General features: G+C 38.0%; 57 protein-coding genes (1 of these 57 running past the window's edge). 25 read left to right on the top strand and 32 right to left on the bottom strand.

Annotated features, from left to right (window positions below):
• The 3 genes from zipA to QUE09_RS09815 all read left to right on the top strand — a co-directional run.
• On the top strand, positions 1 to 714 hold the 3' portion of the coding sequence (zipA, locus tag QUE09_RS09825) for a cell division protein ZipA (RefSeq protein ID WP_286232592.1). Its footprint begins 339 nt before the window's first position; the window shows 714 of its 1,053 coding nt (coding positions 340-1,053); its start codon lies beyond the left edge, outside the window; its stop codon occupies positions 712 to 714.
• Between the two features lie 63 nt (positions 715 to 777).
• Positions 778 to 2,829: an NAD-dependent DNA ligase LigA gene (gene ligA / locus QUE09_RS09820; RefSeq protein WP_286232591.1), complete on the top strand. Its 2,052-nt coding sequence runs from the start codon at positions 778 to 780 to the stop codon at positions 2,827 to 2,829.
• A complete protein-coding gene (locus QUE09_RS09815) occupies positions 2,826 to 3,149 on the top strand; it encodes a DUF3392 domain-containing protein (RefSeq protein ID WP_286232589.1) in 324 nt (107 codons plus the stop codon). Before ligA ends, QUE09_RS09815 begins: the two co-directional genes overlap by 4 nt.
• Here the strand turns inward: QUE09_RS09815 and QUE09_RS09810 are convergent.
• On the bottom strand, positions 3,146 to 3,508 hold the full coding sequence (locus QUE09_RS09810) for a hypothetical protein (RefSeq protein WP_286232588.1): 363 nt from the start codon (positions 3,506 to 3,508) through the stop codon (positions 3,146 to 3,148). The genes QUE09_RS09815 and QUE09_RS09810 overlap by 4 nt on opposite strands.
• A gap of 89 nt (positions 3,509 to 3,597) precedes the next feature.
• Here QUE09_RS09810 and QUE09_RS09805 point away from each other — a divergent pair, with 89 nt between their 5' ends.
• The 3 genes from QUE09_RS09805 (at position 3,598) to QUE09_RS09795 (ending at position 5,462) form a co-directional block, all read left to right on the top strand.
• Positions 3,598 to 4,200, top strand: a complete 603-nt coding sequence (locus QUE09_RS09805) for a hypothetical protein (protein ID WP_286232587.1) — start codon at positions 3,598 to 3,600, stop codon at positions 4,198 to 4,200.
• Between the two features lie 111 nt (positions 4,201 to 4,311).
• A complete protein-coding gene (locus tag QUE09_RS09800; protein ID WP_286232586.1) occupies positions 4,312 to 5,094 on the top strand; it encodes a M48 family metallopeptidase in 783 nt (260 codons plus the stop codon).
• Positions 5,095 to 5,237: 143 nt separating this feature from the next.
• Positions 5,238 to 5,462, top strand: coding sequence for a DUF2798 domain-containing protein (locus QUE09_RS09795; RefSeq protein ID WP_350226376.1), 225 nt, complete (start codon positions 5,238 to 5,240; stop codon positions 5,460 to 5,462).
• A gap of 12 nt (positions 5,463 to 5,474) precedes the next feature.
• On the opposite strand, the gene QUE09_RS09790 is transcribed toward QUE09_RS09795, so the two are convergent.
• The 7 genes from QUE09_RS09790 to QUE09_RS09760 all read right to left on the bottom strand — a co-directional run bounded on the left by QUE09_RS09790 (position 5,475) and on the right by QUE09_RS09760 (position 11,959).
• Complete coding sequence (locus QUE09_RS09790) at positions 5,475 to 5,657, bottom strand: hypothetical protein (RefSeq protein WP_286232585.1); 183 nt, start codon at positions 5,655 to 5,657, stop codon at positions 5,475 to 5,477.
• A complete protein-coding gene (locus QUE09_RS09785; RefSeq protein WP_286232584.1) occupies positions 5,650 to 6,333 on the bottom strand; it encodes a M15 family metallopeptidase in 684 nt (227 codons plus the stop codon). The genes QUE09_RS09790 and QUE09_RS09785 overlap by 8 nt, the downstream gene beginning before the upstream one ends.
• 14 nt (positions 6,334 to 6,347) lie before the next feature.
• The gene (gene dapE, locus QUE09_RS09780) at positions 6,348 to 7,487 is read right to left on the bottom strand and encodes a succinyl-diaminopimelate desuccinylase (RefSeq protein WP_286232583.1); all 1,140 of its coding nucleotides are present in this window, start codon (positions 7,485 to 7,487) and stop codon (positions 6,348 to 6,350) included.
• On the bottom strand, positions 7,484 to 7,831 hold the full coding sequence (locus tag QUE09_RS09775; RefSeq protein WP_286232582.1) for an ArsC family reductase: 348 nt from the start codon (positions 7,829 to 7,831) through the stop codon (positions 7,484 to 7,486). Before QUE09_RS09775 ends, dapE begins: the two co-directional genes overlap by 4 nt.
• A gap of 1 nt (position 7,832) precedes the next feature.
• The gene (locus tag QUE09_RS09770) at positions 7,833 to 8,213 is read right to left on the bottom strand and encodes an ACT domain-containing protein (RefSeq protein ID WP_286232581.1); all 381 of its coding nucleotides are present in this window, start codon (positions 8,211 to 8,213) and stop codon (positions 7,833 to 7,835) included.
• Positions 8,214 to 8,654: 441 nt separating this feature from the next.
• Positions 8,655 to 10,760 (bottom strand): phosphate acetyltransferase, encoded by a 2,106-nt coding sequence (gene pta / locus QUE09_RS09765; protein ID WP_286232580.1) that lies wholly within the window; start codon positions 10,758 to 10,760, stop codon positions 8,655 to 8,657.
• A complete protein-coding gene (locus tag QUE09_RS09760; protein WP_286232579.1) occupies positions 10,760 to 11,959 on the bottom strand; it encodes an acetate/propionate family kinase in 1,200 nt (399 codons plus the stop codon). The genes pta and QUE09_RS09760 overlap by 1 nt, the downstream gene beginning before the upstream one ends.
• A gap of 161 nt (positions 11,960 to 12,120) precedes the next feature.
• On the opposite strand from QUE09_RS09760, the gene yfbV reads away from it, so the two are divergent.
• Entirely contained in the window at positions 12,121 to 12,540 is a 420-nt protein-coding gene (gene yfbV, locus QUE09_RS09755) for a terminus macrodomain insulation protein YfbV (protein WP_286232578.1), read from the top strand.
• 20 nt (positions 12,541 to 12,560) lie between these two features.
• Here the strand turns inward: yfbV and rlmA are convergent, their stop codons facing one another.
• From rlmA to udk, 8 genes are all read right to left on the bottom strand, one after another.
• Entirely contained in the window at positions 12,561 to 13,370 is an 810-nt protein-coding gene (rlmA, locus tag QUE09_RS09750; protein ID WP_286232577.1) for a 23S rRNA (guanine(745)-N(1))-methyltransferase, read from the bottom strand.
• Positions 13,370 to 14,176 (bottom strand): exodeoxyribonuclease III, encoded by an 807-nt coding sequence (gene xthA / locus QUE09_RS09745; RefSeq protein ID WP_286232576.1) that lies wholly within the window; start codon positions 14,174 to 14,176, stop codon positions 13,370 to 13,372. The genes rlmA and xthA overlap by 1 nt, the downstream gene beginning before the upstream one ends.
• Before the next feature lie 165 nt (positions 14,177 to 14,341).
• Complete coding sequence (locus QUE09_RS09740) at positions 14,342 to 14,920, bottom strand: hypothetical protein (protein WP_286232575.1); 579 nt, start codon at positions 14,918 to 14,920, stop codon at positions 14,342 to 14,344.
• Between the two features lie 77 nt (positions 14,921 to 14,997).
• Positions 14,998 to 15,654 carry a uracil phosphoribosyltransferase gene (gene upp / locus QUE09_RS09735; RefSeq protein WP_286232574.1) on the bottom strand — a complete coding sequence of 219 codons (657 nt, stop codon included), beginning with the start codon at positions 15,652 to 15,654 and terminating at the stop codon, positions 14,998 to 15,000.
• Between the two features lie 65 nt (positions 15,655 to 15,719).
• Positions 15,720 to 16,295: a thymidine kinase gene (locus QUE09_RS09730; RefSeq protein WP_286232573.1), complete on the bottom strand. Its 576-nt coding sequence runs from the start codon at positions 16,293 to 16,295 to the stop codon at positions 15,720 to 15,722.
• 4 nt (positions 16,296 to 16,299) lie between these two features.
• On the bottom strand, positions 16,300 to 17,079 hold the full coding sequence (gene deoC, locus QUE09_RS09725) for a deoxyribose-phosphate aldolase (RefSeq protein WP_286232572.1): 780 nt from the start codon (positions 17,077 to 17,079) through the stop codon (positions 16,300 to 16,302).
• An 8-nt stretch (positions 17,080 to 17,087) separates the two neighbouring features.
• Positions 17,088 to 18,326: a NupC/NupG family nucleoside CNT transporter gene (locus tag QUE09_RS09720; protein ID WP_286232571.1), complete on the bottom strand. Its 1,239-nt coding sequence runs from the start codon at positions 18,324 to 18,326 to the stop codon at positions 17,088 to 17,090.
• A gap of 16 nt (positions 18,327 to 18,342) precedes the next feature.
• Complete coding sequence (udk, locus tag QUE09_RS09715) at positions 18,343 to 18,981, bottom strand: uridine kinase (protein ID WP_286232570.1); 639 nt, start codon at positions 18,979 to 18,981, stop codon at positions 18,343 to 18,345.
• Positions 18,982 to 19,170: 189 nt separating this feature from the next.
• On the opposite strand from udk, the gene QUE09_RS09710 reads away from it, so the two are divergent.
• Together QUE09_RS09710 and QUE09_RS09705 are read left to right on the top strand one after the other, a co-directional pair.
• Complete coding sequence (locus tag QUE09_RS09710) at positions 19,171 to 20,388, top strand: phosphopentomutase (protein ID WP_286232569.1); 1,218 nt, start codon at positions 19,171 to 19,173, stop codon at positions 20,386 to 20,388.
• Between the two features lie 130 nt (positions 20,389 to 20,518).
• On the top strand, positions 20,519 to 22,759 hold the full coding sequence (locus tag QUE09_RS09705; RefSeq protein WP_286232568.1) for a TonB-dependent receptor: 2,241 nt from the start codon (positions 20,519 to 20,521) through the stop codon (positions 22,757 to 22,759).
• Positions 22,760 to 22,926: 167 nt separating this feature from the next.
• Here the strand turns inward: QUE09_RS09705 and deoD are convergent, their stop codons facing one another.
• From deoD to add, 3 genes are all read right to left on the bottom strand, one after another.
• A complete protein-coding gene (gene deoD, locus QUE09_RS09700; protein WP_286232567.1) occupies positions 22,927 to 23,631 on the bottom strand; it encodes a purine-nucleoside phosphorylase in 705 nt (234 codons plus the stop codon).
• A 109-nt stretch (positions 23,632 to 23,740) separates the two neighbouring features.
• On the bottom strand, positions 23,741 to 23,911 hold the full coding sequence (locus QUE09_RS09695) for a XapX domain-containing protein (RefSeq protein ID WP_286232566.1): 171 nt from the start codon (positions 23,909 to 23,911) through the stop codon (positions 23,741 to 23,743).
• A gap of 3 nt (positions 23,912 to 23,914) precedes the next feature.
• Entirely contained in the window at positions 23,915 to 24,934 is a 1,020-nt protein-coding gene (gene add, locus QUE09_RS09690; RefSeq protein WP_286232565.1) for an adenosine deaminase, read from the bottom strand.
• A 193-nt stretch (positions 24,935 to 25,127) separates the two neighbouring features.
• Here add and aroG point away from each other — a divergent pair, with 193 nt between their 5' ends.
• A complete protein-coding gene (aroG, locus tag QUE09_RS09685) occupies positions 25,128 to 26,180 on the top strand; it encodes a 3-deoxy-7-phosphoheptulonate synthase AroG (RefSeq protein ID WP_286232564.1) in 1,053 nt (350 codons plus the stop codon).
• Positions 26,181 to 26,225: 45 nt separating this feature from the next.
• Here aroG and QUE09_RS09680 read toward each other — a convergent pair whose 3' ends face one another.
• Positions 26,226 to 28,784 (bottom strand): EAL domain-containing protein, encoded by a 2,559-nt coding sequence (locus QUE09_RS09680; protein WP_286232563.1) that lies wholly within the window; start codon positions 28,782 to 28,784, stop codon positions 26,226 to 26,228.
• 282 nt (positions 28,785 to 29,066) lie between these two features.
• On the opposite strand from QUE09_RS09680, the gene QUE09_RS09675 reads away from it, so the two are divergent.
• Complete coding sequence (locus QUE09_RS09675) at positions 29,067 to 29,558, top strand: low molecular weight protein-tyrosine-phosphatase (protein WP_286232561.1); 492 nt, start codon at positions 29,067 to 29,069, stop codon at positions 29,556 to 29,558.
• A gap of 32 nt (positions 29,559 to 29,590) precedes the next feature.
• Here the strand turns inward: QUE09_RS09675 and ilvN are convergent, their stop codons facing one another.
• Both ilvN and QUE09_RS09665 read right to left on the bottom strand, forming a co-directional pair.
• Positions 29,591 to 30,088 carry an acetolactate synthase small subunit gene (ilvN, locus tag QUE09_RS09670; protein WP_286232560.1) on the bottom strand — a complete coding sequence of 166 codons (498 nt, stop codon included), beginning with the start codon at positions 30,086 to 30,088 and terminating at the stop codon, positions 29,591 to 29,593.
• Entirely contained in the window at positions 30,088 to 31,812 is a 1,725-nt protein-coding gene (locus QUE09_RS09665; protein WP_286232559.1) for an acetolactate synthase 3 large subunit, read from the bottom strand. Before QUE09_RS09665 ends, ilvN begins: the two co-directional genes overlap by 1 nt.
• 528 nt (positions 31,813 to 32,340) lie before the next feature.
• Between QUE09_RS09665 and QUE09_RS09660 the strand changes: the two genes are divergently transcribed.
• The 10 genes from QUE09_RS09660 to QUE09_RS09615 all read left to right on the top strand — a co-directional run bounded on the left by QUE09_RS09660 (position 32,341) and on the right by QUE09_RS09615 (position 40,784).
• A complete protein-coding gene (locus QUE09_RS09660) occupies positions 32,341 to 33,882 on the top strand; it encodes an HD domain-containing phosphohydrolase (protein ID WP_286232558.1) in 1,542 nt (513 codons plus the stop codon).
• A 215-nt stretch (positions 33,883 to 34,097) separates the two neighbouring features.
• Entirely contained in the window at positions 34,098 to 34,388 is a 291-nt protein-coding gene (locus QUE09_RS09655) for a hypothetical protein (protein ID WP_286232557.1), read from the top strand.
• Between the two features lie 89 nt (positions 34,389 to 34,477).
• Entirely contained in the window at positions 34,478 to 35,059 is a 582-nt protein-coding gene (locus QUE09_RS09650; RefSeq protein WP_286232556.1) for a dienelactone hydrolase family protein, read from the top strand.
• A gap of 103 nt (positions 35,060 to 35,162) precedes the next feature.
• Positions 35,163 to 35,696, top strand: coding sequence for a DUF7010 family protein (locus tag QUE09_RS09645; RefSeq protein WP_286232555.1), 534 nt, complete (start codon positions 35,163 to 35,165; stop codon positions 35,694 to 35,696).
• Positions 35,697 to 35,732: 36 nt separating this feature from the next.
• Positions 35,733 to 35,951 carry a DUF6500 family protein gene (locus QUE09_RS09640; RefSeq protein WP_286232554.1) on the top strand — a complete coding sequence of 73 codons (219 nt, stop codon included), beginning with the start codon at positions 35,733 to 35,735 and terminating at the stop codon, positions 35,949 to 35,951.
• A gap of 32 nt (positions 35,952 to 35,983) precedes the next feature.
• Complete coding sequence (locus tag QUE09_RS09635; protein WP_286232553.1) at positions 35,984 to 36,340, top strand: VOC family protein; 357 nt, start codon at positions 35,984 to 35,986, stop codon at positions 36,338 to 36,340.
• 273 nt (positions 36,341 to 36,613) lie between these two features.
• On the top strand, positions 36,614 to 37,594 hold the full coding sequence (gene pheS / locus QUE09_RS09630; protein ID WP_286232552.1) for a phenylalanine--tRNA ligase subunit alpha: 981 nt from the start codon (positions 36,614 to 36,616) through the stop codon (positions 37,592 to 37,594).
• Between the two features lie 11 nt (positions 37,595 to 37,605).
• Positions 37,606 to 40,005 carry a phenylalanine--tRNA ligase subunit beta gene (pheT, locus tag QUE09_RS09625; protein WP_286232551.1) on the top strand — a complete coding sequence of 800 codons (2,400 nt, stop codon included), beginning with the start codon at positions 37,606 to 37,608 and terminating at the stop codon, positions 40,003 to 40,005.
• A 3-nt stretch (positions 40,006 to 40,008) separates the two neighbouring features.
• A complete protein-coding gene (locus QUE09_RS09620; protein ID WP_286232550.1) occupies positions 40,009 to 40,299 on the top strand; it encodes an integration host factor subunit alpha in 291 nt (96 codons plus the stop codon).
• A gap of 71 nt (positions 40,300 to 40,370) precedes the next feature.
• Positions 40,371 to 40,784, top strand: coding sequence for a DUF1801 domain-containing protein (locus QUE09_RS09615; RefSeq protein ID WP_286232549.1), 414 nt, complete (start codon positions 40,371 to 40,373; stop codon positions 40,782 to 40,784).
• Positions 40,785 to 40,799: 15 nt separating this feature from the next.
• On the opposite strand, the gene QUE09_RS09610 is transcribed toward QUE09_RS09615, so the two are convergent.
• Positions 40,800 to 41,321, bottom strand: coding sequence for a DUF2937 family protein (locus QUE09_RS09610; RefSeq protein WP_286232548.1), 522 nt, complete (start codon positions 41,319 to 41,321; stop codon positions 40,800 to 40,802).
• 140 nt (positions 41,322 to 41,461) lie between these two features.
• Here QUE09_RS09610 and QUE09_RS09605 point away from each other — a divergent pair, with 140 nt between their 5' ends.
• The 4 genes from QUE09_RS09605 (at position 41,462) to QUE09_RS09590 (ending at position 45,552) form a co-directional block, all read left to right on the top strand.
• Positions 41,462 to 43,252 carry an ABCB family ABC transporter ATP-binding protein/permease gene (locus QUE09_RS09605; RefSeq protein WP_286232547.1) on the top strand — a complete coding sequence of 597 codons (1,791 nt, stop codon included), beginning with the start codon at positions 41,462 to 41,464 and terminating at the stop codon, positions 43,250 to 43,252.
• Positions 43,245 to 43,817, top strand: coding sequence for a DUF1415 domain-containing protein (locus tag QUE09_RS09600; protein WP_286232546.1), 573 nt, complete (start codon positions 43,245 to 43,247; stop codon positions 43,815 to 43,817). The genes QUE09_RS09605 and QUE09_RS09600 overlap by 8 nt, the downstream gene beginning before the upstream one ends.
• Before the next feature lie 100 nt (positions 43,818 to 43,917).
• Positions 43,918 to 44,706 (top strand): hypothetical protein, encoded by a 789-nt coding sequence (locus QUE09_RS09595; protein WP_286232545.1) that lies wholly within the window; start codon positions 43,918 to 43,920, stop codon positions 44,704 to 44,706.
• Positions 44,707 to 44,733: 27 nt separating this feature from the next.
• Complete coding sequence (locus QUE09_RS09590; protein ID WP_286232544.1) at positions 44,734 to 45,552, top strand: glucosaminidase domain-containing protein; 819 nt, start codon at positions 44,734 to 44,736, stop codon at positions 45,550 to 45,552.
• Between the two features lie 552 nt (positions 45,553 to 46,104).
• On the opposite strand, the gene QUE09_RS09585 is transcribed toward QUE09_RS09590, so the two are convergent.
• The 9 genes from QUE09_RS09585 to rne all read right to left on the bottom strand — a co-directional run bounded on the left by QUE09_RS09585 (position 46,105) and on the right by rne (position 57,250).
• Positions 46,105 to 47,397 carry an NCS2 family permease gene (locus QUE09_RS09585; protein ID WP_286232543.1) on the bottom strand — a complete coding sequence of 431 codons (1,293 nt, stop codon included), beginning with the start codon at positions 47,395 to 47,397 and terminating at the stop codon, positions 46,105 to 46,107.
• A 69-nt stretch (positions 47,398 to 47,466) separates the two neighbouring features.
• Complete coding sequence (gene ttcA / locus QUE09_RS09580) at positions 47,467 to 48,360, bottom strand: tRNA 2-thiocytidine(32) synthetase TtcA (protein WP_286235913.1); 894 nt, start codon at positions 48,358 to 48,360, stop codon at positions 47,467 to 47,469.
• A 137-nt stretch (positions 48,361 to 48,497) separates the two neighbouring features.
• Complete coding sequence (gene uspE, locus QUE09_RS09575) at positions 48,498 to 49,427, bottom strand: universal stress protein UspE (protein ID WP_286232542.1); 930 nt, start codon at positions 49,425 to 49,427, stop codon at positions 48,498 to 48,500.
• A gap of 115 nt (positions 49,428 to 49,542) precedes the next feature.
• Positions 49,543 to 50,259, bottom strand: a complete 717-nt coding sequence (gene fnr / locus QUE09_RS09570) for a fumarate/nitrate reduction transcriptional regulator Fnr (protein ID WP_286232541.1) — start codon at positions 50,257 to 50,259, stop codon at positions 49,543 to 49,545.
• A gap of 39 nt (positions 50,260 to 50,298) precedes the next feature.
• On the bottom strand, positions 50,299 to 50,967 hold the full coding sequence (locus tag QUE09_RS09565; RefSeq protein ID WP_286232540.1) for a sulfite exporter TauE/SafE family protein: 669 nt from the start codon (positions 50,965 to 50,967) through the stop codon (positions 50,299 to 50,301).
• The gene (gene ccoS, locus QUE09_RS09560; RefSeq protein ID WP_286232539.1) at positions 50,964 to 51,164 is read right to left on the bottom strand and encodes a cbb3-type cytochrome oxidase assembly protein CcoS; all 201 of its coding nucleotides are present in this window, start codon (positions 51,162 to 51,164) and stop codon (positions 50,964 to 50,966) included. The genes QUE09_RS09565 and ccoS overlap by 4 nt, the downstream gene beginning before the upstream one ends.
• A gap of 10 nt (positions 51,165 to 51,174) precedes the next feature.
• The gene (locus QUE09_RS09555) at positions 51,175 to 53,562 is read right to left on the bottom strand and encodes a heavy metal translocating P-type ATPase (protein WP_286232538.1); all 2,388 of its coding nucleotides are present in this window, start codon (positions 53,560 to 53,562) and stop codon (positions 51,175 to 51,177) included.
• Between the two features lie 3 nt (positions 53,563 to 53,565).
• Entirely contained in the window at positions 53,566 to 54,060 is a 495-nt protein-coding gene (locus QUE09_RS09550; protein WP_286232537.1) for a FixH family protein, read from the bottom strand.
• A 181-nt stretch (positions 54,061 to 54,241) separates the two neighbouring features.
• Positions 54,242 to 57,250 (bottom strand): ribonuclease E, encoded by a 3,009-nt coding sequence (gene rne, locus QUE09_RS09545; protein WP_286232536.1) that lies wholly within the window; start codon positions 57,248 to 57,250, stop codon positions 54,242 to 54,244.
• Positions 57,251 to 57,671: the final 421 nt, after the last annotated feature.

The raw sequence follows: 57,671 nt of genomic DNA, 5'->3' as shown, positions 1-57,671 counted from the left end.
TTGTCTGATATTACTGAACAGCCGCCTCACGATAACCCTCCACCACAGGCACAGGCGAGTACAATACAACCCGAACTTGACTCAGAAATCGAAACATCAACAGATGAAGCGGTTTACCAAGAGCCTGTTAGCCAACGAAAACCAAAAAGATCGGTAAGAAAGGCTGTAAAAGATAAAATTAAACGTAACCAAATGGAAATAAATTTTGGTGATGAGTTTGAAGAAGAGAAGGTTTCAAACTCAACGGAAAGTGATAATAAAAAACAAACCAATATCGACATTGAACCTGAAGTTATCGTTGTATCCGTTGTAATGCCAGAAGAAAAGCAAATATCAGGCGCTGCCTTGTTGCCAACATTGCTTACGTTAGGCTTACGTTTTGGTGAAATGGATATTTTTCACCGTCATGAAGACAACGCTGGGAATGGTAAAGTTACCTTTAGTCTTGCCAATATGATGAATCCAGGCACCTTTGATTTGGATAATATGGAAAGCTTTACTACACAAGGTATTACTTTATTCATGACATTGCCTAATGCTGGTGATCCATTCGAAGTTTTTGAGCATTTGATGAAGGCGGCAAAGCACTTGGCAATCGAGTTTAATGCTCAGTTACTAGACGACAAACGAAGTGTCATGACAAAGCAAACTGAACAACATTATATAAGTAAAATTAGAGAATTTGAGCGTAAGCACCGCATTGCATCTGCATAGGCTCAAACATAAAAAATCAACATATTAAGCCTCATTTGAGGCTTATTTTTTCGCGTAATTATTATGACAGAACAACAAGCATCCCAAAGAGTAAGCGAGCTTCATCGTTTGTTAACGACGTATAACCATGAATATTATGTCATGGACCAACCCAGTGTACCTGACGTGGAGTATGATCGGTTAATGCGAGAATTAATCTTGTTAGAAGCTGAGTTTCCGCAGCTTAAGCAAGCCGACTCTCCGAGTCAACGGGTTGGTGGCGAAGCACTCAAAGCCTTTACTCAAGTAACACATCAAATACCCATGTTGTCACTTGATAATGTTTTTTCACCTCAAGAGTGGCAAGCGTTCGCTAAGCGTATCGAAGAAAGAGCGAAGTCTGCCAATACGATTGCATTTTGCGCAGAGCCAAAATTAGATGGATTAGCGGTAAGTTTACGTTATGAAAATGGTTATTTGGTTCAGGCTGCAACGCGCGGAGATGGAGCTGTTGGTGAGAATATAACGGAAAATATAAAAACCATTAAAGCAATTCCACTAAAACTTTCAGGCGAGATTTACCCTTCTGTTTTAGAAGTGCGTGGGGAAGTGTTCATGCCCAAAGCAAGCTTTGAAAAGCTAAATGAAGCGGCAATAAAAAAAGGGGAGAAGACATTCGCCAATCCTAGAAACGCCGCCGCTGGTAGTTTACGTCAGCTCGACTCTAAAATAACGGCTAAGCGAAATCTCTCATTTTATGCTTACGGATTAGGGTTTGTCTCGGAACAAGTGCAAGGGCAAGTTGAACAAAATTGGTTGGCAACAAGCCATTATCAACGGTTACAGCAAGTTAAATTGCTAGGTTTACCCGTTTGTCCTGAGGTTAAGTTATTAGATGATGCGGATCAAGTTGAGGGCTTTTATCAGCATATATTACAAACACGTGAAGCGCTTGATTATGAAATTGATGGCACGGTGTTCAAAGTTGATGATATTCGCTTACAAGAAAAGCTTGGCTTTGTCGCTCGAGCACCAAGGTGGGCAACTGCATATAAGTTTCCTGCACAAGAAGAGTTAACGACCTTAGACGATGTGGAGTTTCAAGTTGGAAGAACGGGGGCAATTACGCCTGTCGCAAGGTTATCACCGGTTTTTGTTGGTGGTGTCACTGTCAGCAATGCTACATTGCACAACCAAGATGAGATTGAACGTCTAGGTATAAAAATAAAAGATACTGTTGTTATTCGTCGTGCGGGTGATGTTATTCCACAAATTGTGAGTGTGGTCTTAGATAAGCGTCCTGATAATGCACGCACTATTGAATTTCCAACACGTTGTCCTGTGTGCCAGTCTGACGTATTAAGACTAGAAGGCGAAGCTGTTTTAAGGTGTACTGGCGGCTTATATTGTGGTGCACAAAGAAAAGAGGCGATTAAGCATTTTTCATCTAGAAAAGCGTTAGATATTGATGGTCTAGGTGATAAGTTAGTAGAGCAATTAGTTGATGAAAAGTTGATTCAAACACCAGCAGATCTATTTAGCTTAACTGAGTTAGATATCAGTACGATGGAACGTATGGGACAAAAATCTGCACAAAACTTAGTACAAGCTATTGAAAAAGCACGACATACTACATTGGCAAAGTTCATTTATGCACTTGGTATACGTGAAGTAGGTGAAACGACCGCGGCTAACTTAGCGCAACACTTTTTAACATTTGATGCGATTAAAGATGCAGATGAAGATGCATTGCAAGATGTCCCCGATGTAGGAAAAATTGTTGCAAAAAACATCGTACAATTTTTTGCGCAAGCCCATAATGTAGAAGTCGTTGAAGCGCTTGAAGGTATAATGACGTGGCCTGACATTATTGTTAAGACAGAGGCGCAACAACCTTTAAAAGATCTTACTTATGTGATTACAGGTACCTTGAGTCAAATGGGGCGTAGTGATGCTAAAGCGTATTTACAATCATTAGGTGCTAAAGTTTCAGGTAGTATCTCTGCTAAAACGGATTACTTAGTTGCGGGTGAAAAAGCGGGGTCTAAATTGACTAAAGCGCAATCTTTGGGCGTAAAGGTGTTAACAGAAGAAGATCTTATAGCGTTACTTACTGAGCATGAGGTTTCGTTATGATCGAATTACTTACCTCTTTAGGGCAATGGTTTAGGCCTTATCAATATCAAACTGCTTTGGCCATTATTGCAACGATCTTAGTTTTGTTCGGTAATGATATTAATGGTGCGATTAAGCACTTGATCAGAAAGCAACACTTTGTAGTACGGACTATTGTTTTTATTATTATCTGTGCTTTTGGTTATGGTTTGTTAACGGTTTGGCTAACGGCATTATTGGCACAGCAACTGGCCAACATACCTACAGCTTATATTGTTCCGCTTATTGTTTTAATTTTTGCAGTGCTAGGTCTGTATGCACAAAAACAAAGACATATTTAAATGGTTAAAAGGGCATAAACGAATAGTAATGTTGGTGCGGGTAAAATAAAGCCAAATAATGCAGCTTCGCACCACTCAATATAACGATAGAATTTATGCCATTTTTTATCTTGAACTTTTGATGAAGGTAATACTTGAAAGAAAAAGATAAAGGCCGCAATGACTAAGGCTTGCAGTGCTGAAAATAATATAAAGATAGCTAACCAAATTAATAGTTCAGGCGTAACGTTGGTAATTTGGTATTGCAAAACAAAAAATAAAATAAAGGCAAATATACTCCAAGTTAAAAGCTTCCATCGATAGGTAGCTAGGGTAATTGCAACATTATTAAATACATCAGGGTGAAACCAATACTTCATTATTACTCATTATACTCGTAGAATAAAAATATCACTTAACGTTAAGTATAAAGAAAGAAATGGCAATACACAGTAAAAAACGTATATTCATGGCTAATATAATATTTTTAATGCCATTTATTTTTTCGACATCAGCTTATTCAAGTACAGTGTTACCTTCAGAGCAAGTGCAGCAGGTTGAAATAAGGCCCGGACACGCAAGGGCATTGAAATCTTTAGATGATGAAAAATATAAAGATGACAATACTAAAGTATTGGTTAGCACAATAAGTGAATTAACAGATAGTACGGGATTAACCTATCTTGGGGCAAAAATTAATCGCGTAGAACTAGAAAAATTTTTGGCACAGTTAAAGCTTATTCTTGGTAAAAATTATCAACAATATCGTTTAAATCAAGCAACAAGAGATACAAATTCTTTTCATGTGACGCTCGTTGCGCCAGCTGATTATCAGATGCTTAATAAATCGGAAGCGCCACTAGGGCAGTCAATGCGTATTACGTTGCATGGTTTAGGCCGAGTGAGTCAAGGCAACAACACCAGTTATTTTGTCGTGGCTTCATCTAATGATGGCGACTTTATGCGACAAAACTTACGCTTGCCGGCAAAAGATTTTCACGTAACGTTAGGGTTTGATAAAAGTGATGTTTATGGGGTGAGTAAAGGCATGGATACGCTTATTGAACAATAAGGTCGATGTGTATTCAGTATTAATTATGCCTGTTTATTGATTGTTGGGTTTAGCTTAATACTATGTTCTATTATCATTGTAGGTATATTGGCATTTGAAAAAGGTTGAAGTATGAAAACAAAATTACTGTTAGTTGCCGCGATCGTTGCTATTACTGGGTGTGCAAAATCATCTACTGGGCGGAGCCAAATTACGTTATTTTCAGACAGTGAGCTTAACAAAATGGGGGCGACGTCATTTGAAGAGCTAAAGCAAAAAGAAAAGATAAGCCAAGATGCCACCATTAATAAATACGTGCAATGTGTCGCGCGTTCAATCACAAAAAATGTGTCAAAAGCTGCTCACGCAGGTGATTGGGAAGTTGTTGTTTTTGATTCAGACCAAGTAAATGCGTTTGCTTTACCTGGTGGTAAAATTGGCGTGTATACGGGTATTTTAAATGTTGCTAAAGGGCAGGATCAATTAGCTGCTATTATCGGACATGAGGTTGCTCATGTTACTGAGCGTCACTCAAATGAAAGATTATCTTCAAATCAGTTGGTGCAAATGGGGGCTGCTGTAGGTGGCGCTGTCATGGCTCAACAAGAAGTTGAAAATAAAGAGACATGGCTGATGGTTGGGCTTGGTATTGCGCAATATGGTGTACTTATGCCTTATAGTCGTATGCATGAAAGTGAAGCAGACATCGTTGGTCAAGAATTAATGGCAAAATCAGGCTTCAAGCCATCAGCAGCAATAGCTCTGTGGCAAAACATGGCAAAACAATCGAAAGGGGCGCCACCTGAGTTTTTATCAACACACCCATCAAACAAAACACGCATTAATGACCTCAGCAAGCATTTATCAAAAGCTGAACGTGTTTATCAACAGTCAACAATGAGACCTCGTTGTTAACATAATAATTTATATTAGTTTCTACGAAGTCGGTGAAAGTTGTATCACCGACTTTTTTGTTACAAAGGCAGAGACGACTGTAAAAATATCCCAATATTGTTAACCCTTGTCTAAACGTTACTTATACTAAGGAATCTTAGGTTATGTTCCATCCCCGTTTTCGTACAATTATATTTGCGTTCTTTATGGCGCTATTTATGTCAGGATTTATGTCTCTGGTGATCAGTATTTTTAATATTGGCTTAGTTGAAAATATATTGTCAGTATGGCTTACAGCCTGGCTATTTGCTTTTTGTGTTGCTTTTCCTACGGTTATATTTGTCGCGCCAATTGTGCACAAGTTAACTAATAAGCTCGTAAGAAGTTAGCTATAACAGTCGTTACTTTTTGTTAATTGAATCCATTTTGTGCGGTTTCTTATTCGAGCGTGGAAGTGTTTCCTCTAGATCATTTAAACTCTTTTTACGTAAAGGTGTTTTTGCATTTTTACGTACGGTACTAAAGTTACCTATGAGGACTAAAGCAACAATAATAAATATTGTAATAATTAACCAATTATCCATGTGAGGCCTCATTGATGTTGTAAACATATTGATTCATCAGCTGTTCTATATTAGCGATGATAAAGTCTTTACCTTCAATATGACATGCTTTAAGTGTCGATGTTAGTACATCAGGTGTTAAAACGGTTAAGTAGGATGAAGCCAAAGGCTCGTATGATACATGCCATGGCTCATATGCTACCCCACCTTGAAACTCTATGTATGGGAAGTAAAAACCAAATTTTTGCGCATTTTTATTGAGCCATTTAGTTAAAGGCGCGAAAGGACCATTCTTTTGATACTCCCACGCTTCAAGAGCGAGGTGTTGGCCCTCTGGCAGCAATGTCGGATCGTAAACATCAATATCTGTTCCCCAATGGTGGCGGCTTGAACCTGGTAAGGCGGAAAAAGTCATAATAGCGTGTACTTTTTCTTCCATTGTTAACGTTGCCATATCAACTTGATGTTGTTTCATGTCATAAACGGGGATTTTCCCCGTCATTTTTCTATTCCAAATATTTAATTGGCGTTCAAAACTTCGATAGCCACTGGCAATAGAGAGCTGAAATCCTGCGTTATTCGCTGCATTTACTAAGTTAGTCCAGGGCTTTACCACATCTTTGTGTATGCCCGTTTTTTCAGAGAAATAGTAGATATGTTGATCTGATACTCCTGTTACGAGCGAATGTTGAATCATTGCAATGTTTTACCTTAGCTCAATACATTGACAAGTGTATGGTAGTAAATTTCGACGAGATCTTCTAAATCTGAACATTTTACACTTTCATTAACTTGGTGAATTGTTGCGTTACAGGGGCCCAATTCTACTACTTGTGCGCCGGTCGGTGCGATAAATCGACCATCAGATGTGCCCCCTGAAGTAGATAGTGTGGTATCAAAGCTTTTAACTGATTTGATTGCTTTTGAAACAGCGTCTACTAACGTACCGGGTTCTGTAATAAATGGTTGACCATTGAAGGTCCACTTTATTTCATAGTCTAATTGATGATCAGTTAAAATAGCGTCAATTTTATTGACAATCTTTTCATCAGACAATTCTGTACTATAGCGTAAATTAAACCAAGCAGTTAAATGACCTGGTACAACATTTGTTGCACCGGTTCCTGATTGAATATTTGATAATTGAAAGCTTGTTTCAGGAAAGTAACTATTGCCGGTATCCCAATGTGTTTGACTAAGTTGCGCTAAAGCAGGCATGGCTAAATGAATTGGGTTTTCAACGTGTTGCGGGTAGGCCACGTGCCCTTGTTTTCCAAATATTTCTAACTCACCTGAAATTGAACCTCGACGACCATTTTTAACAATATCGCCAACTTCGTGCGTACTTGAAGGCTCTCCTACAATGCAGTAATCGATCTTTTCATTTCTAGCTTCAAGCGTATCGATTACGCGTGTTGTACCATTAATAAATGGGCCTTCTTCATCACTTGTAATTAAAAACGCAATTGAACCTTTATGACTAGGGTAGTCAGTAATGAATCTTTCGGTTGCTACTATCATGGCTGCCAAGCTACCTTTCATGTCGGCAGCGCCACGACCGAATAAATAACCTTCTTTAAACGTTGGCTCGAAAGGGGGCGTATGCCAGCGTTCTAAATTACCAGCCGGAACGACATCAGTATGACCTGCGAAACAAAATACAGGACCTGATGATCCCTTACGACACCACATGTTTGTTGTGTCTTCAAAAATCATTGATTCAGTATTAAAACCTAGCGCTTCTAATCGCTCTGCCATTAATGTTTGGCAACCAGCATCTTCAGGCGTAACTGATACGCGAGATATCAATTCGGCGGCTAACGAAAGTACAGGCGTGTTGTTAGCACTCATTTGGCAAATATCTCCTGATACTTTTCTTTTTTGAAGCCAACATGCAGCTCATCATTAATAAGCAATAATGGGCGCTTTAATAATGTTGGTTGGAGTAACACTTGTTCACTAGCAACGCTATCTGACAAGTTAGCTTTAATGTCATCGGCTAAGTTGCGAAATGTTGTGCTACGTTTATTTAATAATGTGTCCCAAGAAGATTTTTCTACAAACAACTGAAGTTGATTGTTATCTAAACCATCAATACGCAGGTCATGAAATTGATATGTGATGTTTTGTTCATCTAACCATTTTCGTGCTTTTTTCACCGTGTCACAATTTTTAATGCCATATAATGTCGTCATGTTAAATCACTAGATAATTGTTGTTAGTTAATGCTGTAATCGATGCTTCTAGTTTATTACTTTTAACCAGAATATAATCGGTGTCGAATGTGGATATTGCAAAAATACTGATTTTTTCCTTTGCAAGCACAGATGAAATATTAGATAAAATACCTGTTAATGAAAAATCGAGAGGACCCACAACTTCGAGCGCTTTCCAATCTGTTTCACAATCTTCACTATTTAAGGGTAAATCATTCGGTACCACAACCGAAACTTCTTCGTATGTTTTGGCAATAAAGTAAATATTCTGTTGAAAAACAGCAGGTGGTATTTCACAGTTGGCAGGAAAACTATGTATGGTAAATACTTCATTTAATCGTTTTAACGTTAATGTTGCCATAGGTTAATACCGGTAAATTTAAAGCAAGTACTATAACGCGTCATCGAGATAAACTCTACCTACAAAGCAGGTTTCACTTGTCTATTACGCTTCGATATAAGTTTAGATAAAGTATGAATATCCACCTTTTAATTTAAAATCCTATCTAAGTTAAGAAATTATCTACTTTAACACGAAAAATTAGGGCAAATTTGTTACTTTTTACTTTAAGGTTGTCGCTAGGGATATCCACAAAAGATGTGGATATCTTTGTGTGCAAACTATGTTTATGTTTATAAGTTATTGTAAATTAACGCTATAAATGCTTGTTTGTTTTTTGACTAATGATGAGTTATTCACAAGTAGCATCAGAACTATTAAAATTTGTTGTTTAAATGCGCAGCGTATTTAACTTGTGCTTTTTTATTGGTTAAATACGCTGTTTTCAGGCGAATTCATGCTTTAAGCTTGAATGGCTGTTAACGCAATTGTATAAACAATATCATCAACCAACGCCCCTCTAGAAAGGTCATTTACCGGTTTATTAAGCCCTTGTAACATTGGCCCAATACTGACAACATCAGCAGAACGTTGCACGGCTTTGTATGTTGTATTACCTGTATTAAGATCTGGAAAAACAAAAACAGTTGCTTTACCGGCAACAGGGCTAGAAGGTGCTTTTTGTTTTGCAACGTTCTCCATAATCGCAGCATCGTATTGCAAGGGACCATCTATCACTATGTCTGGTCGTCGTTCCTTGACAAGGGCAGTTGCTTGTACAACTTTTTCTACATCAGCCCCCTTACCTGAGCTACCTGTACTGTAGCTGATCATGGCAACGCGCGCTTCAATACCAAACTTAATGGCAGAGTCGGCACTTTGTATTGCAATTTCAGCGAGTTGTTCTGCATTAGGTTCTGGGTTGATTGCACAGTCACCGTAAACCAATACTTGATCAGGTAGTAGCATGAAAAAGATAGAAGAGACGAGTTTGCTATCAGGTGAAGTTTTGATCAGTTGTAATGCAGGGCGTATAGTATTTGCCGTTGTATTAACTGCGCCGGAGACCAGCCCATCTACCTGTCCTAACTGCAGCATTAGTGTCGCTAACACAACATTATCTTTGAGTTCCTGTTGTGCTACAACGTCTGTCATACCTTTATGTTTACGCAGTTCAACAAGCGGTGCGACATAGTTATCTCTGACGAGTGCTGGGTCAGTGATGATGACACCAGCAGGTAGCTCTATACCTTGTTGTTTAGCTATTGTAAGTATCTTTTCTTTATCGCCGAGTAATTGGCAACGTGCAATGTTTCTTTCCACACAAATAGCAGCCGCTTTTATTGTTCTTGCGTCAGTTCCTTCGGGAAGAATAATTAACTTATTGGCCTTTCTCGACAACTCGGTAAGCTTATGGCGAAAGGCTGGTGGTGAGTACTTTGCGTGACCACTGACATGTTGCGATAACTGTGTTAGCCAATTTCTATCTACTTGATCAGCGACAAACTGCTTTACTCTTTCTAGTCGTTGACTATCATCTTCGGGGATTTCAGGATTGAAATTCATCAGATAACGTGAGGTTTGCCAAGTGTCCCAGGGCACTGATAGCACGGGGAGTCCCGCTTGTAATGCTTGTGCACATAATTCAAGTACAGGAGGTTCTGGTTGATATCCATTCGTTAATAGTAACGCACCTACTTTTGTGCCATTTAATGCTGATAAGCATGTGGCAATAATGATATCAGTGCGATCTCCTGGCGTCACAATTAGCCGGTTTGGTTGGAGGTGACTCATAAGGTTTCCAACACTGCGGGCGCAAAAACTAATGCTTCTAATACGCCGATGCGCTATATCACCCTTATTTATGACGCTTGCACCAAGATAATTTTTAATATCAATAACCCGCGGCGCAATGAGATCTAATTCCCAAGGTACCGTTGCAAGTAATTTAAAACGTGACCGTTGAAATATTGAAAGTGCATGCCACTGCTCAGGCGGATATTTAACTTGGCAGTCTGTTTCACGGGGTAACAAGCCAACGTCATCTTTATCAGGCGAATTAATTTTATTAATAATGCATCCGAGCAATTTAGTATTTTCAGTGCCACCAAATGTTTTAGCGCTAACCTCTAATCTATCTTCAAACTCATGCGGCGTATCTTCATCTGGAGAAGCGACTAGAATAACCTCTGCCGATAGAGCTTGGGCAACATCACGATTGATGCGCGTAGCATAAGGTTGTCTTGTTGTCGGTAGTAATCCTTCTATAATAACGATGTCGTGTGACTTGCAAGCATTGGTAAAGTTTTCGACGATTTGTTCGAGAATAATATCACTGTTACCGTCACCCATTTGTTGTTCAACATAACTGAGTGGTATTGCGTTAGTATTTTCAGAATGAGAAATAACTTGCTGTTTGTTTTGTAAAACATTTCGAGAAGGCTGACTAATGGGTTTAAAATAGCCAACACTTAATCCGAGTTGTTGGCAAGCATGCTTTAAGCCAAGCGCTACACTTGTTAAGCCAACGCCAAAACCAACAGGTATCAACATAATAGGGCGAGACATTATAGCGTCTCCTTTATAACTAATTGGTTTGTTTGTGTCGCTATTACGGCTTCTTCATCCGTAGGTATAACCCAACAAGAAAGACTTGTTGAATCGGCTATATTACCACTTTTGCCAAAACGCATAGCGAGATTAGCTTCGTTGTTAAGTTGCAGATTTAGTAAAGAGAGTTGTTCTACTATGTTTTTACGAATATAACTTGAATTTTCACCTATACCACCGGTGAAAATTAAACTATCTAGGCGAGAAAAACATACGGAAAAACTAGCGATCATTTTAGCGGCACGATAGCAAAACATATCCAAAGCAAGTTGCGCATGCTCATGACCATTTTTTGCAGCATCTTCTAATTCTCGACAATCATTACTCAACATTGAGATACCTTTCAAGCCACTTTCTTTATTAAATAAGTCATTTACTTGTGCTAGGCTATAGCCTAATTTTTCGACTAAATGAAAAACAATACTCGGATCAATATTTCCGGTGCGTGTGCCCATCATAAGCCCTTCTAAAGGGGTAAACCCAAGACTAGTATCTACACTCTTTCCTTCTCTAATTGCGGTGACACTGCAACCATTTCCTAAATGTGCGGAAATAAGGTTACATGCTTTTATTGGTTTATTAAGTAAATCGGCTGCTCGATTCGCAACAAAATAATGACTTGTGCCGTGAAAACCGTATTTTCGAATATCATGCGCTTCATACAAATGATAGGGAAGGGCATATAAAAAGGCTTTTTTAGGCATTGATTGATGAAAGCTAGTATCAAAAACAGCGACTTGAGGAAGATCTCCCAAAGCCTGTTCTGTTGCTTCTATCCCGAGTAGGTTTGCGGGATTGTGTAATGGCGCTAGAGTTGAAAGGCGATTAATTTCTTGCTTAACCTCTTTTGTAATTAATGCTGGTGCGCTGTATGTTTCACCGCCATGAACAACACGATGACCAATGGCATTGATTGTCGATGTAAGTTGCAATTGGTTGAGCGTATCAACAAAGAAGTTAATAGCCACTAAATGATCGTAGGGTGAAATTAATCTGCTTTGTTGTTTGTTATCTTTTTGTTTAATGGTGATCGATGCTTGTTCTGACGTTAATTGTTCAGCAATACCAGCAACTAATACCTGGCTTGTTAACACATTAATAAGTGAAAACTTTACAGATGAACTACCACAATTGATGACTAATATATTGTTTTTCATTTATAAACTGAGTTTAATGATTTAAAACGTAGTATAGCTGACAGATTTAGCCTGTTACTTTGATTTAATTCAATAATTGTTTTGTTGGATTAAAATTTAACCTACTGCTGAGTTTGTGCTATCTTTTTAGTAACAGTTGTTATAGTGTATGGCCTATGAAAATGAGTGTTGTAGAAATTGTGAAGTTAGGTCGCAAGTACATGTTGCTTTGGCCAGAACGCGTTGAATTAGCTGATTACTTTGCTGAGTATCAGGCTGTAAAAATGAGTCGTTTGGTGTGTAAATACCTACCCGGCGTAGCATTGTTTAGCTTAATTATGCAGCTCTATTTTGGTGGCATGGCTTCTTTGCCTCAGTCAGTTGTTTATACTGTATTTATGCTAAGTGTTCCGCTTCAAGCTCTCGTCATGCTTGGCTTAAAGGCTGATAAGTTTTTACCCCCAGCATTAGCAGCATGGTATAAGGAAGGCGTAGCAAAAATAAATCAAAATGGAGGCGATATTAAGTTAAGTGTTCATAAGCCTCGCTATTTAGATTTAGCGCAGTTATTGAATGTTAGTTTTCGTCACGCCAAGCATTAATTGAATAAAAAAACCGCTTTTTAAGCGGTTTTTTTATAGATGCGAATAATAAAGTCTGCTTGACAAGCAAAGTCACTTTGCTGTGACAGTTGTTGCGTGACGTTTTCATCCGCTTTGAATGCAAATGGTGTCATGGATAATAAGTTTAGAACGTCATTTCCTGTTTTTAGTATCATTTTATAAGTCAATTGCTGTTGTTCTAGTAACACCATGTTATCTACCGGTACTTTATCTTCGTCATGCAATAAAGCGTGTTGATATATTTTTTGTTTGAGTGACAGGAGATGATTTTTACCTGGTGTAACCGTTATCAAGTAACCATTTGTCGTTAAGATGCGGTCAAATTCGATAGGCAGTATTGGTGCATATATCGAAACAACCGCATTTATTGAGTGGTCGTCAAACGGCAATTGTGACAGTGTGGCGACTGAGAAATGGCAATGCTTGTATTTTTTGGCCGCTTTTTTTATTGCCTCTTTTGCAATATCAACACCATAAACGGTATGGCAACTTTGCTTAAATTGATCTGTATAAAATCCTTCTCCGCAACCCGCATCTAATATTGAGCCCTTTTTAAGCGCCAGTTTATCGAGTATTAAAACAAGTTTATCAGCCAATGGTTGATAATAACCTTGTGTTAAAAACTCGCGCCGAGCGTTAACCATTGCTTTGTTATCGCCTGGTTGTTTGGAGTGCTTAAATTGAACCGGTAGCAGATTTACGTAGCCTTCTTTTGCTTTATCAAAGCAGTGCCCTAGATCGCAACGATAGATTTTTTCTCGTAATACCAATCGTGATTGACAAATAGGGCAACGATATTGTGCATTCATTAGTTAAACGTAGACCAAATTGGTGCATGATCTGAAGGCTTTTCAATACCCCTTAGTTCATAATCGATATCAGACTCAATACAGTGTTTTGCTAGGCTTTCTGTTGCTAGTATAACGTCGATACGTAATCCACGGTTATCATCAAATCCTCTAGAGCGATAATCAAACCAAGAGTACTTTTCCGTAGCGGTGGGTGACAGCTCTCTAAAAGTGTCTTTAAAGCCCCAATTCATTAGGGTAGAAAGCCATTGACGTTCTTCAGGTTGAAAGCTGCATTTACCTGTTTTTAACCAACGCTTTTTATTGGGTTCGCCAATCCCGATATCCAAATCGATTGGTGAAATATTGATATCTCCCATTACAACAAGCTTTTCATCCGGTGTATGATGTTCGTTAAGGTATGTCATTAAATCTTTGTAAAATTGGCGTTTATAAGGGAATTTTGTTTCATGAGCAATGTTATCTCCCTGAGGAAAATAACCATTAAGCACGGTGACCTTTTCACCACGTTCATTGGTGGTTGTTACCATTATCATGCGCTTTTGTGATTCATCTGTGTCAGTAGGAAAGCCCTTTGTAACCACGTCTGCAGGTTTTTTACATAACATGGCGACACCATAATGTGCCTTTTGACCATGAAAGTAAACGTGGTATCCCATCGCCTCAACATCCGCAAGCGGAAAAGCGTCATCGTGTACTTTAATTTCTTGAAGACCAATAATGTCTGGTTGATGTTTATCAATAACTGCTTGTAATTGGTGAAGTCTGGCTCTTAAGCCGTTTATGTTAAAAGAGATGATCTTCATGGTGTATGCATAATTCGTTGGTATAATTTAACATGAAATAATACCATAAGACGTTATTAGAGTTGAACTGCGTCAAGTTAATTTTATGAGATTAATCATTAAGTAACACTCATTATAGATTGCACAGTTTAAAACCTTGTGTGCAATCTAAATTCTCAGAATTATTCAAAATAGCTCTATATCATCATCAGACGCCGTTTTATTTGCGTTGAACTCCTGTCTAAAAAGGAGTAATGCTTGCTCAACAGGCATGCCAGAGAGTACATTGTCAAACATACGCCTCTCTTCCTCCATGGTATATTTACTTCTAATTGAGGTTTGTAATGCTTGCCATTTTACTGGTGAGTATAATGAGGAAGGATCAGCAATTAGCGTTGTTAAGTCAGCTAAACTTTGACTAACGTGATCTAAGCGTTGACTAAGTTTGTCATAAAATTGAAAAGCTACGATAGAAGACTTTACATTATCTGATGCTGTGATGGCTGAGGCCTGAATACTCTTTTTTAAATCTTCATTACTGCGGTGTGTTTGTTCGCTGTCTAATTGGGCAATAGCGGTTTGAATATCACTTAAATTAGTCGCTAAAACGGTAAAAGAGCTTGAAAGGGTACTGACCGATGCACTTCCTTCATTCATTGACTGATCTATCTGCGCAATAGCAAGGTTCAACATTAAGATTGTCTCTCTTAATTGACTCCAGTCTAAATCAGGGTTCGCAGCTGATGTTCCAGATAACGCGCTCATACTTAACTCCTTTTAACAAAGAAATTATTTAAGTATAGAGTCTTAGATTATTTTTGCAGATTCTAGGTTACACGCTCTCAGAGCGTGCCAAATATTTTGTCTCCAGCATCGCCTAAACCAGGTAAAATATAGCCTTTTTCGTTCAACTTTTCATCGCATGCAGCAACATAAATATCGACATCAGGGTGTGCTTGTTCAAGCGCCTGAATACCTTCTGGTGCGGCAACCATAAAGAGTGAAGATATACTTTTACATCCTGCCTTTTTTAGCATATTAATACAAGCAATCGCAGAACCTCCAGTTGCTAACATTGGATCAATAACAATCGCGTGGCGCTCGTCAATATCAGTAACAATATTTTCATAGTAGGCTTCAATGCCAATATGTACATGTCCTTGTTCATCAGTGGAAATATCATCGTCGTTGCGCTTGAGGCCAATAATACTTACCTTGGCACACGGTAAAATTGACAATGCACCATCAAGCATACCTAGGCCAGCTCTCAGGATTGGCACCAATGTTGGTTGTTTGTCAGCCAATAGTGGTGTATTTATATTACCAGACCAACATTGCAATGGCTTATACTGAACGGAAAGATGTTGTGTTGCTTCAACCATAAGCATGGTTGATATCTCATTGGTTAGTTCACGAAAAGATTTTGATGAAAGATTTGCCTCTCGGGCAAGAGAAACTTTGTGTTTGAGTAACGGGTGCTCACTAATGTAAACGGCCATATCGCTTCCTTATAACGCCTAAAATAGATGAATAAATATTTCGTGTCTTTTATTTATTAATGTTATTACCAAACGAGAGCTTTGAAGTGCTTACGGCAAAGCGACTCATAGCGCTCATTACCGCCAACTTCAATTTGTGCGCCCGCCGTAACGGCATGACCTTGCTCGTCACGTCGTACAACAAAGTTTGCTTTTTTCCCACAATGGCATATCGTTTTTAATTCAATCAGTTTATCTGCCCAGGCAAGTAATGCTGCACTTCCGATAAACGTGTGCCCCAAAAAATCTGTTCTTATGCCATAGGCTAATACAGGTATCTTGAGGTTATCAACAATATCTGTTAACTGCTTTACTTGTTGTTCTGTTAAAAATTGCGCTTCATCAATGAGCACACAATGTACTGGAGTATCCGTGTTAGCGTCGGATACCTGTTGGGCAATATTTGTTTCAGAAGAGAATAAACGTGCATCGGCATTAAGGCCAAGTCGAGATGAAATTTTACCTTTAGAAAATCGATCATCAATTTCAGCAGTGAAAAGCAAAGTATTCATACCTCGCTCTCGGTAATTATATGAAGATTGTAGTAAATGCGTTGATTTACCTGCATTCATCGTTGAATAGTAAAAGTAGAGTTGAGCCATAAGATTAGTAACGTTCGTTATTCGTCTGTTGAGACTTACCTTCAATAGTAGCGATTAAGTTATTTAATAAGCCACTCGCACCGAAACGAAAATGTGTTTCGTTCAGCCAAGATGCTCCTAAACTATCCATAACTAGCGTGAGGTACTTTTCGGCATCTGCTACTGTTTTTACGCCGCCTGCCGCTTTAAAACCAACATTTGGATTTAAATTTTCAATAACTTTAAGCATGATTTTAGCTGCTTCTGGTGTTGCATTTACTTGAACTTTACCTGTTGAGGTTTTAATAAAGTCAGCGCCTGCTTTTATTGATATTTCACTTGCTCGACGAATGAGATCATCGGTTTTAAGTTCACCAGATTCAATAATAACTTTTAAAGTGATATTTTTACCACAAGCGCGTTTACAAGCATGAACAAGTTCAAAACCAATGTCCTCATCGCCTGCAATCAATGCATTATACGGAAATACAACATCAACTTCGTCTGCACCTAAAGCAACTGCTTCGGCGGTTTCTTTAACGGCTTGGTTTACATCACTACCACCATGAGGAAAGTTGGTTACTGTGGCTATTTTTACTGTGTGATTATCATTAGAAAGTTTTTTAAACGCATTTTTTGCCACTTTAATGTACTGTGGGTAAATGCATATCGCTGCTGTATTACCGTGCGGTGTAATGGCTTGTTGGCAAAGTGATTCTATATCTTCGGTTGTTTCATTGCCATTTAAGCTCGTTAAGTCAACTAATGATAAAGCCAGTGAGGCGATTTGTTGCTGTTCAGTCATAATAACTCCTAAAGGCTTATAAAAACGCCTGCAATAGCTGCGCTCATAAGGTTTGCTAACGTCGCTGCAATCATTGCTTTCATGCCTAAACGCGCGATATCTGGTCGTCTTGATGGCGCCATTGAACCAATGCCGCCAAGTAAAATTGCAATAGATGATAAGTTTGCAAAACCACATAATGCGAATGTGATGATAGCTTGTGTGGTAGGCGTCAATGTTTCTTTTATTTCGACAAAATTAACGTAGGCGAAAAATTCATTTACGACAACTTTTTGGCCGATAAAGCTGCCTGCTTGTAACATTTCGTCTGCTGGCACGCCAATAACAAACGCTAAAGGTGCAAATAGATAGCCTAGTAGCCATTCTATCGACAAGTTATCCATGCCAATTAACGTCCCTAAACCACCAACAAGCATGTTGAGTAAAGCAATTAAAGCGATGAATGCGAGTAGCATCGCACCCACGTTTACGGCAAGTTTTACGCCTGAGGCCGCACCAGAAGCGGCTGCATCTATAACGTTAACGGGCTTATCTTCTTGATCTGATAGCGACAGATCACCAGAGTGAATTTTATCTGGTTGTGTTTCTGGTAGCATAATCTTAGCCATTAATAGGCCGCCAGGTGCAGCCATAAAAGAGGCTGCGATAAGATACTTTAATTCGACACCTAAGCCAGCGTATCCAGCAAGAATAGAGCCTGCAACTGAGGCAAGGCCTCCAACCATAATGGCGAAAAGTTCAGATTGTGTCATTGTAGAGATATAGGGGCGCACAACCAGAGGCGCTTCTGTTTGACCAACGAATATATTTGCTGTAGCTGAAAGTGATTCTGGTTTACTTGTACCGAGTAATTTTTGTAATCCACCACCAATTATGCGAATAACCCACTGCATAATATTAAGATGGTATAGCACAGCAATAAGTGAAGAAAAGAAAATAATAACGGGAAGCACACGAACGGCAAAGACAAAACCAACGCCGTTGCTAAACATTTCATCTGTACCTAAACCACCAAAGATAAAATTAATACCAGCTTTCGCACTATCAATAACATTTTGTACGCCATTGGTCATTGATTCAAGCACATCTTTACCAAAGGGAATATAAAGTACAAATGCACCAAGAACGAGTTGGAGTAAAAATGCAAAGCCAACTGTTCGAAAGTTAATGGCTTTTTTATGACTGCTTAAAGCATAGGCAATTGCTATTAGCAGCACTATGCCAAAGATCCCGTGTAACGGCCCCATGTAATTTCCTCTATTATTATTGTTGTATTAATTGTCTAATTTTAGCTTTGATAACTTCTATCGCCATGCGATTTTTGCCACCTTTATTGACGATGATATCTGCCCAAGATTTTGAAGGTGCTATAAATTGGTGATACATCGGTCGTACGGTTTGTTCGTATTGTTGTGTAATGGAGTCGATATCTCTATCGCGTTCTTCAATATCTCGCTTTATTCTGCGTAATAAACAAATATCTAACGGTGTATCCATGTAGATTTTTAGATCAAAGCAATCCCTTAATTGTTCATCGGCGAACAGCAGTATACCTTCTACTAAAATAATAGGAGACGCGTTAATTTCAATCGTATCAGATAAACGGGTATGCGTTTTATAGCAATATACAGGACACTTAATGTCATTGCCTTGTTGTAGCTCTTGCAACTGTGACGTAAGTAAAGAATGTTCAAATGCATTAGGGTGATCGTAATTTGTTTCGATACGCTGCGCTAAGGGAATATGATCTTGTGCCTTGTAATAGGCATCCTCTTTTATAATAGCGATCCCTTCTTTGCCAAGTTCTGGAAAAAGTTCTTGAAAAATGGTTTGTGCAAATAATGACTTCCCCGATGCTGATGCACCAGAAATGGCAATAATCGTTGGTTTATTGGTTAGCAATCTTAGCCGCCTATTAAATAAAACTTGGAAGAATAGCTGATGAATAGTCGACACATGGAAAATTTAGGTGTGTAGCATTCACTATTGCTTATTTCTTTTACTATAACTAAAGACTTAATAATGGTAAATTACCATAACTTGACTAAATGGTCATGAAAAATTCATTTTTTGATGATAATAGGTGTGAATATGGCGCGAGCAATTGTATTAGTTTTAGATAGTTTTGGAATAGGGCACGCGCCTGATGCGGATAAGTTTGGTGATATTGGTGCCAATACATTTGCACATTTAGCTGAAAAGCATTATCAAATTACGGGGAAAAAAATAAATTTACCTCATTTAACGAGCATGGGCTTAGCTGAAGCGAGTTTTGCAGCGGGTAACACAACATTTCCTATTGAACCTTATGCTGTAACAAAAGGAGCGTATGGCTACGCTGCTGAGCTTAGTAGTGGTAAAGATACGCCCAGTGGTCATTGGGAAATGACAGGTGTACCGGTATTATTCGATTGGGGATATTTTACCGATAAAGAAAATGCGTTCCCTAAAACGTTAATGGCGACAATAAACCAGAAAACCGGCTATGCTGGTATGTTGGGTAATTGCCATGCCTCCGGCACAGAGATTATTGCTAGGCTAGGTAAAGAGCATATTAAAACGGGTTTACCTATTTGTTATACCTCTGCTGATAGTGTTTTTCAGGTAGCTGCTCACGAAGAACATTTTGGTTTAGATAATTTATATGCTTATTGTGAAATGGTACGCACGTTACTTGATGACTATAACATTGGTCGTGTAATTGCTCGGCCATTTGTTGGTAACAGTGCTGAAGACTTTATTCGCACAGGTAATCGACGTGATTATTCTGTACTACCTCCTTCTCCAACAGTATTAGATAAAATGGTCAATGCAGATGGTCATGTGATCAGTGTAGGTAAGATTGCTGATATCTTCGCCCACCAAGGCATTTCGGAAAAAACTAAAGCGACAGGTATCGATGCTTTAGTAGATGCCACTATTTCTCATATTCAATCAGCCCGAACAAATAGTATCATTTTTACAAACTTAGTTAATTTTGACCAAGACTACGGTCATCGTAGAGATCCTTTAGGCTATGCACAGGCTTTAGAAGCGTTTGATAAGAGGCTCCCTGATATTATCGACGCAATGACTGATGACGACATACTCTATATGACTGCAGATCATGGCTGTGATCCGACGTGGCAAGGCTCTGATCACACGAGAGAATTTGTACCTATGATTGCATACCACCATAACATTGGTGATGTAAATTTAGGTCAACGGAATAGTTTTGCAGATCTTGGTCAAACCCTCGCTGAAATGTTTTCTCTGGAAGCATTAGACTACGGACAAAGCTTTTATCAACAATTATCAAAAAATGAATAAGCGAATTATAAAAAATTAGCTATAATTCATGGCAATAGCGACTAATAAGTGTTCTAAATACTCACGCTAGAACACTTGTCGTATTACTGATAAAAATTTATTTCAAAAATAGTCCTTGGGAGAGAACTACATGAAAATGTTCGGACAAAGCATACTTGTGCGCAGTGTGCAGTTAGCGTTGTGCACAACTGCGCTGTCGCTTTCGGCTGTAGTGGCCGCAGAAGAAAGTAACTCAGAAGAAAAAGTTACTGGCTTAGAAGTGATAGAAGTTACCTCGCGTAAAAGAATTGAGACTGTCAAAGATGTTCCTGCAACTGTGACCGCTATGTCAGCAGAAAATATTAATGATTATTTAGGCTCTGGTGAAAACATTCGTGCATTAGCTGGCAGAGTACCAAGTTTGCAGATTGAATCGTCTAATGGTCGTCAATCCCCTAGATTTTATATCCGTGGGCTAGGTAATACTGACTTTGATGTCAACGCTAACCAGCCTGTTTCTATGGTGTTAGATAACATTGTATTAGAAAATGCGGTATTGAAAAGTATTCCACTTTTTGATGTCGAGCGGGTAGAAGTTTTAAATGGTCCTCAAGGTACTGTATTTGGTCGAAATACAACGGCAGGTATTGTGAAAATTGATACCGTTGCACCTGATTTCACAAATGAAGGCTATGTTCGTGGTGGCTATGGTAGTCGCGGCACTATGTTTTTAGAAGCAGGTAAAAACTTCGAGTTATCAGATACATGGGCTGCTAGAGCATCTTTTAAACATCAAGAACGTGATGAATGGGTAGATAATATTACCACGGGCGACGAAGTTGGTGGTTATGAAGAATTTGCCTATCGTTTACAGTTTCTTTATGACAATGGCAGTGACACACGTGCACTATTGAAGTTTCATGGCTTTGATCAAGATGGTGACATGCCGCAAATTTTCTATGCAAACGCTTTTGAAGTGGGTAAATCTGGATTAAGAGACTCATTTGATGAATCTAAAATATACCATGATAGTACTTCTGGTTTTGAGCTCGATCATCAAGGCGGTAGTTTAGAAATCGAACATGACTTTGAAAATGTTACTCTAACTAGTATTACGGGCTACGATACATTAGAAAGCTGGAGTTACGCAGATATTGATGGCGGTGTTACTGACTTTTCAGGTGTACCAAATCAATTAGGTAAACAACTTTGGTTTAATGTCGCGTCAGGTGACGGCTTGTCAGATCATGAACAATTGACACAAGAATTACGTCTTTCTGGTGACAGTGATGATATCTATTATCAGGTTGGTTTATTTTACTTTAAAGAAGACTATACCGTTGATAATAAAGACCTGGATGCTGAAGGTAATACGACTAACTTTTATCAAATTGATCAACTAACAACATCATATGCCTTATTCGGTCAAGTAGAGTACAAGCCTGTTGAAGATTGGGCATTTACATTAGGCTTACGGTATACCTCTGATGACAAAGAATTGGATATACGAGAAGGGGGCACATCTAATGTTGTCTTTGAAATTGATAAAGATGACAGCTATGTAAACTGGGATTTAGCAGCTCGTTATACCATCGATAGAGATTTGACTGCTTTTGCCCGCGTTGGTAACGCTTCTCGCGGACCTGTAACCATTGGTCGTTTTGGTTTTCCAAGTGAAGCTGATACTGAAACGTTAACGTCTTATGAGGTAGGTCTTAAAGCAGATTTATTCGACGGTAATGCGCGTTGGCATATAACTGCTTATACCTATGATATTGAAGATCATCAATTAACTGCCACTGGTGGCGAAGCAAATACAAATTCACTACTCAATGCTGATAATACTTATGGCGCTGGTATTGAAACTTCATTTGAAGCCATGCTAACGGATCAATTGCGAATAAGTACAAATTTAAGTTACAACAAAACAGAAATTCAAGACAAGACCCTAAAAGCAGAGCGTTGTTCATCAACACCAACATGTACAGCATATGATGAAGTGGCTAATACGGTGGAAGGTGATTTTGGACCTGTTGTTACGGTATTTGTAGACGGTAACCCGTTACCAAGATCGCCTAAATGGTTAGCTAATATTAACATTAATTATGAGCTTCCAGTCGACTATGGTTATTACTATGTACAAACCGATTGGAATTATCGCAGCAAGTCGAATATCTTTCTTTATGAAGCCAAAGAATTTTACGCGGATGCGCGTTGGATTGGTGGTTTAAGGCTAGGTTTCAACAATGATGACGGTTTTGACGTCGCAATTGTTGGCCGTAATATTACTGACAAAATTGTTGCAGATGGTGCTGTAGATTTCCTGAACTTAACGGCTTTTGTTAATGAACCTAGGTTTTGGGGAATAGAAATTGGTTACAATTTCTATTAGGCGTAAATTAAACAGTTAAAAAAACCGGAGCATGCTCCGGTTTTTTTACACCTTTGTCAGTTCGTTCTTTTATCGATAGCTATAGTATGCGTTATTTCGAACTCAGCACTTAGCTTTACACGGTACGCGTTAAAATTTGTACGGTGTAACTAAATGCCTTTTGGGCACTATAAAATACTTTCTAGTGTCAGTTCCATCATGTCTTTAAAGGTGTTTTCTCTTTCGTCCGCCGTTGTTTGCTCACCTGTTTTGATATGATCACTAACAGTAAAAACTGCAAGCGCTTTTTTGCCGTACTCAGCTGCAACGCCATAAAGACCAGCCGCTTCCATTTCAACGGCGAGTACTCCCATATTTTCCATTGTGGTAAACATCTCTGGTTGCGGTGTGTAAAATAAATCCGCCGTAAACACATTGCCTACATGAATAGGTTTGCCTAACTTGTCTGCCGTGTTCACCACTTTTTGTAATAATGAAAAGTCAGCACTAGCAGCGAAGTCGCATTGGTTAAATCGTTGTCGGTTTACATTTGAATCTGTACTCGCCGACATACCGATAATTACGTCACGAACTTTGATGTCATCTCGAACGGCACCACAGGAGCCAATACGAATAATATTTTCAACACCATAGTCTTTATATAATTCTGTAGCATAAATTGAGATCGATGGGATCCCCATGCCTGAACCCATAACCGAAATTTCTTTGCCTTTATAGGTACCAGTGAACCCGAGCATGTTTCTAACGCGGGTTATACACTTCGCGTTTTCAAGAAAATTTTCAGCAATAAACTTTGCTCTAAGTGGATCACCGGGCATTAATACCGTTTTTGCAAAATCGCCTGGATTGGCTTCTATGTGAGGAGTTGTCATGAGATATACCTTTATATTAAAAATTTATCTCAGTAAGTTTCAAGCAAGTGTGTTAGCACTTCTATCAAGGGTGATTTACTGATTTGTTATTACGTTTTAAACACCTATTTTAGCTAAAAAATTGTTCGATGATCCAGTGGTAAAGTGAACCACCGAGATAAATACCGACAATGCCTGCTATTCCTGATAGCACCGGTGGTGCTGGAAGTGGTAGCTTGACGATTGAAAATATCAATCCTACAAGCGCACCTGCAAATAGTGCGAGTGCAATTTCTGCCATAATTTATTCCTTAGTGCGTTGGTGATTAAACATAGACTTATTTAATAACGATTGTTTTTCAGTCGTTGATAAAAAGCTCGCGTTAACACCATTTTGTTGTATTGTTGTTATTTCTTGTGTTTGCAAATTAAACAATGTATTTGCTAGTTTATATTCCGCGATTAACTCGGTATTTTCAACTGCTGGATCATCGGTATTTAATGTGACTAAAATGCCACGCTCTAAAAACATAGGTAAAGGGTGCTTTTTCAGATCTTGTATAGTGCCTGTTTGATAATTTGACGTTAAACACGACTCAATCGCAATATTGTGCGTAATAAGGTAGTCGAGAAGATTCTCGTCGTGCTGACACGCAACCCCATGGCCGATGCGTGTTGCACCTAATTGTTGTATTGCTTGCCAAATACTTTCACTTCCTGCTGCTTCACCAGCATGCACTGTTACTTGCAGGTCAGTTTGCTTTATTTTATTGAAGTGTTCAGTAAACATAGTGCCGGGATAGTTTAATTCATCACCAGCAAGATCAATGGCAACAAAATGCTTTTTACAAGCCATAATTGCATCGAGTTCTTGCATGCATATTTGTTGGCCAAATGTTCGGCTCATGATACCGATAAGGTTTACATCGACATTAAAGGCTTGTTTACCTTTATTGATACCATCTACTACAGCTTCAATCACGCCTTCTAGTGGTAGCTTGTTTGTCATCGCCATATAGTAAGGTGAAAACCTTAGTTCTGCGTAATCTATACCTGCCATTACTAAATCTTCTACATTTTCATAAGCAACTCGTTGGCAGTCTTCTAAGCTCTTAAGCACGGCAACCCCCCAATCGAGTTTCTTCAAAAAGGCAAGTAAATCTGGTTCAGATTCTTGAATTTGCACATGTGAAATAAAATTGTCATAGCTATCTTCGGGCAACGAAATATTATGTTGTTGTGCAAGTTGCCAAATAGTTTTAGGGCGGATATTGCCATCTAAGTGACGATGGAGATCTACTAACGGTAGCGTAGGGTTTATCATAAATTAGAAACTTCCTTAAGCGCTTGCTTCATTGATGTATTATTTACTATTTAATGTTCTTAATTATATCGTTTTTTTACGATTTTATGTTGGTATTGTTTAATCAACGCTGTTAAATTAGCCGGTGGGATTATTATCTAGGTGTCTAGACGTATAAAACGATAAAATATTAGTTGTAATAAAGAGAAAAATTATGTTCTACCAAACAGACGATGTGCGCATCGAAAAAATTAAAGAATTGTTACCTCCAGTGGCGTTATTGGAGCGATTTCCTGGTTCAGAAAAAGCATCTGAAACAGTGTTTAGTGGTAGAGCTGCTATCAGTAAAATATTTAATCACCAAGATGATCGATTGCTAGTAGTTATTGGTCCTTGTTCAATTCACGATCCAGAAGCTGCAGTTGAGTATGGCAAACGCTTAGTCGCATTGAGAGAGAAGTATAAAGATAATCTTGAAATCGTTATGCGCGTATATTTTGAAAAACCGCGTACAACTGTTGGTTGGAAAGGGTTAATTAATGATCCATATTTGGATAATAGCTTTAAATTAAATGATGGTTTACGTATTGGCCGTAAATTACTTGCTGATCTTAATGATTTAGGATTACCAACAGCTGGCGAGTTTTTAGATATGATCACGCCACAATACATGGCAGATTTTATGTGTTGGGGCGCGATTGGTGCTCGAACGACAGAGAGCCAAGTGCACAGAGAGTTAGCCTCTGGATTGTCTTGTCCTGTTGGTTTTAAAAATGGTACAGACGGTACCATTAAAATTGCCATCGATGCGATTGGCTCTGCTGCAGCATCTCATCATTTTTTATCGGTGACTAAATTTGGTCATTCGGCAATTGTTCAAACGACTGGAAATCCAGACTGTCACATCATCTTACGTGGTGGTAAAGCGCCAAATTATGATGCAGATAGTGTAAAACAAGTAACAGATCAACTTGAGGCTTCAAAATTAAATACCAAAATAATGATTGATTTTAGCCATGGCAATTCAAGTAAAAAATTTGAAAATCAAATGCTAGTAAGTGCAAATGTTAGTGAACAAATTGCTAATGGAAATCATAATATATTTGGTGTAATGGTAGAGAGTCACTTAGTAGAAGGTCGACAAGATCTTGTCGACGGAAAAGCTGAAGTATATGGTCAATCTATAACTGATGCGTGTATCGGTTGGCAAGACACTGAAACATTATTAGCTCAGCTTAATGATGCGGTCGCTAAACGCAGATTGTAGTTACTAAAATGTTATGGAACAATCAGTTACTGAAACTGATTGTTCTTATTTAGCGGCGGGAATATATTCACCGTCTAGTGGCTGTTTAACACGACCGTTGACTAATGATAATAGCCATTGTTCATACTCTTCTAATGACATTGGTTTTGCGTAGTAATAACCTTGACCAATATCACAACCAAATTGCCTTAGTGTTTCTTCGTCTTGCTCACTGTTTATGCCTTCCGCTACAACTTCTAAACCTAATCCTTTAGCCATCTTAACTGTGGCTTCTGCAATGACGAGTCGTTTTTTGTCTTGGTTAATGTTTTCTACAAACTCCCGATCTACTTTCAACTCCTGAAATGGTAAGTGACTGATCTGTGACATTGAGGAGTATCCTGTACCAAAGTCGTCGATACTTATGGTTATGCCAAGCTCTGTAAGTTGCTCTATCACATGCATTGCGAAGTCGTTATCAGTAAAGCTTGCTGACTCCGTAAGTTCGAAGATAATTTTGTCAGTCGCAACGTCACATGATTCAATAATTGCGAGTGTTTTTGCCAAGAAACCTTTTGAACAAATGTCTTTGCCACTAATATTTATTGATACTAAATGATTAAATCCATGGGTATCCATTAAGTATTTTTGTTGCGTTAATGCTTTTTTAATGACCCAAAAAGTGAGCTCATGTATTAAGCCCATATCTTCTGCGATAGGCACAAAAATTGATGGTGGAATAAAGCCTTCTTCAGGATGCTGCCATCTTAATAGGCATTCACTACTACATACTCTTAACGTTCTTAAGTCTACCTGCGGTTGGTGGTATAAGGCTAAAGTATCATGCTCAATTGCTTGCTTTAAATCATTAGATAGCTTGAAGAGATAGTTGGTGGTGTCGTTAGCATTGTCTGCGTATTGCGCCCATTTTTCCACACTGTTTTCTGCATTTTTTGTTGCAATGAGTGCTCTATTTAAAAGTTGATGGCTTTTATTGCCATGGCTTGGATGAGTAGATATACCGATAACAGCGCCGAGTGGTAATTGTAAATTAGTTAAGTGAAAGTTTTCAAAGACAATTTGTTGAATCGATTGTACTAATGTTTCAAGTGGTTGCTCATTGATCGTGTTATCAAGAATAAAGGCTAAACTGGTATTGTTTATTAAGCACAGTTTTTCGTTCTTATCTGTCAGTGGCACTACGGCGTCATTATAATTAAATAACGAAGAGAGTTTTTTATAGAGCCGTTTAAAAAGCGCTGTATTCATATCGTCGTTTATATATAGGGTAACTTTCTCAATATGCTCTGGTTTTATAATGATGACGCTAAAGTCACGGCTTTTGTTTAGCGCTAAGGTGTTAATAGCACCCTCAATGTTTGATTTTCTAGGAATACCACTCGATAGGTGATAGGCAATGTTTTCAATTTTATCTTGTTCATTACGTTTCATTCTTTCTGCGAGTGCAAAGGCCATAAATGAAACTTCTAAGATCATCGCAATTAAAAAAGCATTACTCGTCAAAAACGAATAATTGATAAAGTTTAATAGTACCGCGGGTTGTATCGCTGCACCAATGATTAAGGGGACCCAAGATGCTAAGTAATACTTAGCCCACGAAAAGTTAGTATTTATTTGTTTTAATAACAAGGTTAACGCTAACAGTAATACCGCGGGTTGAATTGCAAAAAATAATGTTGCTTGTTGTATTTGGTCGAGTGTTAATGAGAATACCGCAAGTACCATTAGTATCCCGCAAGAGAGCATTGTAATGCGATACCAAAGCCCTTTGCTGCGTTCATAACGTAAGAAAAAAAGTGTGAATGACAGTAAAAAGAAGACTAACAAGAAATGTAAAATGACAAGGTATTTATCAATCAACTGATTGAGTGCAATGTTAAACATGAAATAGCCAAAACCAGTAATACTCGACATGATAAAAAATGCAGAGATTAAGTAGCCGATATATAACAAATACACTTTGTCTTTGACCGCAAAGTAAAGCACGAAGTTATACAGCGCCATTAAAAGTATTACACCAATAAAAGCGCCATAGAGCAACTGTGCAAAGAGTACATGTTGTGTAAACGCTGTTTTTTGAATTAACTGTATCGGCATATTAGGGGGACCATCAGTACGTAATTGTACTAAAAATGCTTGTTTACGCTTTGTCGACATATCGATATCAATATGTGGATAGGCCTGATTAAGCAAAGATGGTACTGATATTATTTTTTCAATAGACGTTTCATTTACCATTCGATACACGTTGAATACATCAAGTAATTTATTATCGACATACAACACATATGGCTTTTGATTTTCTTGTACATTTTCAATTGATACGATAAGCCAATAGGTTTGGTCTTTTAAGGCAAATGGAATTTCTGATCCTTTCACGTGCTTAAACTGGTGAATGTTTTCACGGATTTGTTCAAATGACATTGCATTATCATTATCAATAAAGTATTGAAATTTCACATTAGTATTGTCGTTATTGTGTTCATTGGTTAAACGACTTAAATTATTACTAAACTGGTATAAAATGATGGCTAAGGTAAGCACCATAGTTAAGATAAAAACGGTACGTACTGAATACGACAGCTGGGTGATAAACTTTGTCATTAAGTTATAAATGGTTAGACGATTAACTGTTTTAACTGTAGCAAATAAATGATGACTTGGTAATAAAACAAGAAAAATAGCATATAACTTATCTACTTAGCCCTATTATTATGTTTTTGTAAAACTCATCGAGACGAAGTGCATCAAGCTATATTTTATACTCGCCAAATTGGCACATTTACGGTAGGGTATTTGGCACATTTTAAGGTAATATTTACACAAAGATAAAAGACACCTAATTCGTAGGTTTTAGGGGTTAAGTCAAAAATTGGATTGAAATAAATGACAGAGCATATCGTTTATAAGGATATAAAGCGTATTTTATTCGTTTGTATGGGCAACATATGTCGCTCGCCTACGGCAGAAGCGGTATTTCGCGATAAAGCGACTCAAAACAAATTAACAGTGAGTTTAGATTCAGCAGGAACTATTGGTTCACATGCTAGAGAAAAACCAGATCATCGCGCGCAAAAGGCGGGAAATTCCCGTGGCTATAAATTCGATAATATACGGGCGAGAAAAGTCACCGTGGAGGACTTTGCTGACTTTGATATTATTTTAGCAATGGATGAACAGAATTTACGAGATTTGAAAAAACTAGCTCCTGCTGGTTATCACGATAAAATACACTTGTTTTTGCAATACGCTGAAAACTTTGAAGATATGGAAGTACCAGATCCATATTATGGTGGCGCCAGAGGGTTTAAGTATGTTCTTGATCTTGTTGAAGATGCGAGTGATGGACTTATTAAGAAAATGAAGGCAAAAAGCTAACCACAGGCTAGCTTTTTGCTAAATAGAAAGCGTTATATTCGTAACGCTTTTTCACCGCGTGCTACACCAACTGTACCTGAGCGGGCTGATTCGATAATTTCAGTTTCATTAGCTAGGGCAGTGATAAAAGCATTCAGCTTCTTATCATTGCCTGTTAATTGAATGGTGTATACCTGCTTGCCAATATCAACAATAGCTCCTCTAAAAATATCAGTGATTCGTGTTACTTCAGTACGTGATTTGTCATTCATAGCGAGCACTTTAATTAACAATATTTCGCGCTCTACATGATCTCTATCTGTTAGATCGGTTATCTTTATTACATCTATAAGCTTATTTACTTGTTTTACTATTTGTTCCAACACCCGATCATCACCGCGTGTGGTAATTGTGATCCGAGATAAACTTTGATCTTCAGTTGGTGCAACCGTTAAACTTTCTATGTTAAACGCTCGTTGAGAAAATAAACCAACGATGCGTGACAATGAACCAGGCTCATTTTCTAATAATATTGCAAGTATACGTCGCATTATGCTTTTACTCCTTTACGTAACCACATGTCATCTACTGCTCCATGTCTAATTTGCATTGGATAAACGTGTTCTAATTCATCAACTAAAATATCTACAAACACTAAACGATCTTTTATCTCAAATGCTTCCGTTAATTTTTCATTTAACTCGGACAATTGATTAATTTGAATACCAACGTGACCATACGCTTCTGCAAGCTTTACAAAGTCTGGTAATGATTCCATATAAGACGATGAGTGACGTCCCCCGTAAATCATATCTTGCCATTGTCGTACCATACCTAGAGAACGGTTATTTAATGATACAATGACGACAGGTAATCGATATTGCAAACAAGTTGATAACTCTTGAATATTCATTTGAATTGAACCATCACCCGTAACACAAACAACATGACTTTCCGGAAAGGCGAGTTTTACGCCCATCGCTGCAGGTAAACCAAATCCCATGGTGCCAAGCCCGCCTGAATTAATCCACTGTCTTGGTTTCGCGAAAGGATAGTATTGTGCTGCAAACATTTGGTGTTGTCCTACATCAGAACAGATATAGGCTTCACCCTTTGTAATTTCGTACATCTCCTCAATTACACGCTGTGGTTTTATTTTGCCTTCATCTTGCTGATAACTAACACTATCATGTGAGCGCCATTGATTAATTTTTTGCCACCAATCATCGTTAATTTGCTGATCAGGGACAAAATTTACCGCGTCTAATTCTTCGAGTAACTGTTCTATAACGATATCAATTAATCCGACAACAGGAATATGCGCATTGATGGTTTTAGAAATAGAGGTAGGATCTATATCTACATGTACTATTTTTGCGTCAGGACAAAACTTTTTAACATTATTTGTTACTCGATCATCAAATCGTGCACCTAACGCTAATATAACATCAGCATTTGCCATGGCTTTGTTAGCCTCCAAACTACCATGCATACCTAACATACCAATAAAATTATCGTGTGTGCCAGATAAACCACCTAACCCCATAAGCGTATTAGTGCAGGGCGCATTTAACTTCTCAACTAATTTCGTTAATAACGCTGATGCATCCGCCAGTACTATACCTCCACCTGAATAAATAACTAAACGTTGTGCCTCAGTGATCGCTTTAATCGCCTTTTTAATTTGTTTAGGGTGACCTTTTTTGGTTGGGTTGTAAGAGCGCAATTTGACATCTGTTTCGATATGGAAAGAGGCTTTATTTTGCGGTACCAAAATATCTTTAGGTAGTTCCACCACCACAGGACCTGGGCGCCCTGACTGGGCTATATAGTGCGCTTTTGCGATAATATTTGGAATTTCTGATAAATTTCTACAATTAAAACTATGTTTGACGATCGGGCGTGAGCAACCAACAATATCTGTTTCTTGAAAGGCATCATCGCCGATCAGGTTAGTGGGTACTTGACCGGCTAGAACCACCATTGGTATAGAATCCATATAAGCTGTTGCAATACCTGTTACACAATTTGTTGCACCAGGGCCAGACGTGGCAAGTACATACCCAACTTCGCCTGTTGCCCTGGCAAAACCATCAGCCATGTGAGTTGCTGCTTGCTCATGTCTAACAAGTATATGTTCGACATCTTCCTGCTGAAAAATAGCATCGTAAATATCGAGTACTGAACCACCGGGGTAGCCAAATACGTATTTTACGTTAAGTGCTGATAGCGCCTTAACAACCATTTCAGCACCTGTATACGTTTGTGTCGCCATTAGATTTGCCCTTAAAGTTGTTTTCTTGAACGTATAAAAATAAAAAACCCTCGGTCTTTGCAGAGCGAGGGTTTCGTGAAACTGTATTTAATTAAACTTTACGCACGACGCTTTCCTCGCATTGGTTCTAAAACCACCACGACTGTGAGGACGACGTTGAGTAAAGTTACTAATTGCATTTGATTATTTATTAAATTTTATTCTTGTATTGCTCTTTATATTAGGGAACTCGTGTTGCTTGTCAATAGAAAAGCCAATATTAGCTGTCTTTCAAATATAATGATTTGTTATGAAAGAGTAAAAAGTAGCTATATGAGAATAATCTTGTGGTTAAATCGTTGAAACATATAGGGCAATTTAGTATTTATAAGCAGTATTAATAAAGTAAGTAATGAGTAGAGATGTCTGTTTATTTTTAGTATAAGCTAATAATATTTATAAATTTTCAATTAAAATATAAAAAATTAATCTACACTTACTTTTAAGTAAACTTGTTAGAACGTTAATGGAAGAGTTACTACGAAGACAATGTCTAAATTTATTTTTAAGGAAGAAGCACCAGAAAATTCAATCAATGAGCGCACGACAGCTAGTGACAAAGTTTGGCGTATTTTGGTTGTCGATGACGATGAATCTGTACACCAAATTACCAGGTTAGTGCTTGGTGATTCAATTATTGAAGGGCGAAACCTTGAAATCGTTTCGGCTTTTTCTGCTATAGAAGCGAGACAAGTGTTAGCAGAAGATGACGATTTTTGTATGGCGTTCGTCGATGTTGTAATGGAAACCGATCATGCGGGCTTAGAATTAGTAGAATGGATTCGCAAAGTTAAGAAAAATCAAGCGATTAGATTAATCTTGCGGACAGGACAGGCGGGTAGTGCGCCAGAAGCTAAGGTGATCAAAGAATTTGATATAAATGATTATAAAGAAAAAACTGATTTTACTGCGGGAAAAATGACAACAACGGTGTATGCGGGCATTCGCGCCTATCGCGATATTATGACCATACAACGCAGTTTAGATGCATTTAAGCAATTGATTCAATCGACGCATGACTTATTACGAATAAATCAATTTAGACCATTTGGTTCTGCTGCATTGAATCATTTATTGACCTTAATGGATGTGGAAAGCTCGGCACTATATATTGCACGAAGTCAGAGAGAGTTTGATCATCCAAGTACTAATCTCATTATTGCGTGTACGGGAAAGTACGTTGTGGAATCTGATAGTTTAGACACTTCAGAAATTGATGAATCGGTTAAGCTTTTAATACAAAAAGCGTTTGATGAGAAAAAGCATTTTTATGAGAATCAGTGCTTTGTTGGCTATTATGAAACATCTGCTAGCGCATCTTCGGTGCTATATATTGAATTCGAAGACGACGCTGAGCATTTTCGTTCTAATTTAGCCGAGTTGTTTGCTACTAATGTCGCACTTATTTTAGAAAGCTTGACCAAGCAACATGAATTAGAATCTACGCAAAAAGAACTGCTATGTATAGTTGGTGAAGCTATTGAAAGAAAGTCACAAAAAGCTAGTGCACACGTTCAACGAGTTGCAGCGATTTGTGAATTGATAGCCACAAAGTTAAACATGGAAGAAAAGTTTGTTGCGGCGATTAAAATAGCGGCACCGTTACATGATATTGGTAAAGTGGCTATCCCTGAAAAAATACTGCAAAAACCTGAACAACTTGACGAACACGAATGGCAGCTAATGAAAAGTCACACTGTCGTTGGCAGTGATCTTCTTGAACGATCTAAAGCGAAAATTTCACGTATTGGTGCTCGCATGGCGAAATACCATCATGAAAATTGGGATGGAACAGGCTATCCTGATGGCTTGGCAGGCGAAGATATCCCACTTGAAGCAAGAATTATGGCGATAGCTGATGTCTTTGATTCATTAGGTACAGATCGTGTGTATCAAAAGCAGTGGCAAAATGAGGATATACTCAACTTTTTAAAAGCTGAGCGTGGAAAGAAGTTTCAACCTGAATTGGTAGATATCTTTGTTAATTGCTTTGATGAGTTTGCTAAGATCAAACGAGATATTCCAGACTAAATATTTGTGCGGTTAAAATGGCAGGTTGATAAATATGCTTTATGGTATCATCAACCATTAAGTCTGTGATATTACACTTTCTAACGATTAAGTCATTGTAGTGGTGGTTAATCATTAGTATCTTGCTAGTGTAGTTATATTAATTGTCAGACGTGATTAATCGCTATTAGCACCTAATGCTATGATTTTTCATAAAAACTAAACAAGGAATGTGTATGCGTAATGTTATTACATTAGTTTGTATTGTTTTATTTTCTTCCAGTTGTGTTGTTGTACCGGAAGTTGCTGATGTTCCTCAGTACAAATGCGGTTTATCTACTGATCAAAAAACGTTAAAAGTTGTTAATTTGATGGCTGGAGATACGAGCTTTTACGAATGGAATGATGAATTTCTATCAATTATTAGTATGCCCACGTCAGCAATTTTGTCTGGTGTTTATGTCGCTGTAAACAACGTTTACCATATCGGCGAAAAACAAATAAAGTGTAGTGGTAAATCACTATAATGGCTGATAGTTTATTAAAGTGAGCCGTTAAATAAAACCGCACATTTATTTGCTTTATTCGATATATATTTACTAGATAGGAAATAAAATTGTCCATTCCATGTGTTATTGTTTCTGATATTTTTGGACGAACAAAGGGGCTAGAAGACTTTGCAAATCTTCTGCCATGTAAAGCAATTATCATTGATCCGTATGATGGTATCGAAATGTGTTTCAAGGATGAAAAACAAGCATATGATTACTTTGTCACTAATGTTGGTATAGATGCATATATTGATAAACTCAAGCAAACATTGTCTGATAAAAGTACTGTGAGGGTCATTGCGTTTAGTATTGGTGCTTCGGCGATGTGGGTACTATCAGAAGAATTATCTAAAACTCATGTTGATGCAGCAGTGCTTTTTTATGGCGCTCAAATTAGACATTACACTGCTATTACACCAAACATACCGTTAACGTTAATATTTCCCATTAAGGAAGTACATTTCAGTGTGTCAGATTTAATGTATCAGTTGTCGAACGTTAATAATGTCACCGTTACTCAGTTGAGCCTGTTGCATGGCTTTATGAATCCGTGCTCAGTTAATTTTGATCTTAAGGCTTCGTGTATTTACCAACAAAAACTCGCCCATTGGTGCCAACAACCAAAGAAGAAGCAACTATTTTGCTAACTGGTTAGTATTTTATCTTATTGAATCTATAGAAAATGTTGATGATACAAATAAAACTGTTAGATTAATTACTCTCAACTTTACGTTAAAAGCATAGAAATTAATGTCACTGGATACACTCAGAACAACATTTGAACAAGAGACTAATCGTTCAATATCAATGCCTTTATCTGGCGCATTTGTGTGGTTAATCGTTGCTATATTATCGACACAATTTTCTGAAAAAACTGGCTTGCTTATTTTACTTTTTGGTTCAGGAACTATTTTTCCAATTGCGCTCCTAATTGCTAAATATAGACATGAAGCCATCACATCGTCTAAAAATCCACTTGCCAAACTTATGGGCATGTGTGCATTAATGGTGAACCTTTTATGGGCTGTACATATTCCACTTTTTATCTACGCGCCTGAGTTTATCACGCTAAGTATTGGTATAGGGCTAGGACTGCATTGGGTAGTATATTCCTGGATTATTCAGCATCCTTTGGGCTTGATTCATTCAATTTTACGTACCTTGCTCATTGTTATTGTTTGGTATTTGTTTCCAGAAGATAGGTTGTTTGCTGTTGGTATAACAATTGTGCTTGTTTACATGCTAAGTATTTACCAAATGCTAACGCGTAAAATTGAACTATAGGGTGTGTAACGTCATACAAATTAAAAAGGAGTTACATTGAGAACACAAATACGTGAAAAGATTATTGCTGTATGTGACAAGAAAATAGCACAAAAAGGCGATAATGTTGGCCTTTCATTCTATGCTTTTTTTGCCAATAAAAATGGTGATCCTGAGTTGTTAATGGAGGTCGCGACCTGGTGGATCAAATTACATCAACTTGATCACTTTGAAAAAGCGAAGAAGATTAAACAAATGGTGGGAAGAGGTTTATAGGGTTCTACATTAAAACTAAAAAGGAGATTTTAATGAACAAACACGAAAAACTAAACTACGTCGAATTTGCAGCCAGTAACTTATCCGCGACTAAGCAGTTTTTCTCTGCTGTGTTTGGTTGGCAGTTTGTAGATTATGGCCCTGAATATACGGCTTTCAGTAACCAAGGCTTAGATGGTGGTTTTTATTTGGTCGATAAATGCAGTCGTATGGATACAGGTGGTGCGTTACTGGTGTTTTATAGCCAAGATATTAAAGCTACGTTAGCCAAAGTGCAGCAACATGGCGGTGAAATAAACCAACAGATTTTCGATTTTCCGGGCGGTTGTCGCTTTCACTTTATAGAACCTAGTGGCAATGAATTTGCTGTTTGGTCGGAAACAAAATGAATATGAATATAACTCGTACTCAAATGTAACGTTTATGTTGTTAAGTTGAAAAATTAAGCGCTTTAGTGGGCGCTTTTTAGTATTTAAAAGCGATTGTGTGTGTCAAACTTAATTCTTTTTTACTTAAACACAGCAAGATCGTGAATTATTTATTAAAAATCGTTGAATTGATCTACTTTAAACGATCATTTTTGTGTAAAATCTCTGACCTTTATTTTTACATTGAATAAGTCTAGCCAACGAACGGTGGGGTTCACCGCTTTAGAGGAAATCATGAATTTAGACGACATTATATTGCAAGCAGAGCAGGCAATTACTGCTGCTAATACGCCTGAGGAATTAGATCAGGTTCGCGTAAGTTTTCTTGGGAAAAAAGGTCAGTTTACTGAACTAATGAAAGGCCTTAGCCAATTGCCCAAAGAAGAAAAACCTAAAGCTGGACAAGTGATTAACCAAGCCAAACAACAAGTTCAGAAAACGTTAACGGCGCGCGGTGAATTATTACGTACCGAAGCGATTAACAAAAAACTTGCTGCTGAAACGATTGATGTGACTTTACCTGGGCGTAGTAATGAACAGGGTGGCTTGCACCCGGTTACACGCACCATTGAACGCATAGAGAGCTTTTTCGGTGACTTAGGTTTTGCAGTGAAAGAAGGCCCTGAAGTGGAAGACGACTTCCATAACTTTGATGCGTTAAATATTCCTGAACATCATCCAGCACGTCAAGATCATGATACTTTTTATTTTAATCCAAAGCTGGTTTTACGCACACAAACTTCTGGTGTTCAAATTCGTACTATGGAGAAAGAGCAGCCACCTTTGCGTATCATTTCACCAGGTAAAGTGTATCGTAACGATTACGATCAAACACATACGCCAATGTTCCACCAAGTTGAAGGCTTAATGGTTGATAAAGACGTATCATTTACTCATTTGAAAGGTATTTTGCACGACTTTCTTCACCACTTTTTTGAAGAAGATCTTGAGATTCGATTCCGTCCGTCATACTTCCCATTTACTGAACCATCAGCTGAGGTTGATGTGAAAGGTAAAAATGGTAAATGGTTGGAGGTGTTAGGCTGTGGTATGGTCCACCCAAATGTATTGAAAGCAGTAGGTATAGATCCTGAGGTATATTCAGGCTTTGCTTTTGGTATGGGGGTTGAACGTTTAACCATGCTTCGTTATGGCGTAAATGATCTACGTGCATTTTTTGAAAACGATCTTCGATTCTTGAAACAATTTAAGTAAGGCAATTCATCATGAAATTTAGTGAATCTTGGTTACGTGAATGGGTAAACCCCGCGATTTCGTCAGATGAATTGACGCACCAAATTACTATGGCAGGTTTGGAAGTAGACGGTATAGAGCCGGTTGCTGGCGAATTTAAAGGTGTCGTAGTCGGTGAAGTTGTTGAATGTGGACAACACCCAGACGCAGACAAATTACAAGTAACAAAAATTAATGTGGGTACAGCCAGTGACGACGGTGAGTTAATCGACATTGTTTGTGGCGCAAAAAACTGTCGTTTAGGCTTAAAAGTTGCTGTTGCGATGGTCGGTGCTGTGCTTCCTGGTAATTTTAAAATTAAAAAAGCGAAATTACGCGGTCAACCATCATTTGGTATGTTATGTAGTGAATCAGAGCTCGGCTTGGCAGAGGCAAGTGATGGTATTATTGAACTACCACAAGAAGCTCCGATCGGTACTGATGTGCGTGATTATTTAGATCTAAACGATGTAACTATTGATGTTGATTTAACGGCGAATCGTGGTGATTGTCTAGGCCTGAAGGGCTTAGCACGCGAGGTTGGTGTTTTAAATGGCTTGCCTGTTTCTGAACCTGAAATAACTAGTGTATCAACGACGATAAACGATACACGAGACATTCAATTATCAGCGCCTGACGCTTGTCCAAGATATTTGGGCCGAGTAATAAAAAACGTAAATCTTAATGCGCAAACGCCATTATGGATGGTTGAAAAGTTACGTCGTTGTGGCATACGTTCTATTGACCCTGTCGTTGATATTACAAATTATGTTTTGTTGGAGCAAGGCCACCCAATGCATGCCTTTGACCTATCAGCGATAGAAGGTAAGATTGATGTTAGGCTCGCAAAGCCAGAAGAGAAGTTAGTGACACTCGATGAAGCCGAAGTGTCATTAAAAGAAGGTACGTTAGTGATTGCAGATGACAATAAAGCATTAGCAATTGCTGGTATATTTGGCGGGCTAGATTCTGGCGTTACAACCAATACAAAAGATATATTCCTCGAAAGTGCTTTCTTCTCGCCATTAGCGATATTAGGAAAAGCGCGACAATATGGCTTACACACAGATGCATCACATCGATATGAACGTGGTATTGATCCAGAGTTACAGCATCAAGCAATGGAAAGAGCAACGGCGCTACTATTAGATATAGTCGGCGGCGAAGCAGGGCCGATTACAGAGGCGGTATCGCAAGAACATTTGCCTAAAGCAAAACAGGTGAGTTTACGCAGAAGTAAATTGGATTCACGTATTGGCCATCATATTGTTGATGACAAGGTAACTGAAATTCTAACACGATTAGGGTTTGATGTTAGCTTTGAAAATGATGTTTGGCACGTTAAGGTACCTAACTATCGTTTTGATATTAAAATTGAAGAAGATTTAACCGAAGAAGTTGCACGAATATTCGGTTATAACAATATACCGAATGTATCGCCACAAGCAACATTGGCTATGTGTGACCGAAAGGAAGCGCAATTGCCTCTTAAACGTTTACGACAAACACTTGTTACGCGTGGTTATCAGGAAGCAATTACCTATAGTTTTGTAGATCCTAAAGTACAACAGCTTATTCATCCTGACAAAGAGGTGATGACTCTGCCACATCCTATTTCATCTGAAATGTCGGTAATGCGCTTAAGTTTATGGACAGGGTTGTTGCAATCGGTTGTCTATAACCAAAATCGTCAGCAACAGCGCATGCGTTTATTTGAAACAGGACTGCGCTTTGTGCCTGATGAAAATGCTGAAAATGGTGTACGTCAGGAACAAATGATCGCTGGTGTTTTAACGGGAGCTCGTAACCAAGAACATTGGGATATGGAAAAAGCGGCGAGCGATTTTTACGATATAAAAGCTGATGTAGAAGCCTTACTTGCAAGAACTGCCAATGCAGAAGCATATTCGTTTGAACAAGGGCAACATGATGCGCTTCATCCTGGCCAAACAGCTGCTATTTATAAAAATGGTAAGATAATTGGTCATGTTGGTACCTTACATCCTGAATTAGAAAGGAAATTAGGTTTAAATGGCCGTACATTAGTTTTTGAAGTTTTATTGACTGAAATTTCAACACTTAATATCCCTCAAGCTGGCGATATTTCTCGCTTTCCGGCGAATAGACGTGATATTGCTGTTATCGTCGAAGAAGATGTAAATGCAAAAAAAGTGTTACAACTCATTGAAAATGTTGGCGGAAATTATTTAGTTGATCTAAACTTGTTCGATGTATACAGAGGCAATGGTATAAATGATGGCTTTAAAAGCCTCGCTATTGCAATGATACTACAAGATCATGAAAAGACTCTTGAAGAAAAAGATATCAATGATGTTGTAAATCGAGTGGTCGAAACATTAAAAGATGAGTTAAATGCATCACTGAGGGATTAAGCAATGGCGCTAACCAAAGCAGAAGTCGCAGAACATTTATTTGAAAAAGTTGGGCTAAGTAAGCGCGACGCAAAAGACATTGTTGAAATGTTTTTTGAGGAAATTCGAGAAACACTAGAAGCCGGTGAACAAGTAAAGTTATCTGGTTTTGGTAATTTCGATTTACGCGAGAAAAGCGAACGCCCAGGTCGTAACCCAAAAACCGGCGAAGATATTCCTATCTCTGCTCGTAGAGTGGTTACATTTAGGCCAGGACAAAAGTTAAAAAGTCGTGTTGAAGACGGCAACGGTTAGCTTTAGAGTCATAAAAAAGGTTACTTCGGTAGCCTTTTTTATTGGTTAAAATTAAATATTGGCTTAATTATATGGTGGCAATTAAAACTCAACCTACTAAAGCTGATGTTCTTCAATTTATCTCGTCAATTGAAAATGAAACACGGCGTAACGACGCATTAATACTTGTTAATATTTTCACTGAACTCTCGGGTTTTGAACCCGTAATGTGGGGCAATGCCATTATAGGCTTTGGTGAATACCACTATAACAACAGCCAAGGTAAGCAGCGTTGGATGTTAACAGGCTTTTCACCTCGCAAACAAAATTTATCATTATATATTATGCAAGGGTTTGATGATTATCAGGCAGAGCTCGGTAAAATTGGTAACATTAAAACCGCTAAGTCTTGTTTGTATATTAAACAACTAGCAAAAATTAACATGTCTGCATTGAAGCACTTTTTAGCGAAAGCGATCGCAGATATGAAAACTAAATACCCGTAAATAAGGTATCGGTTATTACATTACCTTAGTGGGCTTTATTTTTGTAAATATTTTTTTTAGCCCTAAAGCTAGCGCTTGAAGTAAGCCTACAACTAATATTGCTATACATAAGCCCGTTGTAAGAGCTTCTAACGTTAGGGGGACGGTAAGCGAAAATATGTTAAGCGTTTGTTTTGCTATTTCAATGTCTACATGACGAAAGAAAAACACCAGTTGTTCCGTATAAGATGCGTTTGTCATACCAGATAACTGAAATTGTAAATACTCATTGCGACTAATAAGTGAGGCGATAATTTTACCGGTTTCGTTAATTACAACATCGCTATTCTTTAAATAATGATTAGTAAGTTGTAATAAGCTACCTTGAAAATGTAAATCTGCGAGTGTTTGGTATTGCGACAGTTGGAGCTTTGCTTCATTGAAGTGGCCAGTAAGTTGTTGTGTGTACTGGTAAAGAAATGCAGGGCATTGGATGCCAAGAATAAAAAAAAACGTAAACAAACCTCTATCGACTATGTGTTGAACAAATGACAGCATATAACATTGCTTTTTATGACCGTAGCCTCATAATACACTCATTGTTTGTTAGCACAACGGCTAACGGTGTTTTCACATCATATCTGATGGTCACATCCCATTAATAGTTAAACACTAGAAAGATAATATAAGAGCATGATATGCGACGTTCTCAACAAAGTGACCACGAGCCAACACATTTTAATTGGCGCATTGTCACTTCACTAATCCCTTACCTTTTAGAATTTAAAGTTAGAATAGCTATAGCGTTAGCTTGCTTATTAGCAACAAAATTTGCGAGTGTTTATTTACCTTTTATTTTAAAGGATATTGTTGATTTACTTGATACACAGCAAGAGAAAAATATATTTATCGTGCCATTCGGATTAGTTGTTGCATACGGAGCAGTGCGGTTAGGCGTTGTATTATTTGCAGAAATAAGAGATACACTCTTTGGTCGAGTAACTGAAAGGGCGATAAGAAGGATAGGTTTACAGGTATTTGAACATCTACACTCACTTGATCTTGATTTTCATTTAAATCGGCAAACAGGTGGTTTATCAAGGGATATTGATAGGGGTACTTCAGGCATTAGTTTTTTAATGCGTTTTATGGTGTTTAGTGTGATCCCTACGTTGATAGAAATTGCAATGGTAATTGGCATTTTATTGTTTAATTATGGCATTTGGTTCGCATTAATCACTCTAGCTTCTATTGTTTTTTATGTTACTTATTCTGTGATTGCGACAAATTGGCGTACAAAATATGTGAGAGCTGCGAATAAGGCTGATTCGTCTAGTAACACGCGTGCAATAGATAGCCTATTAAACTATGAAACCGTTAAATACTTTACCAATGAAACATATGAAGCTAATGCTTATGATCAACAGTTAGCGAGTTGGGAACAGGCTAAAATTAAAAACCGCTTGTCATTATTTGCGTTAAACGGTGGTCAAGCGTTTATTATTTCCATCGCAATGACGGCAATGCTAGCGTTAGCTGCGTATCAGGTGACCTATGAGAAAATGACGCTTGGTGATTTTGTCTTGGTTAATGCCTTTATGATGCAGTTATTTATGCCGTTAAACTTCTTAGGTTTTGTCTATCGTGAAATTAAAGGAGCTTTAGCAAATATAGAACAAATGTTTGGTCTAATGCACACCAATGCCAAAATTACCGATGTTGAAAATGCACCAGACCTTGTGTTAACAAAAGGTGAATTAACCTTTGAAAACGTATCGTTTTCTTATCACGACGAGCGTCCAATCATAAAAGATCTGTCCTTGACTGTTCCACCTGGGGCAAAAGTCGCTATTGTTGGCGAAAGTGGTTCAGGTAAGTCGACATTAGTGAAATTGTTGTTTCGATTTTATGACTGTAAACAAGGAGCGATAAAAATCGATGGGCAAAATATTGCACATATCACGCAACATTCATTGCGTAAAAATATTGGTATCGTGCCTCAAGATACGGTGTTATTTAATGACACCTTGTTAGAAAACGTGCGTTATGGTAACCCAGAGGCTAAAGATGAGCAGGTCATTGAAGCGATAAACCTTGCACATTTAAGTCACTTTGTAGAACAGTTACCTAAGGGTCTTGAAACTGAAGTTGGCGAACGTGGATTAAAATTATCTGGTGGTGAAAAACAAAGGGTTGCTATTGCTCGTACAATTTTGAAAAAACCAAAAATTCTCGTTTTTGACGAAGCAACTTCTTCATTAGATAGCCATGCTGAGCAGGCTATTCTAGGCGCACTGCGCCAGTTATCACTAAACCATACAAGTATCTCAATAGCACACCGTTTATCTACTGTTGTCGATGCGGACAACATCATCGTTATGCACCAGGGAGAAGTTATTGAACAGGGTGATCATCAGGCATTAATCGCCTTGAAAGGTAAATATTATAACATGTGGCATTTACAAAAAAGTGATAACAGCAATGAATAAATTAACCGCGCAACAGGCAGTAAACATGACGCGCCAATGGTTGGAGCAAGTTGTTATTGGACTTAATTTTTGTCCGTTTGCAAAAAAGGAATTTATCAATAACACCATTCAATTTCATGTGTGCCAGTCTAGTAAGTTTACTGCTACCCTTGAAGAATTTATTCAACAAGTAGAAAAATTGGCTGAAAAGTCGGATATAGAAACGACACTTTTTATTTTAAGTACTGGGTTTGACGATTTCGATGCTTATTTATCATTGGTCGATTATGCCAACGATTTATTAGTAGAATGTGGTTACGAAGGGGTGTTTCAAATAGCTACTTTTCATCCTGATTACTTATTTGACGGTGAAGATGAATCAAGTGCTAGTCATTATACTAATCGTTCACCATTGCCAATATTGCACATTTTAAGGGAAGAAAGTTTGGCTAAAGCTATTGCTAGTTACAAAACACCTGAAAAAATACCTGAGAATAACGTGATGTTAGCAAATGAAAAAGGTACGTCTTTCTTTGAACAAACACTCGCGTCAATATATAAGCAAACAAAAGATAACATAAAATAATTTTTATAAAGTTTTGCCAGTTAGGTATAATTGCACTTTTGAAGTTTTACAAAGCGTTGTATGAGCCTTGTAAAACTGTAATTCAAATAGAAAGGTTTATATGGAAGAGCGTTCGGTTATAAAAGTTGGTGGTGATTTAGAAAAAGCCATTAATGGTGATTATAAAATTGATGTTAAAAGCGTATTAACTGAAGCGTGGGAATCAACTAAGCGTTCGCGCACGGCAATTAATATAGGTCTTTTGTTTGTGTTTATTCTTGGTGTTACGATTTCATTAGTCGTTAGCCAATACTTTGGTGGTATTGAAGTTGTGTTACAAAACCAACAACAGTCGGCGTTATTAAATATTATTGTGACATTAGTGGTTTATCCATTTCTTGTTGGTGTAGAAATGATGGGGATTTACCATGCTATCGGACTAAAAACACACCCCAAACTTGTGTTTGGATTTCTAAAACGCGGTAGTTGGGTAGCAATTTGCGCATTATTTACGTCAACGATTATTGCTTTAGGCATGGCACTTTATTATCTTCCTGGTATCTATTTAGCAGTGGCATTGTCGTTAGTTCTACCTTTAGTTGTTGAAAAACGTTTGTCGCCGATGAAAGCCATTTTAATTTCGTTAAAAGCAACAAGGCACCAATGGTTTGCAATTTTTAGTATTTACCTTGTATTAATGTTGCTGCTAGTGGCGAGCTTTCTACCTTTAGTTATATTCGCTAAATCGTCTATTTCATTAGTTGGCGGTATTATGACGATTTTTGCGCTCACCTATTTAGCACCTTTGTTTTATAATGTTAAAGGTGTTTTATACCGGGAAATTTTTGGTATGCAAGTTACACTGCAAAAAGGCAGTGATTCTCCAGTTGACTCAACTTTTTCAGCATAACTTAGATAAACAGGAAGTGATTACTTAATGAGGTATGTTAAGCATTATGTGCTAAGTGCACTTTGGCTAATCGTATTATGGGCCTTGATTAAGCCTTTGCTTGAGCAAGACAAATATAAAGTTGAGCAAGTCTCTCCTGAAACAAAAAAGCCATTAGAAAAAACATTAGAAGAGCAACCTCTGCACAACGTTGCATTACCTGATTTTGAAAATTTTAGAAATATTAAACATAAAAAAACAGCATTTTTTAAGTTTATTAAGCCGGCTGTGGAAAGAGAAAACAAACGGCTAAGCGAACTAAGAAACACCTTGTTACAATGGCAAGATTCAATAACGTTCAATAAAGCGTTATCTCGTCAAAATGCATTAAAAGTTGAAGCGTTAGCGCTTAAATATAAGCTCAATACACGCTTATCTATTGCAGATAAAATAGATATTTTATTGACACGAGTTGATATTGTGCCAACACCATTAGTGTTAGTTCAAGCGGCTAACGAATCAGCATGGGGCACATCACGTTTCGCACGAATAGGGTTAAATTTCTTTGGTATTTGGTGTTATCGAAAAGGTTGTGGCATGGTACCAAGTAGCAGGGATGAAGGGCTAAAACATGAAGTTGCCGCTTTTCAAAGTGTTGAACAAGCGGTTGCACATTATATGCTAAATATAAATACTAACGCTGCCTATAAAGTACTGAGAAACATAAGAGCACAGTTACGAGAACAGAAGTTGCCTGTAAAGTCAGATATATTGGTGACAGGGCTATTACCATATTCAGAACGTGGTTCGGATTATATTTTGGAAATATCTGAAATGTTGAGGCACAATAAAAATTATATACATTAAGTATTACTTAGCGTTCAAAAAGCCATTGTTTATACAATGGCTTTTTTTATTGAGAACTCAAAACCGCCTCCTATGGAGGTGTAATAGTGTATTCTGGGCTTTGCCTGTAAAGCTTAGTTTAATAGTATTTATTGAATTGTTTTCAAGTAGCTTTTTAATGCTAAATTGCAGTGACGGATCCGATAGGAATGGCGTATACCATCCCCCATTGAAGCGATAACCGCAATTGTTTTTTAAAGACGCTAATGTTTATCAGCCAAGGATGGCTGACACTGACAGCGCAGGGATGGGTATTTGTCAGAGCGGCTGACAGTCTATAAATATTGCGGTTATTGTTCGCTGTATAATGCGAAGAGGGTGTTGTCAGAGGGAAACAATCGATTTTTCTTTCTGTCGTGCTGTCGGCATAACGACAATTTAACGAGAGTGATAAACAATAGATGAACGTATTTTACGATGAACTCAGTAGTCGCTGAAAGATATAAGCTCCCTTACAGGGAGCCTTGTCAAAGTCACCTTTATTAGAGGTGGAGTATTTATTTATATGGCTGTTTATGCGAAGTATATAAACTTTAGTAAAAATAGCGTCGCAAGTATCAATACGCTGAGAGTTATGTCTTTAAATTGTCCACTAAAGGCTCTTACGGCAACGTAACTAATAAAGCCAAATGCAATACCATGGGCAATTGAAAAAGTTAAAGGCATGGTAATGCATATTACTGCAACAGGAACTGCTTCAGATAGGTTATCCCATTTTACATTGACTAAACCCGCTAACATTAACACTGCTACGTAAAAAAGAGCTCCGGCGGTAGCATAAGCAGGTACCATAGCAGCAAGGGGAGAGAAAAAGAGCGATAATAAGAATAATACACCGACAACAACAGCAGTAAGGCCTGTTCGCCCTCCAGCGGCAACCCCAGAAGTACTTTCAACGTAGCTAGTCGTGGTTGATGTACCAAGCATGCTCCCAGCAACCGTGGCCGTTGAATCGGCTAATAACGCTTTTCCAAGCCTTGGTAAATTACCACTTTTATCAAGTAACTTACCACGTTGTGCAACGGCGATTAAAGTGCCAGAAGTGTCGAATAAATCAACGAATAGAAAAGCAAAAATAACACTAAGCATGCCAACTTCTAAAACACCTGCAAAATCAAGTTGCATAAACGTTGGTGCGATTGAAGGGGGTAATGAAAGTACCCCGTTATATTCTATTTGACCGGCTAAGACACCAAGCGTGGTGATGATGACAATCGCGATCATCACTGCGCCATTAACTTGTCTGTTAACCAAACCAACAATGATAAATAAACCTAGCGCTGCCATAACGGCTGAAAAGGATGTGATATCGCCTAAACTTACAAAAGTTGCGGGGTTATCAACGATAATACCGCTATTCTTTAGTGCGATAAATGCTAAAAATAGACCTATTCCCGCAGCAATTCCATACCTTAGAGAGTGTGGAATTGAGTTTATTATCCACTCTCTAATATTAAATAAACTTAAGATAATAAATACACAGCCTGAAACAAAAACGGCGGCAAGTGCAACTTGCCAGCTGTAGCCCATATCGAGTACAACCGTATAGGTAAAAAAGGCATTTAATCCCATCCCTGGCGCAAGAGCGATTGGGTAGTTAGCAATAAATCCCATGACGAAGCAGCCTATGGCAGCAGCGAGGCAAGTCGCTACAAAGACCGCATTTTTATCCATACCTGCGTCAGCGAGCATTGCTGGATTAACAAAGATGATATAAGCCATCGTTAAGAAGGTCGTTATACCGGCAATACATTCTTGTTTAAAATTTGTATTATGAGCAGATAAGCTAAATAAACGTTCTAACATAATTATTCACTGTAGTAAGTAGAAGGAACAGTGAGTCGCCTTCCTAATGGTTACTCGATTGTTTGTGTATTAGATATTTGATACATCAATAATTAATGATTCATCTATGTTTGTAGATGAAACGGTCTCTTTCGAAAAATCATAAGCTTCTCTTGGTGTTTCACGATCAAGCGGTAAATTTACGAAATCAAACAAGGTGTTATCTGCTAATTGACTAGGACTTACATTGCTAATAGATTTGAATATATTTTCTATTCTACCCGGCGTTTGCTTATCCCATTGCGTAAGCATGGCTTTAATGTTTTGACGTTGCAGGTTTTCCTGTGAACCACATAAGTTGCAGGGAATAATAGGGTATTGTTGAATATCAGCAAAGGCAACTAAGTCTTTTTCACGACAATAGCTCATTGGACGAATAACAACATTGCGATTATCATCGGAGCGTAATTTTGGCGGCATGGCTTTTAATTTAGCACCAAAAAACATATTTAAAAATAAGGTTTCTACGATATCATCCATATGATGGCCTAAAGCAATTTTAGTGGCGCCAATACTTTCAGCAAATGAATACAACGTGCCTCTGCGTAGGCGTGAACAGAGCCCACATGTGGTCTTTCCTTCAGGAACTTTTTCTTTAACGATTGAATAGGTGTCTTTATCAACGATGTAATAAGGAATATTCAGTGATTCAAAATAGTTTGGTAATACATGCTCTGGAAAACCAGGTTGCTTTTGATCAAGATTAACGGCGATCACATCAAATTTGATTGGTGCTGACTTTTGTAAACTCAACAAAATATCGAGCATGGCAAATGAGTCTTTACCGCCACTGATCGCAGCCATAATAACATCACCTTCTTCAATCATATTGAAATCGGCAATCGCTTTACCTACTTTACTTCGTAGTCTTTTTTGCAGCTTATTGGCTTCGTACTGGTTTTTGCGATTATCGATATTTTTCATCATTTATTGGCATGTCGTTTAAAAAATGGTGCGTATTATAAAGAGATTATCTAGTGATGATAAGTAAAAAAATAACCAGCAACGAATGCTGGTTATTTTATTTATAAAAAACTTGCTTATCTTACATTGCAATTATGTTAACTTTGCAATGGTGAAACATAGCCTTCTGGTTTTAACGCTAAAACATCACAATTTAATCGATCAATAACATGTTCAGCTGTGTTACCGATCAAAGCAGCGGATAATCCTGTTCGTCCAATTGTGCCTAGTACCACGAGCTCAGCATCAAGTTGTTGTGATATTTCGTCAATAACATCTTCAGGAAGACCTTCTTTTACATGTGTATTCCCAGCGTCAATATGATACTTTTTCGCATGTGCAGTCATGGCTTCTTCATGGTGTTGACGCATAGAGTCGTTATACTCATTAGCGTTAAATTCTGGTATCTCTATGGCGATATTAACGGGTGTACCCGGATAAGAATTTACTAAATGAACATTACCATTAATAATCGAACCTAGTTGCACCGCTTCTTGTGTAATTATATCGTTAAGAGAGGTATGTTCAATTTCTTCACTACCCACATTAATAGAAGCAACAATATTACCGTTCTCAGGCCAGCTATGATCTTTAACAAGTAATACCGGGCACGGACATTTTCTGAGAATATGCCAATCAGTTGGTGTAAATATTACTGATTTTAGCTTATCGTGTTCATGCGTGCCTTTGATAATAATGTCAACGTCGTGATGAATTGCTTGTTCAATTATTGGTTCGAAAGGACGATTGTGCCAAACAACTTGATGACGTATTGATATACCTTGAGGGTTTTCAGTGGCAATAATATTTTCTAACCACTGCTTTCGGTCATCGATTAATGACTGGCGCATTGCCTCTCTTTCTTCGCTAGACAACATCGTGGTCATTTCATAGGAGAAATCATAAATAGATAAAAATGCGGTAATACTTCCATTTGTTTTTTGTGCAAGCTCAATCGCTCGCTTTAACGCTTTTTGTTCTTCGGTCGTTGGATCTATCACCGCTAATATATTTTGATACTTTTCCATATTATGACTCCAAAATAGTGTCTTTATTGATCAATTATAGTGATTATAAGAAGAACCGCACTTAAATTAATTGTTTTAAATCAAAGCTTGAAATAAAAATTGTACAAACAATCCTTTAACCTGCACTTTCCACTAATTTATCCAGATCTACAATGGTAATAAATTTTCCATCAACGTTTATGATACCGTTTTTATGGAATCTATTGAGTAAACGACTTATTGTTTCTACCGTTAAACCAATATAATTTCCTATATCACTTCTCGTCATTGTTAATCTAAATTCTGTTGCAGAAAGGCCACGATCTTTATAACGATTACTTAAACTTGATAGAAATGTGGCTAATCGTTGCTCAGCATTTTTTCGGTTTAAGAGTGTTAACATTTCTTGATCTGTTTTAATTTCTGCACTCATCATTCTTAAGATTTGCTTTTTTAGTTTAGGCATCGTATTTGATAGCGCGTCAAGCGTATCATATGGAATTTCGCAAACCATAGATGTTTCTAATGCCGTAGCAAAGCTTGAATGTTCTGAAAGTGCGATGGCTTCAAACCCCAATAAGTCACCAGCAAGATGAAAACCTGTGATTTGTTCTTCACCACTTTCGTTTACGGTAAATGTTTTAAAGGTGCCAGATCGTACAGCATACAATGATTTCATTTTATCGCCATCATGAAATAATTGCTCGCCTTTATGAATAGGGCGCTTTCGATCGATAATTTGATCCAACGTTTGTAGCTCTTGTTCATTAAGAGAAAAGGGTAAACAAAGTTCACTAATGCTACAATTTTGACAATGAATATGTTGTTGACCTGAACACTGATTGTTATACATAACGTCCCTAGGTACAGCTATTTGATTGCTCGAATAGTATTAAAACATGACGTGATATGCAAACTTTAGTGTAATGAGTCCATAAAAGATTAAGCCTATCGCAATTAAACGCCTGACCCAGCGTTTTTTAAAGAATAACGTCAGGCTTTGAAACCCCAATGAAACAGTGAGTAATGCGGGTAATGTACCAAGACCAAAGAAAAACATGATGCCCATACCGCTAACTGCACTGCCGGATGCAATAGACCAGGTCAGTGTAGAATAAATTAACCCACAAGGTAACCAACCCCACAACATGCCTAGTCCTAACGCCTTAGGCATTGAATTAATAGGTAATAGACGTTTGCTTAATGGTTGTAATTGTTGCCAAAAGCCACGTCCGAGTTTTTCCACATGATTAAGCCAAAATAGCCATTGACCAATGTATAGGCCTAAAAGAATAAGAAAAATACCCGCAATGACTTTTAATATAATAACTGGAAATCCAAGCGCTTGTACGCCCAAGGAACCTGTCCAACCGGCAATGAGACCAAGGAAGGAATAGGTAATAATGCGTCCTAAATTATATGCTGAGATATAATAAAATGACGTTTTACTTTGTTTCTCAACGGCAGCGGTTAACATAGTTGAAATACCACCACACATGCCAATACAGTGTCCCGCGCCTAGTAAGCCAATTAAAATAGCTGAAAAGTAATCAAGTGTCATTTGTCGCGAAGGTCATTTTGATCGTGTTCAGGTTGAGGTTTACGATCATTTTTATTTTTGTCTTCTTCAAACAAAATACTTAAACCTTGCTTTTCTAGGTCATCGAATTGATCAGATTTTACCGCCCAAAAGAATATATAAATGCCAAGTGCAGTTAAGAGAATTGCTATTGGGATTAAAACGTAAATTACACTCATAAGTTTCTGTCTATTTTACTTTTAATAGGCGTAGTGAATTTGTAATAACTAATATCGAGCTTAACGACATACCAATAACTGCCATATAGGGAGTTATGTAACCACATACCGCCAATGGAAGTACAATAGCATTATAACCAAAAGCCCAGCCATAGTTTTGCCAAATAATAAGTTTTGTTTTCTTCGCAATATTGCGTAGTAAATTGATTGAATTAAGTCGATTACTTAATAAAATTACATCTGCGCCACTTTTTGCAACTTCAGTACCACTGCCCATAGCAATAGATACATGTGCTGCACCAAATACTGGTGTGTCATTAATACCATCTCCAATCATAGCGATGGTATAGTTATCTTGCAGTGCCTTTAATGTGTGCATTTTATCTGTTGCTGTTAATTGGCTATGTACTTGTTGCAGTTGCAATGCTTGTTGTACTTTATTACAGCCTTCTTGATTATCACCCGACAGCATTATCGACGCGATATTGTCACGCCTTAATGAATCAATAACGTTTTTTGCGTCATCTCTTATATTATCGATAAGTGATATAGCGGCAATAGTTTTGTTATCTATCGTGATGATACATGCATAGGAAGAAAACTGTTGTAGTTCAGTATTATTTAACAGCCACTTAGGTTTACCTATTTTAACTTGCTTGCCATCTATAATCCCAGTAACACCGTTACCAGCATCTATCTCTACTTGATCACTGATAATTTTAAAGTCACGATAACTTGCGAACGCTTTCGCTATAGGGTGCTCTGAATGCGCCTCGATACTCGCTGCGTAAGCTAATATCGTCGATTTGTCATAATCATTAGTGAGTAACTTTACTTCAGCGATTTCGAAGTCGCCTGTTGTAAGTGTACCTGTTTTATCAAAGGCTATGGCATTAATTTCTGGTACGGTTTCCATAACATGTGAAGATTTCACCATGATACCTGAGCGGTTTAAACGGGTGGTTCCACATGTTAGTGCAGTGGGAGTAGCTAGTGATAATGCACAAGGGCAGGTTGCTACTAATACTGATAAGGTAATCCAAAAAGCTTCTGAAGGCATGTGTTGTTGCCAATAAATGGCAGTGCCAATAGCTGTTAGTAATATTGTTGCGACAAAATACTGTGCAATGCTGTCAGATAGTTGTGCAATTTTTGGTTTATGCGCCTGCGAAGCTTCGCTTACACGAATTAGTTGGCTTAAAAATGATGCATTGCCGGCTTGTTTCACTTCAACGAGTAAGTTGCCATCGCCATTAATGGTACCTGCAAATACGCTATCGCCTACTTGTTTGTCGACAGGCATTTGCTCCCCCGAGAGCATTGCTTCATTGATTGGGCTTTTCCCTTGAGTAATGACGCCGTCTGCTGGGATCACTTCACCAGGTTTTACAATGACGATATCTGAAGGGATAAGCGTGCGTGCAACAACGTATTCTTCTGCACCTTCAGAAAGTTTAGTTGCAGTCATTGGCATTAACTTTAGTAAATTTGCTGATACTTCTGCCGCTCTATTTCTTGCTCTAAATTCTAAAAATTTTCCGATAAGCAGTAAAAAGGTAAACATAGAAACAGATTCAAAATACACTTCACCTGTTTGATAGATCGTTGCCCATGTACTGGCAATAAAAGCTAAGATGATTGCGATAGATACTGGTACATCCATTGATAAGCGTTTAGCCTTTAAAGCATTGAATGCCCCTGTATAAAAAATAAATGCGCCATAAGTCACGATAGGAAACGTAAGAAATAGACTCGTATATCTGAGGTAAACCTCAATATGTTCATCCATATCTGAGAATGCGCCAAAGTATAGGCCCACAGCTATCATCATGACTTGCATCATTAAAATGCCAGAAATACCTAAACGTTTAATAAATGCTTTACTTTGTGCTTTATTAGATTTTTCAACGTCATTTGCCTTAAAAGGTAGCGCGTGATATCCCACTTTTTCTATGGCAATTAAAATATCGCTAAGTTTTATGACATTGTCATTCCAACGAATGTTTGCTCTTTGTGTTGTTGCATTGACACTGATACTGCTAACACCAGACAGTTGATTAATCTGCATTTCAATTAACCAAGCACAAGCGGCACAGCTGATACCTTCTACAGTTAAAATGGCTTCTTTAAATTCACCATCTTGATAGATAAACTCACTTTGTAAGCTTTCTTCATCAAGTAATGTGCGTTTTTGTAACTGTTCAGGAATTAACGCTTCACCTTTTGGTGCTGATTCAGTTCTAAATCGATAGTAATCTGTTAATTGGTTGTCAACAATGGTTTGAGCAACTGCTTCACAGCCAATACAGCACATTGGTTGAGGGGTATTATCGATAGTGACAAATGCAGAGAAGCCTTTAGGGATGGCTTCTCCACAATGGAAACAAGATGTGTTCATAGCTTAATTAGCTTCGATAGCTTTAGGTATTATCTCAATAAAATCAGATTGTGGTAACGTAATAACGTTTTGTATTTTCCAATGCTGTTCAAACGGTGTAATCGTTACACGCCACTTTCCTGACACGTCCTGCTCAACAAATTGTCGATAATTACCGGACGCATCTGGTGTAAGTGCAAAGTAAAAATCTTTATCTTTTAAGGTCGAATGATAAAAATTAACATTTAACAATGGAAACTCTTTGTCTATACCTGTTGGTTTTATTACTAACTCTTGCTTATCAAGTTTTAACTCGAATTTCATACCGAGTTTTTGCGCAAGTTTTATTTTAGAAATTTCTAAATTTATTGCTTTACCTTTTTTGTAATAATCACCAACAACTAATGGATCTGGATCCGTATTGGCGATAATAACCGTTGTTATACCTGCGACAACGGCCGAAAAAGGAAGAAAAAATACAAGCCAAGCCCAGGGCTCTTTATACCAAGGTGTTTTCATGAAGTAATAACAGTTACTAAATAATGTCGCTATTATACTGATTTTAAATAGATGAGACTATTGAATTAAGTGTATTTGTTACTTTAGATCAAATTCCATAGTGAACAAGAAGCGCTTCTGCTTGCTATCGCTAAAAAAAAGGCCAGCATATTGCTGGCCTTTTAATATGACGTAATACGTATTACGCTGGTTTTACCGGACCAGACTGGCTTTGATTTGTCGCATGAGCACGTAAAGCTGACCTTCCTGAAGAGGCTACTTTCACACGGTCTTCACTATTAATAAACGCTGTTGGAATTTGACCAACGTTATGGTTTGTTAATGGTTTAAACATCTCTGCAAAAGCATGTCCTTTTATACGCTTACCACTGCTGTTTTCTTTAGCGTTTGTATTTAACGGTGACGCTTGTTTTACAATCTCTTGAATAACAGGCTCAACCTTATCAGCTTCCTGGTTATCCGTTACATTTTCTACTGTTTCACTAACCACCTCGACAGTAGTTTGGTTATCAGCTGGCTTTTCGCTAGATTCAGAAGCTGGTTGTTTCGCTTCTTTTACCGTCTCATTTGTAGGAGTAGAAACTTCCGTATCTTGGTTACTATCTGTAACTTTGTTTATTGAAGGTTCCACCGTTGTCGACGTTTCAACACTTTCTTGTGCTTCATCTTTTTGTAGCGGTTGTTCAACACTTTCATCCGTTACTTCATTTGATGTTGTCTCTGCTTGCGCTGAGTTTTCCGAAACAACAGGTGCTACCGGTTGTACTTCGGTTGCACTATTGGTTGAGGAAACGTCATTATTATCTTGAGCTACTGGTGTAGCTTCATTTGCTGGCTCTAAAGGCAAGTCCTGTTGAATTTCAACGTTTTTATTGTCTTGCGCAACCGCTTCTGGATATCGGGCTTCTACTGGATCAAGTGTTGGCTCGTTATTAACTTGCTCATTATTACTGTTTTGGCGTCTACGTTGGCCGTGAGAGCGTAAATGCCTTGGAGAACGTCTATTTCTAGTACGTTCTTCTTTGCCTTTTTTTGCATTTACGTCTTCAGTAGATGTTTCAGTTGTCGCAATTTCTTGAGCATTTGTAGCATCTTTAGTTAAATTTTCTTTAACTTTCGGTGTCGTTTCTTGTGCTTTTGATGGTTTTTTCGACGCATTTGCAGGTGACTTTTTAGTGTCTGCCTTTTCCGCGTTATTTGTTTGATCAGCTACACGTACCTTTTTGCGTACATTACGACGTTGCCTCTTCTCTGCAATTTTTTCTTCTTTAGGCTTTTGGTTTTTAGCCTGTTGGGGTTTTTTATGTTGCTTAAGCGGCTTATCTTTTTGATCTACTACCGGTTTCTCATTACGTCTATCAGCACGTTTTTCATGGCCGCGCTGATTTTTATTTCGTTGGTTTCTGTTACGTTGACCACCTCGACGTTCATAATCACGTTTGCCGTTTTGTCGTTGCGGCTTCTTATTACTTTCTTTAGTAACTTCTTCATTAGAAAATAATGATGAAAGCCATTTACCTATTGCAGCAAATAAACCTGTTTGTGCTTTTGGTTTTTCGCTTGTCTTCTTGTGATTAACTGGCGCTTGTTTAGGTGCACTCATACCTTGTAATAAAGGTTCATCTTTTTGCGTGCTCTTTGTATCAAACTTAGGCATAACGGCCAACTCAGGTTTGGCTTCTATGACTGCAGTTTGATAACTTGCTTCAGCAATACTCTCATCTTGTCTGACGCGCAACACTTCATATTGTGGTGTGTCTAAATGTGGATTAGGAATAATTAACACGCGGACACTGTGATGTTTTTCAACATGCATAACAGAACGGCGTTTTTCATTGAGCAAATACGTTGCAACAGGTACGGGCACTTGTGCTTGAACTTGCTGAGTATTATCTTTAATTGCTTCCTCTTCCATTAAACGTAAAACAGATAAGGCTAAAGATTCGACACCGCGAACATGACCAGTACCATTACATCGTGGACATACACCTTGGCTTGTTTCGCCGATTGAGGGGCGTAAACGTTGTCTCGACATCTCCAATAGGCCAAAACGAGAAATTCTGCCTAATTGAATACGTGCTCGGTCAGATTTAACTGCGTCGCGCATGCGATTTTCAACTTCACGTTGGTGACGTACAGGGGTCATATCAATAAAGTCGATAACAACAAGACCACCTAAATCACGTAGGCGTAATTGACGCGCAATTTCATCGGCTGCTTCTAAGTTGGTATTAAAAGCTGTTTCTTCAATATCTCCGCCTTTAGTTGCGCGAGCAGAGTTAATATCAATCGATGTCATTGCTTCTGTCGGGTCGATTACGATCGAGCCACCAGAAGGCAACCTAACTTCACGCTGGAATGCAGACTCTATTTGCGTTTCTATTTGATAATGCGTGAATAAAGGTACATCGTTTGTATAGAGTTTAACTTTACTAATAAAGTCTGGACGAACTACTTCAATATGATTGCGAACGCTTTCGAATGTTTTCGGGCGATCAATTAAAATTTCACCAATATCTCTACGTAAATAATCACGAATCGCACGTAAAATAACATTTGATTCCTGGTGGATTAGAAAGGGGGCTGGGCGAGATGCAGCTGCTTCTTCAATCGCTTTCCAGTGATGAAGTAAAACACTTAAATCCCACTCTAACTCTTCATAATCTTTACCAACACCAGCTGTACGAACAATAAGACCCATGCCTTTAGGCAGGTCAAGTTTGCTCAGTGATGCTTTTAGGTCTGACCGTTCATCGCCTTCAATGCGTCTCGAAATACCACCCGCACGAGGGTTATTGGGCATTAAAACTAAGTAACTGCCAGCTAAAGAAATAAACGTTGTTAAGGCTGCGCCTTTTTGTCCGCGTTCTTCTTTATCTATTTGAACGATTACTTCTTGTCCTTCCTTGAGTACATCTTTTATATTTGGACGACCTTGGAAGGTGTAACCGCTAGGAAAATATTCACGGGCAATTTCTTTCATCGGCAGGAAGCCGTGACGCTCTGCACCATAATCAACAAATGCAGCTTCTAATGAAGGTTCAATACGAGTGATTTTTGCTTTATAGATATTGGCCTTTTTTTGTTCGTGACCTGGACTTTCAATATCCAAATCATATAGTTGTTGGCCATCAACTAGTGCTACACGCAATTCTTCCGATTGTGTAGCGTTGATTAACATTCTTTTCATAGTTTCTGTGACTCATTTATATTAGTCACAGCACACCATGTGCTTAGTACACAAAGCAATCTTTCGCTTATGTAACAGCAGCTTGTCAGCCTCACGGGTGTCAATCTTATTACGCCAAAACTACGTAGTAAGCTGTTATTGTATTCCTGATTGTTGCTCAGTAACGCTTATTTGAAGCACTACTAAAAATTCTGTCTTTATGTGCTCAGCTTGTGTGCTGTGCTCAGTTAAATCGCTAATTAACCTTTATTTCTTTAGGTGTCATATATATTCGAGAATATAGCGATAATAACAATTGTTTAATTACTGCAATTTGCTCTGGACATTTTTTTATGTACGTGTTGACAGGATTCTCAAGTCAATCTCTACAATTAGCCGTTCAGTTAATAATTCATTTTGCGATTATTAAAGTAGCCATTCA

The sequence above is a fragment of the Thalassotalea sediminis genome, from assembly GCF_030295915.1.
GTDB classification, from domain to species: domain Bacteria; phylum Pseudomonadota; class Gammaproteobacteria; order Enterobacterales; family Alteromonadaceae; genus Thalassotalea_C; species Thalassotalea_C sediminis.
This window is presented reverse-complemented; position numbering and strand designations above follow the sequence as displayed.

Bases quoted from the DNA above. Each gene is read 5' to 3' on its own strand.
- QUE09_RS09775 (WP_286232582.1), bottom strand. From the start codon at position 7,831: ATGACGACATTATATGGCATTAAAAATTGTGACACGGTGAAAAAAGCA.
- pheS (WP_286232552.1), top strand. From the start codon at position 36,614: ATGAATTTAGACGACATTATATTGCAAGCAGAGCAGGCAATTACTGCT.
- QUE09_RS09620 (WP_286232550.1), top strand. From the start codon at position 40,009: ATGGCGCTAACCAAAGCAGAAGTCGCAGAACATTTATTTGAAAAAGTT.
- QUE09_RS09785 (WP_286232584.1), bottom strand. From the start codon at position 6,333: ATGATTCAACATTCGCTCGTAACAGGAGTATCAGATCAACATATCTAC.
- QUE09_RS09635 (WP_286232553.1), top strand. From the start codon at position 35,984: ATGAACAAACACGAAAAACTAAACTACGTCGAATTTGCAGCCAGTAAC.
- QUE09_RS09655 (WP_286232557.1), top strand. From the start codon at position 34,098: ATGCGTAATGTTATTACATTAGTTTGTATTGTTTTATTTTCTTCCAGT.
- QUE09_RS09665 (WP_286232559.1), bottom strand. From the start codon at position 31,812: ATGGCGACACAAACGTATACAGGTGCTGAAATGGTTGTTAAGGCGCTA.
- deoD (WP_286232567.1), bottom strand. From the start codon at position 23,631: ATGACAACTCCTCACATAGAAGCCAATCCAGGCGATTTTGCAAAAACG.
- xthA (WP_286232576.1), bottom strand. From the start codon at position 14,176: ATGAAGATCATCTCTTTTAACATAAACGGCTTAAGAGCCAGACTTCAC.
- QUE09_RS09615 (WP_286232549.1), top strand. From the start codon at position 40,371: ATGGTGGCAATTAAAACTCAACCTACTAAAGCTGATGTTCTTCAATTT.
- pheT (WP_286232551.1), top strand. From the start codon at position 37,606: ATGAAATTTAGTGAATCTTGGTTACGTGAATGGGTAAACCCCGCGATT.
- QUE09_RS09675 (WP_286232561.1), top strand. From the start codon at position 29,067: ATGACAGAGCATATCGTTTATAAGGATATAAAGCGTATTTTATTCGTT.
- QUE09_RS09800 (WP_286232586.1), top strand. From the start codon at position 4,312: ATGAAAACAAAATTACTGTTAGTTGCCGCGATCGTTGCTATTACTGGG.
- QUE09_RS09805 (WP_286232587.1), top strand. From the start codon at position 3,598: ATGGCTAATATAATATTTTTAATGCCATTTATTTTTTCGACATCAGCT.
- QUE09_RS09695 (WP_286232566.1), bottom strand. From the start codon at position 23,911: ATGGCAGAAATTGCACTCGCACTATTTGCAGGTGCGCTTGTAGGATTG.
- QUE09_RS09710 (WP_286232569.1), top strand. From the start codon at position 19,171: ATGGCGCGAGCAATTGTATTAGTTTTAGATAGTTTTGGAATAGGGCAC.
- ligA (WP_286232591.1), top strand. From the start codon at position 778: ATGACAGAACAACAAGCATCCCAAAGAGTAAGCGAGCTTCATCGTTTG.
- QUE09_RS09795 (WP_350226376.1), top strand. From the start codon at position 5,238: ATGTTCCATCCCCGTTTTCGTACAATTATATTTGCGTTCTTTATGGCG.
- add (WP_286232565.1), bottom strand. From the start codon at position 24,934: ATGATAAACCCTACGCTACCGTTAGTAGATCTCCATCGTCACTTAGAT.
- yfbV (WP_286232578.1), top strand. From the start codon at position 12,121: ATGAGTGTTGTAGAAATTGTGAAGTTAGGTCGCAAGTACATGTTGCTT.
- QUE09_RS09590 (WP_286232544.1), top strand. From the start codon at position 44,734: ATGAGGTATGTTAAGCATTATGTGCTAAGTGCACTTTGGCTAATCGTA.
- QUE09_RS09810 (WP_286232588.1), bottom strand. From the start codon at position 3,508: ATGAAGTATTGGTTTCACCCTGATGTATTTAATAATGTTGCAATTACC.
- rne (WP_286232536.1), bottom strand. From the start codon at position 57,250: ATGAAAAGAATGTTAATCAACGCTACACAATCGGAAGAATTGCGTGTA.
- aroG (WP_286232564.1), top strand. From the start codon at position 25,128: ATGTTCTACCAAACAGACGATGTGCGCATCGAAAAAATTAAAGAATTG.
- ccoS (WP_286232539.1), bottom strand. From the start codon at position 51,164: ATGAGTGTAATTTACGTTTTAATCCCAATAGCAATTCTCTTAACTGCA.
- QUE09_RS09605 (WP_286232547.1), top strand. From the start codon at position 41,462: ATGCGACGTTCTCAACAAAGTGACCACGAGCCAACACATTTTAATTGG.
- QUE09_RS09790 (WP_286232585.1), bottom strand. From the start codon at position 5,657: ATGGATAATTGGTTAATTATTACAATATTTATTATTGTTGCTTTAGTC.
- uspE (WP_286232542.1), bottom strand. From the start codon at position 49,427: ATGGAAAAGTATCAAAATATATTAGCGGTGATAGATCCAACGACCGAA.
- QUE09_RS09680 (WP_286232563.1), bottom strand. From the start codon at position 28,784: ATGACAAAGTTTATCACCCAGCTGTCGTATTCAGTACGTACCGTTTTT.
- ilvN (WP_286232560.1), bottom strand. From the start codon at position 30,088: ATGCGACGTATACTTGCAATATTATTAGAAAATGAGCCTGGTTCATTG.
- QUE09_RS09610 (WP_286232548.1), bottom strand. From the start codon at position 41,321: ATGCTGTCATTTGTTCAACACATAGTCGATAGAGGTTTGTTTACGTTT.
- QUE09_RS09585 (WP_286232543.1), bottom strand. From the start codon at position 47,397: ATGTTAGAACGTTTATTTAGCTTATCTGCTCATAATACAAATTTTAAA.
- QUE09_RS09720 (WP_286232571.1), bottom strand. From the start codon at position 18,326: ATGGGGCCGTTACACGGGATCTTTGGCATAGTGCTGCTAATAGCAATT.
- ttcA (WP_286235913.1), bottom strand. From the start codon at position 48,360: ATGAAAAATATCGATAATCGCAAAAACCAGTACGAAGCCAATAAGCTG.
- QUE09_RS09600 (WP_286232546.1), top strand. From the start codon at position 43,245: ATGAATAAATTAACCGCGCAACAGGCAGTAAACATGACGCGCCAATGG.
- QUE09_RS09550 (WP_286232537.1), bottom strand. From the start codon at position 54,060: ATGAAAACACCTTGGTATAAAGAGCCCTGGGCTTGGCTTGTATTTTTT.
- QUE09_RS09740 (WP_286232575.1), bottom strand. From the start codon at position 14,920: ATGAGCGCGTTATCTGGAACATCAGCTGCGAACCCTGATTTAGACTGG.
- rlmA (WP_286232577.1), bottom strand. From the start codon at position 13,370: ATGAATGCACAATATCGTTGCCCTATTTGTCAATCACGATTGGTATTA.
- pta (WP_286232580.1), bottom strand. From the start codon at position 10,760: ATGTCTCGCCCTATTATGTTGATACCTGTTGGTTTTGGCGTTGGCTTA.
- QUE09_RS09660 (WP_286232558.1), top strand. From the start codon at position 32,341: ATGTCTAAATTTATTTTTAAGGAAGAAGCACCAGAAAATTCAATCAAT.
- QUE09_RS09760 (WP_286232579.1), bottom strand. From the start codon at position 11,959: ATGAAAAACAATATATTAGTCATCAATTGTGGTAGTTCATCTGTAAAG.
- deoC (WP_286232572.1), bottom strand. From the start codon at position 17,079: ATGACTGAACAGCAACAAATCGCCTCACTGGCTTTATCATTAGTTGAC.
- dapE (WP_286232583.1), bottom strand. From the start codon at position 7,487: ATGAGTGCTAACAACACGCCTGTACTTTCGTTAGCCGCCGAATTGATA.
- QUE09_RS09555 (WP_286232538.1), bottom strand. From the start codon at position 53,562: ATGAACACATCTTGTTTCCATTGTGGAGAAGCCATCCCTAAAGGCTTC.
- QUE09_RS09595 (WP_286232545.1), top strand. From the start codon at position 43,918: ATGGAAGAGCGTTCGGTTATAAAAGTTGGTGGTGATTTAGAAAAAGCC.
- QUE09_RS09645 (WP_286232555.1), top strand. From the start codon at position 35,163: ATGTCACTGGATACACTCAGAACAACATTTGAACAAGAGACTAATCGT.
- QUE09_RS09815 (WP_286232589.1), top strand. From the start codon at position 2,826: ATGATCGAATTACTTACCTCTTTAGGGCAATGGTTTAGGCCTTATCAA.
- fnr (WP_286232541.1), bottom strand. From the start codon at position 50,259: ATGTATAACAATCAGTGTTCAGGTCAACAACATATTCATTGTCAAAAT.
- upp (WP_286232574.1), bottom strand. From the start codon at position 15,654: ATGGCCGTTTACATTAGTGAGCACCCGTTACTCAAACACAAAGTTTCT.
- QUE09_RS09730 (WP_286232573.1), bottom strand. From the start codon at position 16,295: ATGGCTCAACTCTACTTTTACTATTCAACGATGAATGCAGGTAAATCA.
- QUE09_RS09770 (WP_286232581.1), bottom strand. From the start codon at position 8,213: ATGGCAACATTAACGTTAAAACGATTAAATGAAGTATTTACCATACAT.
- QUE09_RS09705 (WP_286232568.1), top strand. From the start codon at position 20,519: ATGAAAATGTTCGGACAAAGCATACTTGTGCGCAGTGTGCAGTTAGCG.
- QUE09_RS09565 (WP_286232540.1), bottom strand. From the start codon at position 50,967: ATGACACTTGATTACTTTTCAGCTATTTTAATTGGCTTACTAGGCGCG.